Genomic DNA, 57,671 nt, shown 5'->3' with positions numbered 1-57,671 from the left:
GATGGCCGCCGACAACATGGCCTTGGCGATTGCCGAAATCGGCTCCCTGAGCGAACGGCGGATTTCGTTGATGATGGACAAGCACATGTCGCAGTTGCCGCCGTTCCTGGTAGCCAATGGTGGGGTGAACTCCGGCTTCATGATCGCCCAGGTCACCGCAGCGGCCCTGGCCAGTGAAAACAAGGCGCTGTCCCACCCCCATTCGGTGGACAGCCTGCCGACCTCGGCCAACCAGGAAGACCACGTCTCCATGGCCCCGGCCGCCGGCAAGCGCCTGTGGGAAATGGCCGAGAACACCCGTGGGATCCTGGCGGTGGAATGGCTTGCGGCATGCCAGGGGCTGGATCTACGCGGCGGTTTGAAGACCTCTTCCAAACTGGAGCGGGCCCGTGGTCTGTTGCGTGCAGAAGTGCCGTTTTATGAGAAGGACCGCTTCTTTGCGCCGGACATCAATGCCGCCAGTGAGTTGCTGGCGAGTCGGTGCCTGAACGAATTGGTCACGGCGCAGTTGTTGCCGAGCCTGTAAGGGCCTCATCGCGAGCAAGCTCGCTCCCACAAGGATTTCCGATGCACTCAAAACCCCTGTGGGAGCGAGCTTGCTCGCGATTCGATTTTGAACGCGACGAGGAAACCGGGATGAAAACCCTCTGGCAAAACTGCCACGCCGCCACCATGGCCCAAGGCGTCTACTCGATCATCGAAGACGCCGCCATCGTCACCCAGGACGAGCACATTCAATGGATCGGCCCGCGTGCCGAATTGCCGACGGGGCACTACCCGGCGGTCAACGACCTCAAGGGCGCCTGGGTCACGCCAGGGTTGATCGACTGCCACACCCACACGGTATTTGGCGGCAACCGCAGCGGTGAATTCGAACAGCGCCTGCAAGGCGTCAGCTACGCCGAAATCGCGGCGGCCGGCGGTGGCATCGCCAGTACCGTGCGCGCCACCCGCGCCGCCAGTGAAGACGAACTGTTCGCCAGCGCCGCCAAACGCCTGAAAAGCCTGATGCGCGACGGCGTGACCACGGTGGAAATCAAGTCCGGATACGGCCTGGACCTGTCCAGCGAACGTAAGATCCTTCGCGTCATTCGCCGTCTTGGCGTCGAGTTACCGGTCAGTGTGCGCAGTACGTGCCTGGCGGCCCACGCCTTGCCACCGGAGTATAAGGATCGCGCCGATGACTACATCGAACACATCTGCACCGAGATGCTGCCGGCCCTAGCGGCCGAGGGGCTGGTGGATGCGGTGGATGCCTTTTGCGAATACCTGGCGTTTTCCCCGGCGCAGGTCGAACGGGTGTTTATCACCGCGCAACAACTGGGGCTGCCGGTGAAGCTGCACGCCGAACAATTGTCGTCTCTGCACGGTTCCAGCCTGGCGGCGCGTTACCAGGCGCTGTCGGCCGATCACCTGGAATTCATGACCGAGGACGACGCCAAGGCCATGGCCGCTTCCGGCACCGTGGCGGTGTTGCTACCGGGGGCGTTTTATTTCCTGCGGGAAACCCAACTGCCGCCCATGGACGCCTTGCGCAAACACGGCGTGAAGATCGCCGTGGCCAGCGACCTCAACCCCGGCACCTCGCCGGCGCTGTCGCTGCGCTTGATGTTGAACATGGCCTGCACCTGTTTTCGCATGACCCCGGAAGAAGCCCTGGCAGGGGCGACGATTCATGCGGCCCAGGCCTTGGGCATGGCCGCCACCCACGGTTCGCTGGAAGTCGGCAAGGTCGCGGATTTTGTCGCCTGGCACATCGACCGTCCGGCCGACCTGGCGTACTGGCTCGGTGGCGATTTGGAAAAACGCGTCGTGCGTCACGGCGTTGAAATCGATTGAGGAGAATGGTTGTGGAGAAGGTCCTGAATTTCAAGCAAGGGCGCATGCCGCTGTTGGTCAGCATGCCCCACGCCGGCCTGCGCCTGACCCCGGCGGTGAAGGCCGGATTGATTCCCGAAGCCCAGAGCCTGCCGGACACCGACTGGCACATTCCCACGCTCTATGAATTCGCCAATGAGCTGGGCGCCAGCACCCTGGCCGCCGAGTATTCACGGTTCGTCGTCGACCTGAATCGCCCCTCCGATGACAAACCGATGTACGTCGGCGCCACCACCGGTTTGTACCCGGCGACGCTGTTCGATGGCGTGCCGTTGTTTCGCGAAGGGCTGGAACCGTCGGCCGAGGAACGGGCGACGTATCTGCAGCAGGTCTGGATGCCGTACCACCAGGCGCTGCGGCAGGAGCTGGCGCGGCTCAAGGCCGAATTCGGCTACGCCTTGCTGTTCGACGCCCACTCGATCCGTTCGGTGATCCCGCACCTGTTCGACGGCAAGCTGCCGGACTTCAACCTCGGTACATTCAACGGTGCCAGTTGCGACCCGACCCTGGCCAGCCAGCTCGAAGCCATCTGCGCCCGCCACGGCCAATTCACCCATGTGCTCAACGGGCGTTTCAAGGGCGGACACATCACGCGGCACTACGGCAACCCGGCCGAAGACATCCACGCGGTGCAACTGGAACTGTGCCAGAGCACCTACATGGAAGAATTCGAACCGTTCAACTACCGCCCGGATCTGGCGGCGCCGACCCAGGTAGTGCTCAATCAACTGCTGGAAGGTTTGTTGGCGTGGGGGCGGCAGGCTTACAAAAAATAAACACCGCGTGTACCTCTGTGGCGAGGGGATTGTGTTTGTCCTTGAGCCTCGTACGGGACTGTCGCCACCGTGCAAAACCGAGTCGCCACAGTTCATCTTGACCCCCTCGACGCTGCGTAATGTTCCGGTCACGGTGCGCCAAGACACCGCCCTACAATAATCCGCTGCCGCACGAGACCCTCGCGATGAAAAGACTGTTCAAACGCTGTCTGTCGTTCCTCTGCGGTACCGTTCTACTCAGCACCGGGGCGATGGCCGCCGAGCCTGCGTCCTGCCAGACCGTACGCATGGGCGTGGTCAACTGGACCGATGTGATCGCCACCAGCGGCATGGCCGATGTACTGCTCGCCGGCCTGGGCTACGACAGCAAGCAGACCAGCGCCGTGCAACAGATCATCTTCGCCGGCATCCGCGACAAGCGGCTCGACATCTTCCTGGGGTATTGGAAGCCGGCGATGGACAAGAACATCGCTCCGTTCCTGGCGGCCAACCAGGTGAAGGTACTGGACAAACCAAGCCTGGCCGACGCCCAGGCCACATTGGCCGTACCGGATTACGTGGCGGCGGCGGGGCTCAAGACCTTTGCCGACATCGCTCGGTTCAAGGATCAGCTTGGCGGCAAGATCTACGGCATCGAGCCGGGCAGCGGCGCCAACACCACCATCAAGACCATGATCGAGACCAACCACTTCGGCCTCAAGGACTTCAAGCTGATCGAATCCGGCGAAGCAGGCATGCTGGCGGCGGTACAGCGGGCGGTGAACCGCAAGGAGTTCGTGGTCTTCGTCGGCTGGACCCCGCACCCGATGAACATCAACATGAACATCACCTACCTGACCGGCAGCGAGGACGTTTATGGTCCGAACGAAGGCGCCGCGACCGTGTCCATCGTGACTGCGCCGGACTACGCCCAGCGTTGCCCGAATGTGAGCCGGCTGTTGGAAAACCTCACCTTCACCGCTGCCCAGGAGAGTCAGTTGATGGTGCCGATCATGGAGCGCAAGACACCCCAGGACGTCGCCCGCCAATGGCTGCGCGAGCATCCTGAGGATCTTCAGCGCTGGCTGGCGGGTGTCACGAGCTTCGATGGCAAGGATGGCGTGGCGGCGGTGCAGGCCAGTCTCAAGGACTGAGGCGATTTTCTGGGCACTGATAACCCCTGTGGCGAGGGAGCTTGCTCCCGCTTGAGTGCGCAGCGCTCACAAGATTCTTGGGGCGGCTGCGCCACCCAGCGGGAGCAAGCTCCCTCGCCACAAAAGCCTCCGAGCCACACCACGGCAAACCAAGATGACCTACCCACTCTCCCAGGCAATGTCAGCCTTCATCGACAAAACCCAGAGCTTCACCAGCCCGGACGATAGCCTCGTTGGTTCGCGCCAGGCCTATAGCCAGATGTGCCGGGCGTTCACTCCGCCCTGCCCGCCGACGCTGGCCATCGAGGATTTCGAACTGGCCGGCGTGGCGGTGCGGGCCTATTACCCGCAACGTGCGGCACCGCTCGCCGGCTGGCCATGCATGCTTTACCTGCACGGTGGCGGTTGGGTCGTGGGGGACCTGGATTCCCATGACTTCATCTGCATGGAACTGGCCGCTGAGTTGGGCGCGTTGGTGGTAGCGGTGGATTACCGGCTGACTCCGGAGCATCCGTTTCCGGCCGGTTTCGACGATTGCCTCGCGGTGTGGCGCCACTTGGCGGACGCCCCGTTTGCCATCGACCCCCGTCGCCGGCTGGTGGTCGGTGACAGTGCCGGCGGCAATCTCGCCGCCGCGTTATGCCTGGCCTTGCGCGATGCCGGGCAACCGTTGCCTCGGGCCCAGGTCTTGATTTATCCGGCGCTCGGTGGTCCCGCGGATCTGCCGTCGCGTCACGAGTGCTCCGATGCCCCGCTCCTGAGCAGTCGCGACCTGGAGCGCTATGAGGCGCTGTACCTGGGTGGCGCTCGTCCCTCGCCTTATGCCATGCCGTTACTCATCGACAACCTGGACGGCTTGCCGCCAGCGCTGGTTGTCGTCGCGCAATGGGATCCACTGCGGGACGACGGCGTCCTTTATTGCGAGCGGCTGAACGCCGCAGGGGGAGACGCCGTGCTGTATGTCGGCAACGGGCTGGTCCACGGTTGCCTGCGTGGCCGGGGCCAGGTGCCGGAGGTCGATCGGATGTATCGCGCGCTGCTGGCGTATCTGGCTGACATGCTTTGACTGCGCAGGGGACATGCTCATTAAGGGCATTCGGGTTTATGATGCCGGACGGCAGACTAAATAGAAGTCCCTACAGGGATGACTCGACCCCTTACGGAGCGCGCAATGCAGACTTTGTACCCGCAGATCAAACCCCATGCCCGGCACGATCTGGCTGTCGATGACACCCACACGCTCTATGTCGATGAAAGCGGTTCCCCTGAAGGCCTGCCAGTGGTGTTCATTCACGGCGGCCCGGGTGCCGGCTGCGATGCGCAGAGCCGTCGTTACTTCGATCCGAACCTGTACCGCATCGTCACCTTCGACCAGCGCGGTTGCGGTCGGTCCACCCCCCACGCCAGCCTGGAAAACAACACCACCTGGGATCTGGTCGAAGATCTGGAGCGTATCCGCAAGCACCTGGGTATCGACAAATGGGTGCTGTTCGGCGGCTCCTGGGGCTCGACCCTGGCCCTGGCGTACGCCCAGACCCATCCGGAGCGGGTGCATGGCCTGATCTTGCGTGGAATCTTTCTCTGCCGTCCGCAGGAAATCGAGTGGTTCTATCAGGCTGGCGCCAGTCGCCTGTTTCCCGACTACTGGCAGGACTACATCGCACCGATCCCGCTGGACGAGCGCGACGACCTGCTCAGCGCTTTCCACAAGCGCCTGACCGGCAACGACCAGATCGCCCAAATGCACGCGGCCAAGGCCTGGTCCACCTGGGAAGGTCGTACCGCCACCCTGCGTCCGAACCCGCTGGTGGTCGATCGCTTCTCCGAGCCGCAGCGGGCGCTGTCGATTGCCCGGATCGAATGCCACTACTTCACCAACAACGCTTTCCTCGAGCCCAACCAGTTGATTCGCGACATGGGCAAGATCGCCCATTTGCCAGGCGTCATCGTGCACGGCCGCTACGACGTCATCTGCCCATTGGACAATGCCTGGGAGCTGCATCAGAACTGGCCCAACAGCGAACTGCAGGTGATCCGCGACGCCGGCCACGCCGCCTCCGAGCCGGGGATTACCGACGCGTTGGTGCGCGCGGCCGCGCAAATGGCCCGGCGCCTGCTCGACTTGCCGCCCGAAGAAGCATGAAGGGGCTGTTGCAACGGGTGCGCGGCGCCCGGGTCGAGGTGGCGGGCGAGATCGTCGGGGCCGTGGACCAGGGCTTGCTGGTGCTGGTGGCCGTCGAGCCCGGGGATACCCGGGCCAGCGCCGACAAACTCCTGCACAAGCTGCTTAACTATCGAGTGTTCAGCGACGCCGAGGGCAAGATGAACCTGTCCTTGGTGGATGTCGATGGTGGGTTGCTGCTGGTGTCGCAGTTCACCTTGGCGGCGGACACCAAAAGCGGTCTGCGCCCAAGTTTTTCCACGGCTGCGCCTCCAGCCCTGGGCGAAGAATTGTTCAACTATTTGCTGAGTCAGGCGAAACAGGTGCATGGCACTGTGGCATCAGGTAGATTCGGCGCCGACATGCAGGTTCATCTGGTCAATGATGGCCCGGTAACCTTCCTGTTACAGTCCTGAAAGCGTTTGAAACATCTTTTCAGTTCTGTTTCGAGGTTAAACGGTGAGTTTTCTCGATAAATACTTCGTTACCCCTGATGCGTTGTCACGCGGGCTACTAGATAATCGCGCGCTACGGGGGATCAGCGTTCGCTGGTCCATTTGACTTAGGTAGAGAGTTGTCCTGGACCGTTTGGGGAATCATTTTGCCCCGTCGGAGTCGGAACAATGCTCGCCAACTTGGCAAGAGTGGTCCGCAGGAGCGGTTTTTCAGCACCGTTACCGTGCAGATACTTTATCTGGCCGTTGGTTTTTTGATCAGTTTTCGGCGAGGGTTGCTCGTGATTGTTAGTCCCTGTAATGCACCAAAAATGACTGCCAAACGGTTGAGAAGCGCCCTGGTAACGGGCTCGGCCCTGTTGTGCCTGTTCGGCGCGGGCCAACTGTGGGCATTCAGCCTGGATGATGTATCGGCGAAGGCACAAGAATTGGCCGGGCAGAAGTTCGAAGCCCCGCGCAGCAATTTGCCGAACGAATTCCGCGAAATGAAATTCGCCGATTATCAGAAAATTCGTTTCCGCACCGAAAAAGCTGAATGGGCCGACCAGAAGACCCCGTTCCGGCTGTCCTTCTATCACCAGGGCATGCATTTCGACACGCCGGTGAAGATCAACGAAATCACCGCGACCACCGTCGACGAGATCAAGTACGACCCGACACGTTTCGATTTCGGCGACGTGAAGTTCGATCCCAAGGCCACCGAACAGCTGGGCTACGCCGGTTTCCGCGTGTTGTACCCGATCAACAAGGCCGACAAGCAAGACGAAATCATGACCATGCTCGGCGCGAGTTATTTCCGCGTCATCGGCAAGGGCCAGGTCTACGGCTTGTCCGCTCGTGGCATGGCCATCGACACCGCGTTGCCATCCGGTGAGGAGTTCCCGCGCTTTCGCGAGTTCTGGATCCAGCGTCCGAAACCGACCGACAAGCACCTGGTGATCTTCGCCCTGCTGGATTCGCCACGGGCCACTGGCGCCTATCGCCTGACCGTGCGTCCGGGCACCGACACTGTTGTCGACGTGAAATCACGGGTGTTCCTGCGTGATCGTGTCAACAAGCTGGGCATCGCCCCGTTGACCAGCATGTTCCTGTTCGGCGCCAACCAGCCGTCCAAGGTGCTGAACTACCGTCGTGAACTCCACGATTCCAGCGGCCTGTCCATCCATGCCGGCAACGGCGAGTGGATCTGGCGTCCGCTGAACAACCCGAAACACCTGGCCGTGAGCAACTTTTCGGTGGAAAACCCGCGTGGTTTCGGCCTGCTGCAACGTGGTCGTGACTTCAGCCACTACGAAGACCTGGATGACCGTTACGAAAAACGTCCAAGCGCCTGGATCGAACCGAAAGGCGATTGGGGCAAAGGGACTGTCGATCTGGTGGAAATCCCGACCGCCGACGAAACCAACGACAACATCGTTGCGTTCTGGAGCCCGGAAAAACTGCCTGAGCCAGGCCAGCCACTGGACTTCGCCTACCGTCTGCACTGGACCCTCGACGAAGCCAACCTGCACTCGCCAGACAGCGCCTGGGTCAAGCAGACCCTGCGTTCGACCGGTGACGTGAAGCAGTCCAACCTGATCCGTCAACCGGACGGCAGCGTGGCCTACCTCGTGGACTTCGAAGGGCCGTCCCTGCAAGCGCTGCCTGAAGAGGCCGAGGTGCGTAGCCAGGTGAGCGTTGGCGACAACGCCGAGATCGTCGAGAACAGCGTGCGCTACAACCCTGAAACCAAGGGCTGGCGCCTGACGCTGCGCCTGAAGATCAAGGACCCGAGCAAAGCGACCGAGATGCGTGCCGCATTGGTCCGGCCGCTTGTCCCTGTCGAGCTGCCAGCCACCGCGCATTCCGTGACCACGCTGGCCAAGGCCGACAAGGTCGCCAAGCAGCAGAGCGAAAAAGAGCAAGCCAACGAGCAGGCCGGCGAGCAGAAAGAGGCCAAGGCCGTCAAGTCGTCCACCGCCGCCGCCGAGCCGACCCCAACCCCACAGGAACCGGAACAGACTGAACAAGTCCTGACCGAGACCTGGAGCTACCAGTTGCCTGCCGATGAGTAATACGTCCGTACAACCAGAATCTCTCAGTGAGTATCTGGCCCATTTGCCGATGACCGACGAGCAGCGCGCCGAGCTGGCGGGCTGCACGTCATTCAGCGAATTGCACAAGCGCCTGGCTTCTTCGACATTCGACGCTCCCAACGAGGCGGCGCAAGCCTCGGTGGGCCGACGCCTGACGCTGAGCACTGCCGAGGAACTCGAGGACGCCGAAATGCTGGCCCTCGATGCCAACGGCCGGGTGTGCTTGAAGGCGACACCGCCGATTCGCCGCACCAAGGTCGTGCCGGAACCGTGGCGCACCAATATCCTGGTGCGCGGTTGGCGGCGCCTGACCGGGCGTACCAATCCGCCGAAGCCACCCAAGGATGAGCGCGTGCTGCCTCATGCACGCTGGCGTACCGTGGGTTCGATCCGCCGCTACATCCTGCTGATCCTGATGCTCGGCCAGACCATCGTTGCCGGTTGGTACATGAAAGGCATCATGCCGTACCAGGGCTGGTCGCTGGTGGATCTGGACGAAGTCTTGCACCAACCGTTGCTGCAGACGGCCACGCAAGTGCTGCCATATGCATTGCAGACCAGCATCCTGATTCTGTTCGGGATCCTGTTCTGCTGGGTGTCGGCGGGTTTCTGGACGGCGTTGATGGGTTTTCTCGAATTGCTCACCGGCCATGACAAATACCGCATCTCCGGCGCCAGCGCTGGCAACGAGCCCATTCCCAAGGACGCCCGCACTGCGCTGGTGATGCCAATCTGCAACGAAGACGTGCCGCGGGTATTCGCCGGTTTGCGCGCGACCTTCGAGTCGGTGGCCGCCACTGGCGACCTGGATCGCTTCGACTTCTTCGTGCTCAGCGACAGTAACGAAACCGATATCTGCGTGGCCGAACAGCAGGCCTGGCTAGACGTCTGCCGTGAAACCGGGGGCTTCGGCAAGATCTTCTACCGCCGTCGTCGCCGTCGTGTGAAACGCAAGAGCGGCAACCTCGACGACTTCTGTCGTCGTTGGGGCAGCGACTACAAGTACATGGTCGTGCTCGACGCGGACTCAGTGATGAGCGGCGAATGCCTGACCAGCCTGGTGCGCCTGATGGAAGCCACGCCGGACGCCGGCATCATCCAGACCGCGCCGCGGGCATCGGGCATGGACACGCTGTATGCGCGCATGCAGCAGTTCGCCACCCGGGTGTATGGTCCGTTGTTCACTGCCGGTTTGCACTTCTGGCAGTTGGGCGAATCCCATTACTGGGGTCACAACGCAATCATCCGCATGAAGCCGTTCATCGATCACTGCGCCTTGGCGCCGTTGCCGGGTAAAGGCGCGTTCTCCGGCGCGATCCTGTCCCACGACTTCGTCGAAGCCGCGCTGATGCGTCGTGCCGGCTGGGGCGTGTGGATTGCCTATGACCTGCCGGGCAGCTACGAAGAGCTGCCGCCGAACCTGCTGGACGAACTCAAGCGTGACCGTCGCTGGTGCCACGGCAACCTGATGAACTTCCGGCTGTTCCTGGTCAAGGGCATGCACCCGGTGCACCGTGCGGTGTTCCTGACCGGCGTGATGTCCTACCTGTCGGCGCCGTTGTGGTTCTTCTTCCTGGTGCTGTCAACCGCGCTGCTGGCGGTGAACACATTGATGGAGCCGCAGTACTTCCTCGAGCCACGCCAGCTTTATCCATTGTGGCCGCAATGGCATCCGGAGAAGGCCATCGCCCTGTTCTCGACAACCATCGTGCTGCTGTTCCTGCCCAAGCTCTTGAGCATCGTGCTGATATGGGCGAAAGGGGCGAAGGCGTTCGGTGGCAAGTTCAAGGTGACGTTGTCCATGCTGCTGGAGATGCTGTTCTCCATGCTGCTGGCGCCGGTGCGGATGATCTTCCACACCCGCTTCGTGCTCGCCGCTTTCCTGGGCTGGGCCGCGACCTGGAATTCGCCCAAACGGGACGATGACTCCACGCCATGGAGCGAAGCAGTCAAGCGCCACGGCCCACAGACCTTGCTGGGCTTCTTCTGGGCCTTGCTGGTGATCTGGCTGAACCCGAGCTTCCTCTGGTGGCTGGTGCCGATCGTGGGTTCGCTGATGCTGTCGATTCCGGTGTCGGTGATCTCCAGCCGCGTAGGCCTGGGCTTGAAATCCCGTGATGAAAGCCTGTTCCTGATCCCTGAGGAATACGCACCGCCGCAGGAGCTGCTGTCGACTGACCAGTACACCCATGAGAACCGTTGGCATGCCCTGAACGACGGTTTCATCCGGGCGGTGGTCGATCCACAACAGAACGCCTTGGCGTATGCGCTGGCGACCTCACGTCACGGCAAGGCCGAGCCGATCGAATGGCTGCGAGTCGAACGCGTTCGTCACGCCCTGAAGGTCGGCCCTGCCGGTCTCAGCAATGCCGAGCGGCTGGCCCTGCTGAGCGACCCGGTGGCCTTGTCTCGCCTGCACGAGCAGGTCTGGAGCGAGGCGCATCCCGAGTGGCTGGCGGCATGGCGAGAGTCGGTCAAGGCCGACCCTCATGCACCGTTGCTACCGCTACAGCCAGTGAGCGTGCAGCCTCAAGTGGCCTGATACGCAAAAAGCCCCGCTTCTGAAAGGAAGCGGGGCTTTTTGTTGGATGTGATTCCTGTTTTGCGGGCCCTCACAAGGATTTTGATGCACGTCATGAAGTGCGTATATCTTCGGCAGCGCTTACCTGTCCGGCGGCGGGGGAGTTAGGTAACTCCGTAGAAGGAATAGGTACATTAGGCGCGGCGGATGTAGTTTGTGGGGTGATCGTAGACACTTGAGAACGAGAAGCGCGGTAAGCAATTAGAACTGCGCCAGCGGCTTCTGATCCTTTTATCGCTATTTTATGCAGAGTTGAAGCAATAGCACTGGAAATGCTAACAGTAGAAACCAACATATAACCAGCGAACCCAAGATCATATTGCTGGGCAGTAAGGCCGGGGACGTGGGCCTCAACGCGGTTCAACCCGAGATACGCTAACGAAGACAAGACAGCGCCAACGCGACTGATTCTTTTTACAGCTCGCCCAAACTTGCGATTTCCTACCCCGGGAATCCATGTGACCGCTCGCTTGGGAATGTAAGGAACCGCGAACTCATTGAAGGCTTCCAAGAGCGCATTAGCAAACCATCCATGTACACTCCATTTCCCTGTGGGATCCCTACGATTGACCGGGTCGCCCGCGCAGTAAGCGTAGCTATTCAAGCCGCCTTTCCCAAAGGGGCTCAAGCTGTCGGGACTGTTGAAGCGCATGAGCCGCGGATTGAAAGCACGGTGTCCGTTCCCCAGCAGGTAGTGACCGGTGGTTGAATCAGCCCGTTCGCCGTTGAAGCCCAGAATACTGGTCAACCCTCCCGCCTTTGGACGATGACCGTACGGCGTATAAGCTGATCTCGTGCCGAAGGCTGTCAGCACTGAGCCATGTTGGTCGGTCATCAACAATGAAGTGACCTGGCTGTTTCCATTGTGGCTTTCCGCCAGTAGCACTTCCATGCTTTGAAAAATCTGAAGCTGAAGGGGTCCTTGGATTTCCGTAGTCAGCCGGTTTCGTTGATAAAAACGACTGCCTTGGGACTGATCGCCGGGCACGTAGCCGACCAAGCGATCGAGAGCATCGTATCGATATTCAATAAGAAGCCGGTCAGGAGTGGTATCCATGATCATTTTCCAGAAGCCAGACGACTCATTCCAGTCTCTGTCTATATGAACGGGTTTGTCTACTATCAGAACTGTTAGGTTTCTGGATGTGACGTGTAACTTACAAATTTCACGCGTCTTCCTCGAAGATAATGGGTTGGAAATCTGTAATGGCAGACTCCAGAAAGTTAAAGATATGCAAAGTGTTACCTTGATATATTTAGAGACGCTAACGAGAGGCGTTTTTTAAACGTGTTATTACTGATTGTACAAGTGCCAAAAAAAGCGCAATTGACGATAGTGTTTTAACTTCCATGATTCTCAGTCGTGCGAGAAAGTAATGTTACAAAATACATGTCTTGAAGTATTGCTCCGCTAAGAGTAGTGAAAGTGGGACATATTTGGATAACTAGTTATTGGTAGATGAACTTTACATGTGGGCGTCTGGTTATTAAGGTTCGGCACGTCATGGAAGGCAACTCAGGAAACTAAGGTTAGGTTAATATTTTAAATTACCCGGTGGAAGTCTGATGAATTATTTGCCTGATTACAAAAGCCAGAGCCTCACTGAACATGAGGTTTTTGGGCTGTCGGTAAAGTATAACCTTGCAGACGGTCATAGTTATATTTCCGCGAAAAAGCATTTTAGAGGCGTGTTATTCAACTTGCCGGATTTATGGGATGCTGCGGTCGCGACCTCTATCCCACAAATGGAAATGGCCTTTAAAGATATTTTTGCAGATTATTTTGCGCTGGCGGGTTTAAAACGACACACATACTTTTCGGTCTGTCCCACTGCGTCAAACAGTATAGATATAGTGGGTGCATGGGCGCGTTCAAAAAAGTTTAAAGTCGGTTTGATCGAGCCGACATTTGATAACCTCGCTCAGCTACTTCGACGTAGGGAAGTCGAACTTGAAGCTCTTCCGGAAAAAATGTTCTACCACATAGAGCTACTAGAGAAAGTCATTCGAGACAAAGATCTGAATGCTCTGTTCATCGTCAATCCGAATAATCCCACAGGTTTCGTTTTCGACGCGGTCATGATGGAAAATATCACTGATTTGTGTTGCAGACTAAATATAGTATTAATACTCGATACTTCCTTTCGGTTTTGCCATAAAGCTCCGCTCGACGAGTATGCGCTTCTGCTTGAAAAGAATGCATCGTTTATCGTTCTAGAGGATACCGGTAAACAGTGGCCGACATTGGATGCCAAAGCCAGTCTGCTCTCATACAGCGATGATTTGGCTCAGGATATCAGAACCATATACGAGGAGATCTATCTTTGCTGTTCAAGTTTTACACTGAGAGTGATCATCGAATTTATCGAAGCGACATTGAGGAAAGGCGGCCTCGCTTACATGCATTCGATTATTACCAAAAACTCGGAAATGGTCCGCTCGCAACTCGTAGGAACAAGGGTTTATATTGATGCAGAGCATCCGCAGTCGGTCATGACAGTCATGTGGCTTAACATAAAGCAAACGGGTCTCTCGGATCTTGAGTTAACTGACTACCTAGCAACTTATGACGTGGCCGTACTGCCAGGAAGGTATTTCTATTGGAGCAGCCATGAGGTTTCAGGAAGCGACCGTATAAGAATTGCTTTATTGAAGCCCGATGATCAGTTCGATCATTCTATTTCACGCTTGAGGCAAGCTTTACTCGAACTGGAGCCGGCCAATAGAATCAACACTGCAGAGAAGGTTTCAGAATGAAAAAGGTCCTGATTACAGGGGATTTTGACATCGATAGAGCGGTATTTCCAAACAACATCGAACCCATCCATATTAGACGTCCTGTTGACGAGCAACAGCTTTTAGAGTTGTTGCCAGACGTGCACGCTTATATTTTGGGCGGACCGGAATATTTATCGGTTCGATTGATTGATAAGGCCACTCAACTGAGGCACGTGGTCGTCATGGGGACGGGAATAGCAGGTTTTGTGGATGTTGACTACGCTACAAAAAAAACTATACACCTGTCCAATACTCCTTATATGAATGTCCAGGCAGTGACAGAGTTTACATTGGCCATGCTCACCATTTGCCTGGCAAAGGTTCCTGAAAGTATTGAGGGCGTGAAAGAGGGGGGGGGCTGGATTCAAACACCGAGGCCTTCTCTATCGGACTTAAGCATCGGGTTTGTAGGGATGGGTGCTATTGGCACCGAGATGGCGCATCAGCTACATCTACGTGGTTGTTCGAGAATGACCTACTGGTCTCGAACTAGAAAGCCCGAACTTGAAAAAAATCTGAGCATGACGTATGCGTTTCCGAAGGATATTGTGGGTACCATGGACGTTGTATGCATTCATCTTGCAGCATGTCCTGAAACGCGATATTTGATTAATGAGGATGTATTAAAAGGTGCGAGACCAGCCATTAAGATCTTTAATATGTCCAGTCCCTGGATCATTTGTCCAGTGGCACTTAAAGATTTTCTCTGTACTCACCAGGAAGCATTTTGCTATATCGATGGTTACTACAATGAATGGGTAAAAAATAGAGGTCAATTTAAAGATCCGTATGGCCTGCTTTCTCTGCCTAGTAAAAATCTACTGGTAACGTCTCACTTGGCCGCGCAAGAGCAAGGAACAATCAGTGCTATCTTTGCCAAGGCGGTGAAGCAAGTTATCGATTTTCCCTGAAGGTAGATACTGAAGAGCATGGGCACAGCTACCCGGCTTCGTAAGCGAGTGTTCTGATAAGAATGGCTCTAGCTGTGACTTGAACTATATAAAGATAAATCTTGGGGGGCGTCGTTGACGCCCCCGATTTGTTATCCAGACTTCCTTAAACCAGCCCATGAGGTAACGCTTTCATGGGCTTGATTTAAACCTCCGCTGCCTAATCGCTATCTGTCATCCACCGATGCTGTCGAATCGCCTAAATAGATTGTAAACCTGCTTGATGGTAACAAAAAACGTGAGGGTTACCACCATAATAAAGGCTGATACGAACAGCGTGAGTCCATTAAACAAAGCATCTAGTGCAACAGATGCAAATACGATCATTGGTAAGGCTGCGATCAAAAAATATAGCAAGATCTTGGAATAGAATGTCGCGGGCAACAGCGCAAACGTAAAAATGGACGAATGAATATAGTCGACAGGTAGGTCGCGCTGGGTAACAAATGAAAATGAGTTTAGCGCCATAATAAAGGTAACGCTTGCGACCACTCCCATGAGCATAACAAGCAAATACAAGCCAGCGTTTAATGGATTCGCTAAGAACGGTGAAAAATCTATTTTATTCGAAAGCCCGCAAATAGCCGTCATGAGCAATGCGCTCCATAGATAGTGAACTTGGCACCAACGGAATAAAATCAGTATCAGCAGGTTAACTGGTCGCACCAGCAACATGTCAATCCGGCCCTGTGTGAGTTGTCGAAAAAAACCGGCAATAGCGGAGCTAAAGAAGCTGGTTAGCAAACCTCCCAACGTGTATGACATGAAGAAAATGAGTAACCAGTTGGTGTTTATTTCTTCAGTGACAACGAAAGTGCTAATGACATCAAAAAAAACAAACTGTAAAGTATAAAGTGTCACTAACGCAAGCGTACTGCCGAAAAGATTGGTTTTGTATTTGCCCGCTTCTTTTGCCGCGTTTCTGATCAATATGAGTGCGTGCATTTAACCTCCTACTCCCGAGTACCGGTTGCTAGCTAATTTAAAGCCGATCTTGCAGGCTGCCAACATAGTCAGAAACCAGACAGCATAAAGACTTAAGAGCTCTATAAGTAGTTCGCTGCTTGGGCGCAGCAAGAATTCTGCTGGACCGCTGATGAGTAATCTAAATGGATTATATCGCATCAAAGGCTGAAGAAATTCCGGCCAATAAGACAACGGAAGCAACGTTCCACCAATTACGTTCGCCAAAATAGCTTGGAAGCTGAGTGTCATGTCGGGACGAGTTAGCCAAAACGTAGACAGAGACATTAAGAATCCGAGTAGAAAACAGAACAACAGATTGATCAGGCTCAATATTATGAAACCTATGACTCCAGGGCCTATAGAACCTGAAATCATGACGAAAGCTGCGATAATCAATATCGGAACATAATAAAGAATGCTTTCACCCAGAAAAATAAACAGGTTGTACTTAAAATAGCTTATAGGCTTAATGAAGATACCTTCCAGTTGTCCCTCATGAACATTTGTGGAGACTCTAAAAATCAGGTCGTAGGTGTTGTTCAAACGATTGAGCGCTAGTACCGAAACATAATAAAGATATGTTTCCTTTAACGTATATTGCGGAAGCGTTTCTGCGGTGCCTCCGTGGTAAACAAAACTCCATATGGCGAACTGTATAAAAAATGGTACGCCCGTGGCGATAAGTAGGTCGGTGATTAACATGGATCTGTCTCGATACGCCGAGAGCAACCCTGTTTGAATGAGCTTGTAACAGGCGGTAATATTCATGATTACTCGTCAGACCAGGTTTTGAAAAGATTGACCACGCTATTTTCAAAATCCAATGAAGAGACTTCCAAGTCGTAGATTCCCTCCTTGAATAAACTGAAGATGGCGCTGATTGATAACCGAGGTACGATGTAGGAGGTCTGGTTTGATCCATCATTAAGAATGCTGACCTCTGAAAAATTTTCAAGAGCTTTTTTGAATGCCAGAAGCCCTTTCTCGCTATGAGTGATGTCTTGAGTGCTTACGGTTAGTTTTACATTAGTCCTAAAAGTCCGGCTTAATTCGTGCATGGAGCCGTCAAAGCGAATGCGCCCTTTGTCTATGATAATGGCGTCGTCACAACAGGCTTCTATATCGCCGAGGTCATGGCTCGTTAGAAATACCGAAAGGTTGTTTGTTTTTCTTTCGTGGTTCAGGTATCTGCGTATTTCATATTTGGACGTTACGTCCAGACCGACCGTTGGCTCATCCAGAAAAATCAGTTTTGGAGAATGCAAGAGATTAAGGGTTAGCTCGCATTTTACGCGTTCGCCCAAGCTTAAGTTGCGAACGGGTTTGTGAAGGACCTTGACCAGATTCAAAGCATCAGATAGTTCTGAAAGCCGACGAAGGTAGTCAGCGTCTGCAATACCATAAATTTCTTTATAGGTATCAAAACTTGTTTTGACTGGTAGATCCCACCAGAGTGATGTTTTATGGCCGAAGACCACTCCTATTTGCTTGAGAAATTTTTTTTCACGAAGACTTGGGTCGCAGCCGAGAACCCTTACTTGTCCGGACGAAGGTTTTTGTATTCCACACAGTATCTTGATCAAGCTGGATTTGCCCGCTCCGTTTGGTCCAATGAATCCAACGGCGGCGCCATTTTTAATCGTGAGCTCTATCGAATCCAGTGCCTGAAATATGTCGTATTGTGGTTTTATTAGTTGCTTGCTCCATGCCATTAGACCTTTAGTTTCTCTGGCTAGAGAATAATTTTTGCAGACTGAATTCAAACTGATTAAATCGTTCATAGATAATAGGTCTGTGCAAGTATTTGGAGTGTTTAGCAGGTATGAGGTGTGAGCTACGAATCTCTGTGTTCGTGCTCTAGTAACACTCCTTGAGTACGCCGTTGGTTATGTCAAAATAGCGATTTCCAATGTTTTTAATAAACCTTGCATCGTGGGAAACGATTATCGCAGCGGCGTTCAGTCGCTGGATTTCGCTTTCCAGTGCCTCCTGGGACTTTATATCCAGGTGGTTTGTAGGTTCGTCCAGAATTAAAAAGTTTGGGTTGTGCAAGCTCAATGCCAGGAGAGCGAGTCGACTGCGCTCGCCGTAGCTGAGTTGCCCCATTTTTTTTTGGGTACTCAAATAGGAGAATCCCGCGGAGGCGAGTTTATTGATTGCTTGCTGCTGATCAATTTCAAAATTGCTTGAGAAGAACTCCAGTGCGCTGAATGCTTTTGGTAATGCAGAGAAATTTTGATCAAGAATGCCTATTTTTATGGAGGGATTGCGCCTTATCTCCGTGGCCGTGCCGTCAATAATGGCCTTTAGCAAGGTGCTTTTGCCGGAACCGTTTTTGCCCAAAATAACGATTCGATCGCCTCTATTGATGACGAGTTCTTTTATGGAAAAAAGGAAATGTCCTAGGGGTGAATGTAACTTGAAGTTTTCTATATGGAGGATTTTTTTTACATTTAATTCATCAGTGGCCAATGTGATGTCTTGTTTGCGCAAAGATCTCGCGATGGGCATGCTGGCTTCAAGGCTCTTGACCCTGCGCTCTATTTTTTTTGCCTTTTGAGAAGCGTTGTCGCTATGATTATTTACACCCAGTTGACGTTGGAAGTTTGCACTTTTTTTTAATCTTTGAATTTCATTGGATTTGACTGATCTGTATTCAGACAAAGCCTGCTCCTGTTCTGAAAGCAGTTTTCTTGCATGAGTGAAACTGGTTTTGAAGTGAGAAAAACGCTGGTCATGAAGAAAAAGCGTACTCTTCGTAGCTAAATCCAGGAAGTCACGGTTGTGGCTGACTACAGCAAATGTATCTGCAATATGTTTTTCCCTAAGCAAACGAATAAGGTTCTCTATGTGGGAACGGTCCAGGTGGTTTGTTGGTTCATCCAGTAGCAATACATCTGGTTGCAAGATGGCCGCCTCGGCAATCATTACGATTTTTTTCCAACCGCCACTTAGTTGGCCGAATGGAAGTGCTCGGTAACCTTCTGGAAAGTTAAAAAGCTCAAGGGTATAGCTAACTTTCCATTGCTCTTTCGTTGCGTCAGATAAAATATTTTCCAATATTTCAATCGCAGTCGACTCGTCCCATTGAGCAGGGTATCCCTGTTCTACGTAGAGGCAGCGTAACCCTCGAGCATGTATTATGTCGCCTTCATATTCTTCTTGTTGTTTTGCGATACTGCGAAGCAGTGAGCTTTTTCCAGCTCCGTTATCACCAACGATTCCCAGTTGGTCGCCTCTGTTAATGGTCAGGTTCAGGTCCGAGAAAAATGTTTTTCCGTGAAGGGATAAGGATGCGTTTATCACCTTGATCAATGACATGTTTAATTGAGTTCCCATTCCCGAACAATACTTCTGCGTTTGTAGGATTTCTGCATGGGCCACTCATGTACCTCTCGGTGCAGCAGCGTAATTGAATAGCCAAATAAAAAGGAAATTCGATCTCTCAGCTCCTGTAATATTTCCGGCATGCTTTTATGCGGGGCGCCTGAATATTGGGTAATTAACTCCACGGTCTCTGAGTTTTTTTGTATCAGACGGAAATGCTTCAAGGTCTTGTCAGGTGTAATCAATATGTCATCTATAGCGGCCAACAGAGAAGCGCTTGGAACGACCTCCAGTCCCCGAGTGCGAAAGGTATCATCACGCCTGCCATTTATTTCTTCCAAGGAGGTGCATGCACTGCCGCATTCGCAAAGGCTATTAGAGGTATTTCTTTTGGCTACATCGCCATGATCGAATCGGATCAATGGCATAAGCTCATTATTGAGATCTGTACAGACGACATTACCGAAGCCCCGGCTGTCGGCATTCACAATTTCCAAATACACACCGTCCTCAATGACGTGATAATTGCCGTGAGTGCATTGGGTCGCGATCATTCCTATTTCTTCGGAGCTGTACTCGTCATACACTGGGAGACCTAGCGCTTTAGAGTAATAGTCACGCTCTTGCTGGGTACTGGACTCGGAGTTAGTCAAGATAGCCTCCACCCCACTGCTTCTCACATGTTCTTTGTGTTGAAGTATCAAAGGAAGGTAGCTTGGCAGTGTTACAAGTACCCTGGGACGCAGATAGGACAGGTGTTCGCCTAACGGTGTGTCAGGTAGCAGGTCTGGTAGTTGGAACGTTCTATATTTGCCATGAAGGGAAGAGAACGCCAAGCCTTCGTGGTGGAGCAGATATATCCAATCGCTCTCTTGTAACGGAGTTTTCAAGCACGAATTGTAGAAACGGAGCACTTGTAAGTGGTCGAGGATGATGTCGTTATCGTCGCTATATACGGTGAACGGATTTCCACTGGACCCTGATGTGCGGGAGGTGTTGGCATGCTCGAGGTGTTCGGCGTCGTTGACTATCTTGCTTGGTTCAAAGCTATTGAGGAGGGCCTTGTTTACGATGGGAAGTCGTTCGAAGTCTGAGAAGCTGGAGATACTTCCAGGTTCGTAGCCGCAGGCGGTATAAAGTTCACGATAGAAGGGGACGTTTGCGAAGGCATTATCAACCAGTTTTTTTATTTTCAGTAACTGGAATTTTCTTATGTCCTCCACTGATTGACGCAAAAAAGTGTTCATTTGTTCTGCGTTCTTGGACCAGAGCCCCAAGGCTCTACCTTGAAGTATTTGATTGTCGGTACCTCGCATGCGCACTTGGCATGCCATTTTTTTTATCGTTGGTGAAGTGCCGTGTTCTCGCTTCCAATCATAAGTTTCTTCTGTCGCGACGAAGTTGTCCATTTTCCTAGTCTGCCTGTGCTGAGTCGTAGTTTGGATTTTGGGGCTGTATGAATAAGGCTGCTGATGTCGAAGTTATTTTAGAACCGGGCGCGGAGGTGCATCGGCAATCAGTGAACATGCCAATGAATAAAGGTGATATAGCTTTACACTCATTCAAACCAATCCGGTGGGTTGGTCGGAGCCAATAATAATTTCGGCCATGTTCTCACTCCGTTTTGGGCGGAGGCGAATCTAAGGAAAACTATAAATATTCGCAAATCGAAAAGTATAAAATTTATTTTCGACGTGGTTTGTAACTTTTTTGATTTGTTACATGAGTGTCAAGTTTTGTCTGGCTTCCAGACAGATTTGTCGGTCTTAATTAGACACAAAGCGAAGGATTTTCTTTTGTTGGATAGTCGTCTACATTTTCTACCTGGGAAAAAACTGAGTCTTCAAGGAGTGAATTCGGTAAAAAGGGGTTTTCCTGGGTGTGGCCAATAATGATTTTTAACTGAGTTAATTAATTCAAGGATGAAGGGGTTTTATGGTTGACTTCAATGCGCTTTTGCCAGAGATGATAGTCTCTGATATTAAATATAGTCTAAAGTTTTACTGCAAAGTGATCGGTTTTAATATTGAGTACGAAAGGCCGGAAGACGGCTTTGCTTTCATTTCATATCATGGAAGTCAATTGATGTTGGAGCAGGGCCGTCCCGATGTATCACCCTGGCGAGTTGAGCCGCTCGAAAAACCCTATGGACGCGGGATTAACCTTTCAATCGAATGCCCTGATGTCAACGCTTTGGCGAGAACGCTCGTGCTATCCGGGCACGCGTTGCGAAAGCCCATAGAGGAATTTTTGTATAGGGAAAATAAACAACTTCAAGGAGAGAGCAATTTCCTTGTGCAGGATCCAGACGGCTATTTGCTTCGCTTTGCTCAGGATTTAGGCTGCAGACCTTTGCCACGAGACGAACTTTGAGTTCTGGGTTGCACACCGTTTGCGAATAGGGCTGAGACATCCGAATGGGCCATGAATGGTTCTATTCGGCAGCCCGGAGCGATGCTGCAGTGAGGGCACTGCTCCGTCTAGGCGGGGACGAGAGGTAAACGCGTTTTGGTGAATTTCGTCGGGCCGGTATTCGAGTTTTTCGAAGTGGCCGTTACCGCAGCGGCGGATATAGACCCACCAAAGTATGCAACACTCGCGAAAGGTTCCGCTAAACCTTGAGGCGCCCCATCAACGTCTGCAAATGCGCCCCAAGCCGAGCCAGTTCGGCGCCGGAGGCGGCGGTCTCTTCACTGGCGGCGGAGGTCTGTTCGGACACATCGCGGACGTTCAGCAGACTGCGATTGATTCCCCAATCACAGGGCTCTGCTGCTCAGCCGCGGCGGCGGTCCGCCGGTTTATTGCCTGGATCGCCGCGACCTGGCCGATTTCGTTTCACGAGTCCAGGATCAGGCCGCTTGTACGCTCTCTTGGAGCTTGCCCAGGCGTTCGCTGACGGCTACCGGTCCTTGTACCCCCTAGACCCTGAATCGTCCCACCAACGTCTGCAAGTGCACGCCCAGCCGGGCCAGTTCGGCGCTGGAGGCGGCGGTTTCTTCGCTGGACGATGCAGTTTGTTCTGACACGTCGCGTACGTTCAGCACACTGCGGTTGATTTCTTCGGCCACGGCGCTCTGCTGTTCGGCCGCGGCCGCGATCTGCTGGTTCATCGATTGGATTGCCGAAACCGTGCGAGTAATGTTTTCCAACGAGCCTCCCGCGCGGCGGGTCAGTTCGACGCTGCTGTCGGTCAGACTGCGGCTGTTGTCCATGATGGTCGCGACCTGTTCGGTGCCGCTTTGCAGGCCAACAATCAGTTCTGCAATTTCTTCGGTGGACTTCTGGGTGCGCTGGGCCAGGCTGCGGACTTCGTCGGCCACCACCGCGAAACCACGCCCGGCTTCACCGGCGCGGGCCGCTTCGATGGCCGCGTTGAGGGCCAGCAGGTTGGTTTGCTGGGCCACGGACTTGATCACATCCAGGACGCTGCCGATCTTGTCGCTTTCACGTTTCAAATCGCCCATGGCTGCGGTGGAGTTGCCCACTTCCTTGGCCAGCCGTTCGATCTGAGCGATGGCTTCGCCGACGACCTTGTCGCCCTCACGAGCCTGTTGGTCGGCTGCGACGGCGGCTTCGGAGGCTTCCTCGGCGTTGCGCGCGACTTCCTGCACCGTGGCGGTCATTTCGTGCATGGCGGTGGCGACCTGATCGGTTTCCACTTTCTGGCTGTTGACCCCGGCGCTGGTCTGCTCGGTCACGGCCGAGAGTTGTTCGGCGGCGCTGGAGATCTGGGTCACACCTTCGCTGATGCCACCGATCAATTGTCGCAGGCCCACGGTCATGCTTTGCATGGCGCGTTGCAGTTGGCCCAGTTCGTCGCGACGGTCGGAGGTGAGGTTGTGGGTCAGGTCGCCGGCGGCGACGCGTTCGGCAACCTTCAAGGTCTGGCCGAGCGGGCCCACGATCTGCCGGGTGATGAATAGCGCAGCGATCACGCCAAACAGCAGCGCCAGGGCGGCCGCTAGGATCAGGATCATCTTTGCTTGGGCGGCGTCGCGGTCACGCACGGCTGTTTGGGACACGGTCAATTTCTGGCTGGCATCCATCAGGATCTGACCCTGCTCGCTCATGCGTTGGAGGGCAGCGGCGTTGTCGATTTGCGAGTCGCGAAACTGGGCGACAGCCGCGCGATAGAGGTTGAACGAGTCGCTGGCCTGCTGCAGGTTGGCGGCGTGTTCCTGGGGCAATTGGTCTGGCAGGCGCGCAAGCAGTTTGAGCACGACATCGATGGCATCGAGGGCGGGTTGCTGGGCGTCGCTCTTGCCGCTGTAGGTGTAGCCGCGAACCTGGTAGCGAGCTTGCTGGATGGCCTTGCTCAGGGTGACCACGCTGTTGAACGGGGTGACGTCGCCGGCTTGCAGCGTCGACTGTTCAACTTCGGCGACGCGGGCCACGGCGTTGTCGGCGCTGGCGCCGAGTTTGCTGCGTGCGTCTTCGCGGCTGACGGTGGCGCGGGTCATCTGGGCGAAGGCGCCCTTGTATTCGGCGACGGCGGCCAGTTGCGCATCGATCAGCGCCACGTCGGCCGGTTGTTCGATCAATAGGCGAGCAGTCTTCAGGCCCTCTTCGAGCTTGCCCAGCAGGTCGTTGACCGGTTGCGGTCCTTTCTCGCCCCGCGTGGTGTTGTAGTCGATGCTGGCCAGGTTCAAGTCTTTGCTCAAGTCGTTGAGACTGGCAATGAACCCCAGCTTGTCGCCCCGGCTGATGACATTGCCCAGGCCGGACCAACCGGTGAATGCAATCATCAAGGTGAGGAACAGCACCAGGCCGAAGCCTGCGCCGAGTTTGCGATTAACGCCTACGTTTCCCAGACCCTGGGCAAGCCACCGGAACATGCTGATACTCCCTTGTAGCGCTGATTGGTTTTATCTGGCCTGTATCGGCGGTTCGGGCGGGATCTGTAGAAAAATAGACGTAAAGCGTTTCCGTGGCGAGGGAGCTTGCTCCCGCTCGGCTGCGAAGCCGTGGCGAAGTCTGACGGCGCTGGTGGCTGCTTCGCGCCCAAGCGGGAGCAAGCTCCCTCGCCACGGGGGTTATATTTTTAGACCTTGAAGCGTCCCACCAGCGTCTGTAGATGAACCCCCAGTCGCGCCAGCTCGGCACTGGAGGCGGCAGTTTCTTCACTGGAAGCGGCTGTTTGCTCGGACACATCGCGAACATTCAGTACGCTGCGGTTGATCTCTTCAGCCACGGCGCTCTGTTGCTCGGCCGCGGCGGCGATCTGTTGGTTCATCGACTGGATCGCCGAGACGGTACGGGTGATGTTTTCCAGGGAGCCACCAGCACGGCGGGTCAGCTCGACGCTGCTGTCGGTCAGGCTGCGGCTATTGTCCAGGCTAGTCGCGACCTGTTCGGTACCGGTCTGCAGGCCAAGGACCAGTTGCTCGATCTCTTCAGTGGACTTCTGGGTGCGCTGGGCCAGGCTGCGCACCTCGTCGGCCACCACCGCAAACCCACGCCCGGCTTCACCGGCCCGGGCCGCCTCGATGGCCGCGTTGAGGGCCAGCAGGTTGGTTTGCTGGGCTACGGACTTGATCACGTCCAGGACGCTGCCGATCTTGTCGCTCTCGCGTTTGAGGTGGCCCATGGCTTCGGTGGAGTTGCCCACCGCGCTGGAAAGACGCTCGATCTGGGCGATGGCTTCGCCGACCACCTTCTCGCCTTCGCGAGCCTGTTGGTCCGCGGCGGCCGTTGCTTCGCTCGCTTGCTCGGCATTGCGCGCCACTTCCTGCACCGTGGCGGTCATTTCGTGCATGGCGGTAGCGACCTGATCGGTTTCCACTTTCTGGCTGTTGACCCCGGCGCTGGTCTGCTCGGTGACGGCGGAGAGTTGTTCGGCGGCGCTGGCGATTTGCGTGACGCTGTCGCTGATGCCGCCGATCAATTGCCGCAGGCCCACGGTCATGCTCTGCATGGTCCGTTGCAGCTGGCCCAGTTCGTCGCGTCGCTCGGAGCTGAGGTTGTGGGTCAGGTCGCCTGCCGCCACGCGTTCGGCGACCTTGAGGGTCTGCTCCAGCGGGGTGACGATCTGCCGGGTGATCGCCAGGGCCGCGATCACGCCGAATAGGAAGGCCAGCGCGGCGGCCGATGCCAGCAAAATCTTGGCTTCGCTGGCTTCATGGTCGCGCACGATGGTCTGGGATTGGGTGAGATTTCCGCTGGCCTCGCGTAGCACCACCCCTAAGTCGGACATGCGCTTGATCGCGGCAGCGCTTGCGGTCTGGGCATCATGGAACTGGCCGACTACTGCACGATAAGTCTTGAACGATTCGTTGGCCTGCCGCAGGTTGGCGGCGTGTTCGTCTGGTAGTTGGGCCGGCAAGCTGGCGAGGGTTTTCAACGCGCTATCGATGGCATCCAGGGCAGGCTGTTCGGCGTCGGCCTGGCCGCTGTAGGTGTAGCCGCGAACCTGATAGCGGGCTTGCTGGATGGCCTTGCTCAGGCTGACCACACTGTCGAATTGAGCAACGTCGGCGCTTTGCCGCATGGCGTTTTCAACGCTGGCGACACGGGCTACGGCGTTATCGGCATTGGTGCCTAGTTTGCTGCGTGCATCCTCGCGACTGGCCATGGCGCGGGTCAAATCGGCGAACGCAACCTTGTAGTCGGCGATAGCCCCCAGTTGTTTGTCGAGGAGCACCATGTCGGCTGGCTGCTCGATCGACTGACGGGCGGTTTGTAGCCCAGGCTCCAATTTTCCGAGCAGATCGTTGATTTCCCCTGGGCCCTTTTCACCGCGGGTCGAAAAATAGTCCATGCGCGCGGTACGCAGGTCCTTGGTCTGGTCGTTCAAGCTGGCAATGAGCCCGAGCATGTCTCCGTGGGCAATCACGCGGCCCAGGCCGATCCATCCGGTGAAAGCGATCATCAAGGTCAAGAACAGCACCAGGCCGAAACCGAAGCCAAGTTTGCGATTAACGCCTACGTTACCTAACCATTGGAACATGCTGATACTCCCTTGAAGGGCGGAACTGCTTTGTGTAAAGCACTATCGGCCCATAAAGGAATAACAGGAGAAATGAGTTAGATGCGTTTGGAATACCGTGGTAAACCAAAGGGCTCAGAACAGGCGTGCGAGCAGGGCCGTAACGGCAGTCTCGACCCGCAGGATCCGTTCGCCCAGCTGTACCGGTTGCAGGCCGGCCTTGCCCAGCAGGTCGATCTCGTAGGGAATCCAACCGCCTTCGGGGCCGATGGCCAAGGTCACTGGTTCCGTTAGCGCTCGCGGGCAGGGCGGATGGTTGCCAGGGTGGCCGACCAGGCCGAGGGTGCCGTTCGTGATGGCCGGCAGACGGTCCTCGACGAAGGGTTTGAAGCGTTTTTCGATGATGATTTCCGGCAGCACGCTGTCCCGGGCTTGCTCCAGGCCCAGGATCAATTGCTCGCGAATCGCCTCGGGCTCCAAGAATGGCGTCTGCCAGAAGCTTTTCTCCACACGATAACTGTTGACCAGCACTACCCGCGGCACGCCCATGGTGGCGACCGTCTGGAACACTCGGCGGAGCATTTTCGGGCGGGGCAGGGCCAGTACCAGCGTGAGCGGCAGTTTGGCCGGTGGCGGCTGGTCGAGGGTCACCTGCAGTTCGGCCTCGCGAGCCTCCAGGCGCAGTACCTGGGCCGAGCCCATCAACCCGCCGATGCGCCCGACCCGCAGGCTGTCACCGACGGCACTGCGATGGACTTCCTGCATGTGGGTCAACCGCCGATCGCTCAGGATGACGCGGTCAGGCCCGATGAAATCGGCGTCTTCGAGCAGCAGCAGGTTCACGCCTGGGTCGCTGGCGGCTGGTCGTTGTGGTCGTCGACCGGCTGGTCCTCGGGTACTTCTTCCCGGCGCTTGCGCACCAAGCCGCCGAACAGGATGCCAATCTCGAACAGCAGCCACATCGGCACCGCCAGCAGGGTCTGGGAGAAAATGTCCGGCGGAGTCAGGATCATGCCGACCACGAAGCAACCGATGATCACGTAGGGGCGGATCCTCTTCAGGTAGGCCACGTCGACCACGCCGATCCACACCAGCAGCACCACGGCCACGGGGATTTCGAACGCCACGCCGAAGGCGAAGAACAGCGTCATGACGAAATCCAGGTAGCTGCTGATATCGGTCATCATCTCCACGCCCGCCGGGGTAGCGGCGGCGAAGAACTTGAAGATCAGCGGGAACACCAGGTAATAGGCGAAGGCCATGCCGGTGTAGAACAGCAGGATGCTGGACACCAACAGCGGCACGGCGATGCGCTTTTCATGCTTGTACAGGCCCGGTGCGATGAAGCCCCAGATCTGGTGCAGGATCACCGGGATCGCCAGGAACAGCGAGACCATCATGGTCAGTTTCAATGGGGTCAGGAACGGCGACGACACGTCGGTGGCGATCATTGTCGCGCCTACCGGCAGGTACTGGCGCAGTGGCGTGGAGACGAAGGTGTAGATCTGCTGGGTGAAGGAAAACAGCCCGGCGAAGATGATGAACACCGCCGCGACGCAACGCAGCAGGCGGGTGCGCAACTCGGTGAGGTGCGATACCAGCGGCATCGGCTGGTCGTTTTCAGGAATATCGCTCATGGGGCTCGCGGCGGCAAAGTAGGATCGTTAGGCGCAGTGACAGCTGGCGGCGCTGTATCCGCGACCGTCGGTGACACTGGCGCTGGTTCAGCCACCGACGCGCCACCTTCTGGCGCTTGGGAAAGCACCGTCGGTTCGGCCACAGGCTGAACTGGCGTCGGTTCCTGCTGGGTGGGCGTGAAGATTTTTCGCGCCTCCTGCTCCAGGGACAGAATGTGTTCGTTGTGCAGTTGCCGACGGATGTCGTCGGCACCGATTTCACGTTCAACTTCCTGTTTGATCGCATTGAAGCTGCGCTTCAGGCGCCCGATCCAGAGACCGGCGGTGCGCGCAGCACCCGGCAGGCGCTCGGGGCCCAGTACCAGCAGGGCGACGAGGCCGACGAGCAGCAGTTCAGTGAAGCTGATCCCAAACATTAGTCAGTGCTCACGAGTCTTTGCGGATGGGCTCTTCGACTTTTTGGGCCTGCACGTCGATGGTATTCGGCGCATTCACAGGCTGGGTGGCCTGTGGGTGTACCGGTTGGGTCGGTTGTGCGGGCTGAGCCTGGTTTGTCGTCGGATCGGCCGGTTTCTCGTCATCGTTCATGGCCTTGCGAAAACCCTTGATCGACTCGCCGACATCGGTGCCGAGGTTCTTCAGTTTCTTGGTACCGAACACCAGCACCACGACGACCAGGATGACGACCCAGTGTTTCCAGTCAAAGATACCCATGTGGCTACTCCTCTCAAAATATGGATCAGGCGGACGGGCGCGAGGCTTTCTCGACGTGCCCGGACAGACCGAAGCGACGGTCCAGTTCATCCAGTACGGCCTGCGGATGCTGCCCCAGTTGGGCCAGCATGACCAGGCTGTGGAACCACAGGTCGGCGGTCTCGTAGATCACGTCGCTGCAGTCGCCGCTGATGGCGGCGTCCTTGGCAGCGATGATGGTCTCGACGGATTCTTCGCCGACTTTTTCCAGAATCTTGTTCAAGCCCTTGTGGTACAGGCTGGCGACATAGGAGCTGTCGGCCGCGGCGCCCTTGCGCTCTTCCAGCACCTGGGCCAGGCGGGTCAGGGTGTCACTCATGGGTATGTCCTGAATAAATGGCATGCGGGTCCTTGAGCACCGGGTCGACGGTTTTCCAGTCGCCGTTCTCGAAGACGCGATAGAAGCAGCTTTGACGGCCGGTGTGGCAGGCAATCTCGCCGACCTGCTCGACCATCAGGATGATGACGTCGCCGTCGCAGTCCAGGCGCATCTCATGCAGGTGCTGCACATGCCCGGACTCTTCACCCTTGCGCCACAGCTTGCCACGGGAACGTGACCAATAGATGGCGCGGTTCTCGGCGGCGGTCAGGGCCAGTGCTTCACGGTTCATCCAGGCCATCATCAATACGCGCCCGGTCTTGTGGTCCTGGGCGATGGCCGGCACCAGGCCGTCAGCGTCCCACTTGATCTCGTCCTGCCAGTTTTTCATCGTTGACTCCGACCAAGGGCCGCGCACCTGACGTCGGCGGGCCCAGCGTTGAAACAGTGTGCCAGCGCGAACCGGTGCTGGCTATCGGCGAACGACCAGATACAGACCGACCGCCATCATGATACCGGCCGGCCAGTGACCCATTTCGCTCAACGGCCCGCCGGTCGCCAGCACCGCGCCGCCGCCCAGGTGAGCCGCGCCAAGCAGGCGCAACAGCCAGTCGTCCTTGCGTCGGTGCCAGGGTGGCGCCGGGTCGTGGGCATGGGGTTGGGACATGCGTTCGAGCAGGTCGCGGGTCATGTTGGCCAAGTGCGGGATCTGCTCGAACTGGCTCTGCACGTTGCCCAGCAGGGTCCGCGGGCTGACGCGTTCGCGCATCCAGCGCTCGAGGAACGGCTGGGCGGTGTTCCACAGGTCCAGGTCCGGGTATAGCTGGCGACCGAGGCCTTCGATGTTCAACAGGGTTTTCTGCAACAGCACCAACTGGGGTTGAACCTCCATGTTGAAGCGTCGCGCGGTCTGGAACAGGCGCATCAATACCTGGCCGAAGGAAATATCTTTTAACGGTTTTTCGAAGATCGGTTCGCACACAGTACGGATCGCCGCTTCGAATTCGTTGAGCTTGGTCTCGGCCGGCACCCAGCCCGAATCGATGTGCAGTTGGGCGACACGGCGGTAATCACGCTTGAAAAAGGCGAACAGGTTGCGGGCCAGGTAGTCCTGGTCCTCGGGGGTCAGGCTGCCGACGATGCCGCAGTCGATGGCGATGTATTGCGGGCTCCACGGCTGCACGGTGCTGACGAAGATGTTGCCCGGGTGCATGTCGGCGTGGAAGAAACTGTCGCGGAACACCTGGGTGAAGAAGATTTCCACGCCGCGCTCGGCCAGCAGTTTCATGTCGGTGCGCTGGTCGGCCAGGGTCGCCAGGTCGGTCACCTGGATGCCGTAGATGCGCTCCATCACCAGTACTTTCGGGCGGCACCAGTCCCAATAGACCTGCGGCACATAGAGCAGCGGCGAGCCTTCGAAATTGCGGCGCAACTGGCTGGCGTTGGCGGCCTCGCGCAGCAGGTCGAGTTCGTCGTAGATGGTTTTTTCGTAGTCCTGGACCACGTCCACCGGGTGCAGCAGGCGGGCATCGGCCGACAACCGTTCGGCGGCGCGGGCGAGGATGAACAGCCACGCCAGGTCCTGGGCGATGATGGGCTTGAGGCCCGGCCGGATGACCTTGACCACCACCTCTTCGCCGCTCTTGAGCTGGGCGGCATGCACCTGGGCCACGGAGGCCGAGGCCAGGGGCTCGACGTCGAAACGACTGAAAACTTCGCTGATCTTCTTGCCCAGTTGTTCCTCGATCAGCGCCACCGACAGCTTGGAATCGAACGGCGGCACGCGGTCTTGCAACAGCATCAGTTCATCGGCGATGTCTTCGGGCAGCAGGTCGCGACGGGTCGAGAGGATCTGCCCGAACTTGATGAAGATCGGTCCCAGGTCCTGCAAGGCCAGGCGCAGGCGCGCGCCACGCGTCAGGTCCAGGGTTCGTCGGGGGAACCAGCGCCACGGCAGCACGAAGCGCAGCGCCAGGAGAAACCAGGGCAGCGGCAGGGCGAACAGCAGGTCATCGAGGCGGTAGCGAATCACGACGCGCTGGATGCGCAACAAACGGCGGACGGCAAGCAGCTTCATGCGTTATCGCTTGGTTTCAAGGGATCGGGAAAGGCGCTCGAAACGCGCCTCGAGACGTTCCAGGTCAAGCTTGACCTGGTCCAGTTCATCAAAACGGGCCTGGGCCTCGCGTTGGCCTACGAGGGTACGCGATTCTTCGGCCAGGTATTCACTCAGATTCTGTCCCAGGCTGGCGAAGCCCTGGCGATACCAGCGACGGCGGCTGTGCAAATGGCCACTGAGCAACTGGGTCGCCACCGGGCCGATCCAGCGGGACACTTCGTATTCCCAGTCCAGTTCCAGGTCCTGGAGAATCGCCGCCAGCTCCAACAGCACACCACTGTCGCCGTCGAGCTCGACTTCAGGGCTGTGCAGCACCGCGGTCTTGTCCTTGCCCAGGGCCAGGTTCAACAGGCTCGAGGCTGGGGCGCGCAGCGTGCAATCCGCTTCGGCTTCCCAGTGGGCGGCAAGCATCAGGCCTTCGTCGCTGGGCAGGATGAACAACTGCAACGCCGGGCTGCGGCAGTCGACGGCGATGACCTTGCCGCTCAGGTGCGCCAGGCGGGAGAGCGCGGTGCTGTCCAGGCGCAGCACCCGGTTGATGCCGAGTTCGACGCTGGTGAGCAGGCCGGTGAGCAGCATCAGGGTTTGATACCGCGGTGCAGGGCGACGATGCCGGCGGTCATGTTGTGGTAGGTCACGCGGTCGAAACCAGCCTCGACCATCATCGACTTCAGGGTTTCCTGGTTCGGGTGCATGCGGATCGATTCGGCCAGGTAGCGATAGCTTTCCGAGTCATTGGTGATCAGCTTGCCCATCAGCGGCATGAAGGCGAACGAGTAGGCGTCATAGGCCTTGGACATCAGCGCGTTGGTCGGCTTGGAGAACTCCAGCACCAGCAGGCGGCCGCCGGGCTTGAGCACGCGCAGCATCGAGCGCAGGGCGTCTTCCTTGTGGGTGACGTTGCGCAGGCCGAAGGCGATGGTCACGCAGTCGAAATGGTTGTCGGGGAACGGCAGCTTTTCGGCGTCGGCCTGGACGAACTCGACATTGCCGGCCACCCCTAGGTCCAGCAGGCGGTCGCGGCCGACCTTGAGCATGGATTCGTTGATGTCGGCCAGCACCACCTGGCCGGTCGGCCCGACGATGTGGGAAAACTTCTTCGTCAGGTCACCCGTGCCGCCCGCGATGTCCAGCACACGATTGCCGCTGCGCACGCCCGACAGCTCGATTGCGAAACGTTTCCACAGCCGGTGCATGCCGCCCGAAAGCAGGTCGTTCATCAAGTCGTACTTGGCGGCTACGGAGTGGAAAACCTCAGCGACTTTTTCCGCTTTCTGGCTTTCCGGCACGTTCTTGAAGCCGAAGTGAGTGGTGGGTTCGGCATCGCTGCCTTTGCGCTGATCAGTCATATCGCGGTCACCAAAAAAGAATGCGGGACATTCTAATCCCGGTGGAGGGCTTTGTCTTGGCAAGGCTGAAGGTAAGATGGGCTACCGCCTGGACGTTTTGACGCAGCCAGTGTCCGAAACGTTCAGGTATGTCCCGATAAAACAGGAGTTATCCGATGGCCCGTATAACGGTTGAGCGTGCCCATGACCTGGGCAAGGAAGCGGCGCGAGAGAAAGCCGACAAGCTGGCGCAGAAACTGTCCGACAGCTATGGCCTGGAGCCGCAGTGGGTGGGCGATACCCTGAAACTCAAGCGTTCCGGGGTCAAGGGCGAAGTGCATGTGGGCGAGGATTCGATCCGCGTCGACGTGGAACTGGGCATGTTGATGTCGGCCATGAGCGGCACGATCAAGACGGAAATCGAAAAGGCGTTGGATAAGGCGTTGGCTTGATCGACCGAAAGGGTGGGGTGGAACACATCCAAGTTCACCACCTACTCCTGTGGGAGCGGGCTTGCTCGCGAAAGCGGTGGATCAGTCGACATCAATAGTGAATGGTCCGCCGCATTCGCGAGCAAGCCCGCTCCCACATGAAGTCATCGCCTTCAGTGTTTGTGTCAGTTGTTAGGGTGCCGTTTCTAATTATTGTCACTACTTTGTGCCTGAGCCCGTCCATGTGCGGGCAGTTCCTCAAACCTTTTTTCGAGTGAGGTGCACCATGGCCAAAGTTATTCTGAAGAAAAAAACCGACGTTGAATCTTCCACGCTCAGCGACGTGAAAACGTACGCGCGCAAGATCTGGCTGGCTGGCCTGGGCGCCTACACGAAGGTCGGCCAGGAAGGCAGCGGGTACTTCCAGGAGTTGGTTAAGGCTGGCGAAGTTATTGAAACCAAAGGCAAAAAGAAAATTGCCAGGAAACTTGAAGCGGCCAACAGCGAATTGATTGAAGCCAAGAGTGACGTCAATACTTTCAAGGCCCGGGTTGAAGTACAACTCGATAAAGTCGAGAAGGTATTCGATGCTCGTGTTGCAAGTGCCTTGAATCGTATCGGCATTCCGTCTAAACATGACGTTGAGACACTCTCTGCTAAGCTCGATGAGCTGACAGCATTGCTCGAACGTGTCGCGCGTAAACATTAAGGAGAACGGGATGGCTGGTAAAAAAATCACAGAAAAAGAGGGCAGCTCGTGGGCCGGGAAGATTGAAAAATATTCCCGCAAAATCTGGCTTGCTGGTTTAGGCGTGTACTCGAAGATCGACACTGACGGCAGCAAGCTCTTCGAGTCCCTGGTTAAGGACGGCGAAAAGGCCGAAAAACTCACCAAGACGGCAGTCGGCAAACAAGTCGATGCCGCCAAGGACTCTGCCGAGTCCGCCAAGTCGCGCATCGGTGGCGTGAAAGATCGGGCACTGGGCAAATGGGACGAACTGGAAGGGGCTTTCGACAAGCGCCTGAACAGCGCGATCTCGCGCCTGGGCGTGCCGAGCCGTAATGAAGTCAAGGCGCTGCACAACAAGGTCGATACCCTGACCAAGCAGATCGAAAAACTCACCGGCGCCAAAGTCGCACCCGTGGCGACCAAGACGGCGGCGGCCAAACCGGCCGCTAAAACGGCAGCAAAACCACTGGTCAAAGCTGCGGCAAAACCCGCCGCCAAACCAGCGGCGAAAGCAGCGGCCAAGCCTGTGGCTAAAACCGCTGCGGCCAAACCTGCTGCCAAGGCGGCGGCCAAACCGGTAGCGGCGAAAGCGGCAGCCAAGCCCGCCGCCAAACCGGCTGCCAAGCCAGCGGCCAAGACTGCTGCAGCTAAACCCGCTGCGGCCAAGCCAGCGGCTAAGCCTGCAGCCAAGCCGGCGGCAAAAGCGGCGGCCAAACCCGCAGCGGCGAAAAAGCCTGCCGTGAAAAAAACGGCCGCGCCAAAAGCCACCGCACCCAAGGCGCCAACCGCGGCCGCCAAACCGGCAACCCCGGCGAGCACGACGAACTCCGCCGCCGCTCCGACTCCGGTCGCCACTCCAGCACCAGCGGCGGCTCCAACGACGCCTTCCACCCAGTCCTGATTCTGCGGGACATGCAAAAACGCCCGGCCTGTGAAGGTCGGGCGTTTTTGTTTGTACGCAGGTCAATCTCAAACCTTGAAGTCACCCAGAAAACAATGTGGGAGCGAGCTTGCTCGCGATAGCGGCGGGTCAGCAGTATTGATCTTGAGTGATACACCGCAATCGCGAGCAAGCTCGTCCCACAATGGATCTTCCGTAGCTGGTCGTCAGTCGTGCGCTTCCAGGTATCGCAACGCCAGCCGCTCCGTCGCCACCTTGGTCGCGGGCGGCAGGTGCGGTGCCACCAACATCATGATCTGGTAGACCACCAGACGAACCTCGCCCTCGCGGTCCAGGATCCGCTGGTAGTCCAGGGAGAATAGCAACGTCATGGTGATCTGCTCCACCAGTTGCCCCAGGGCCTGGGTATCGCTGACGAGTAAATCCTGGGCCTTGAGCTGCGCCAGCAGCGAGGCGAGGGTTCGCTTCAGGGCATTGAGCAATTGACGGATGCCCTTGGCCAGCTTCGGCAGGCGCCCGGCCAGGTTCGACAGGTCCTGGAACAAAAACCGGTACTGGGCCAGGCGCTCGACGATCAAGTGCAGGAACAGCCAGTAGTCTTCCGGTGCCAACTGCGCATCCGCCGGTGGGTCCAGCAGCGGTGCCAGTTCGCTCTGGAAACGCTCGAACAAGCCGAGGATCAGCGGTTCCTTGCCATGGAAGTGGTAGTAGAGGTTGCCTGGGCTGATGCCCATTTCGTTGGCAACTTCCATCGTGGATACGTTCGGTTCGCCCTTTTCGTTGAATAATTGCAGGGCACATTCAAGGATGCGGTCGCGGGTTTTCATCCGGTCTTCTTAATGATCAAGTCGTGCCACGGCCAATCGCCTGACCGTGGGGTAGGGCCTTCAGCGCACGCGAACATAGGTGCCGGGGGCGGCGTCCAGAGGCGGGTAGTTCGCGTTGCCCAGGGTCATCTGGGTTTCGTGCTGGGCGCCGGAGCGTTCCTGGATCCAGCCCAGCCATTGCGTCCACCAACTTCCTTCGACGTGGGTGGCGTCGTAGTACCAGGCCCGTGGGTCGCTGCTCATTTTTGCGCTTTCGATGTAGTTGGCCTTGGGGTTGCCCGGCGGGTTGAGAATGCTCTGGACATGGCCGCTGTTGGAAAGCACGAAGCGTTTGTCGCCACCGAGCAACAGCGTCGAGCGATAGACAGCGTCCCAGGGCGTGATGTGGTCGTTGATGCCGGCCACGCTGAAGCTGTCCACCGTCACTTTCTGCAGGTCGATGGGCGTGCCGCACACTTCCAGGCCACCGGGGTGGGTCAGTGGGTTGTGCTTGAAGAAGTCCAACAGATCGCCGTGGTAAGCCGCCGGCAGCCGGGTGCAGTCGTTGTTCCAGTAGAGGATGTCGAAAGCTGGCGGCTCTTTGCCCAGCAGGTAATTGTTGATGAAGTAGGTCCAGATCAGGTCGTTGGGGCGCATCCAGGCGAACACGCGGGCCATGTCGCGACCATCGAGAACGCCCTTCTGGTAGGAGCGGCGCTTGGCGGCCTCGAGGGTCTGCTCGTCGATGAACAGCGTGGCCGGGCTATCGATCTGGCTGTCCAGCAGGCTCACCAGGTAGGTGGCGCTGGCTACTCGGCGCAACTGGCGCTTGGCTTGCAGGTGGCCTTGCAGGGCGGCGATGGTCATGCCACCGGCACAGGCGCCCATCAGGTTGACCTCACGAGCGCCCGTGATCGCCCGGCAGACGTTCATGGCCTCTTCCGTGGCCTCGACATAGCTGGACAGGCCCCATTCGCGGTGGCGTACGTCAGGGTTGCGCCAACTGATGATGAACACCTGCAAACCGTTTTTCAGGGCGTACTGGACGAAGCTGTTGGAGGGGCTGAGGTCGAAAATGTAGAACTTGTTGATCTGTGGCGGCACGATCAGCAACGGCTTGGCGTATTGCTTTTCGCTCATGGGCCGGTACTGGATCAGTTCGAGCAATTCGTTGCGAAACACCACCGCGCCGGGTGTGGTCGCCAGGGTCTTGCCGACCTCAAAGGCATGGGGTGTGGTTTGGCGCGGCAAGCCGTCGTTGTGCAGCAGGTCGTCCACCAGGTGGCTGATGCCTCGAACCAGGCTGGCGCCGCCGGAGTTGAACAGCTCCTTGATCGCCAGTGGGTTGAGCAAGGTATTGGACGGCGATACGGCGTCGTTGAGCAGGGCGAAGGCGAAGTGGGCGCGGGCGCGGTCGTCCTGGCCCATGTCGCTTTCGTCAATCCAGCTCTTGACCTGGTTTTGCCAGCTCAGGTAGGCCTGCAGGCTGCGGCGATAGAACGGATTGAGCTGCCAGGTGGGGTCGGCGAAGCGCGGGTCGTTGGGGTTGGTGGGGTGCAGGGTTTCGCCCAGCAACACACGGCCCAATTGACCGCCCAGTTTCAACGCATGGCGGGCACTGTGCACCGGGTTGCGCAAACCGTGTGCGGCCACACTGCGCAAGGTGGACAGCAGGTCCCTGCCACGCAGGCCGGTGACCGCACTTTGTGCATTGATGAAGCTGGCAGGGGCGGGCATGGAACCCTTCGCCGGTTTGTCGCGCATGAGTCAACTCCTTCGTCATCAGGCTAAAAACAAACACACCGAACCAGACAACATAGTCGCTGTTTCGGGTCGCTGCGCGATCCGGCGTCCTGCCAGGCGCTAATGGGCGGTTTCAGCCGCCGCCCAGCGGCGAGGGATGCGGATGCATCACGGCACGCTGACGTTCTTCTTCCAGGAACTTCATGATGATTGGCGCTACCGCCTCGGCCCGGGTGATCAGGAACAGATGGCCGTCATCGATGATGTGCAATTGGGCGTTGGGAATGCGCCAGGCCAGCATGCGCATGTTGATCAGGGGAATCAGCGGGTCGTCATCGCCGGCCAACACCAGCGTGGGCTGATGGATCTTGTGCAGCCAATGGATGCTGGTCCAGCCGAGGCCGGCGAACAGTTGCCAGTAATAACCCAGCTTGCCCGCTGAACGAACCTTGGCCGCGTGGCTGGCCGCCAGGCTCGGGTCCCGGCGGAACGAACCGCCATAGATCAGCGGTGCGATACGCATCACATGGGAAGGCTGAACGTAGCGCCGGGGGCTGGCCATCATCCACAGCACCTTCGGTTTGCCCGGCACCATCACCGCCCCGGCAGCCGTGGCCGCCAGCACCAGCTTCTTGCAGCGCTCCGGGTAGTCGTAGGCAAACTGCTGGGCCAGGGCGCCCCCCCAGGACACGCCGATCACGTTGACCTGCCCATAATCGAGGTAATCGAGCATCCGCGCGGTGAGTTTGGCCAGGCCCGGAAAGCGATACGGCCGGTTGGGTGTCGATGAACCGCCGACGCCGGGCACGTCAAAGGCGATGACTTCCAGGTCCGGGTCCAGGGCCTGGATGAACGGGAACACCAGCTCGAGGTTGGCGCCGATGCCGTTGAAAATCAGCAAGGGCGTCAAGTGAGGCTTGCCGGGACGTACCGCGGTGCGCAAGGTCTGGCCATCCAGATCGACGGTACGGAAGATGTACGGTTGCGGCATGCTTCAAGCCCTATCAGGTGAATCGCTGTCGTTCATATAACCCGTCCCTGTGGGAGCGAGCTTGCTCGCGATGAGGGCATCACAGCCAGCATCGCTGTTGCCTGATACACCGTCATCGCGAGCAAGTTCGCTCCCACAGGGGGTTATCAGCGTGTCGGCTGGCGGGATGTATTCGTGAGCAAGCCCACCCCGCAGCAGACGAGCTGCATCCCTTACCGCTCATGCACATAGGTGCCGGGCGCCGCTTCACCGGCCGGGTAGGCCTTGTTGCCCAGCACGGTGGGGGCTTTTTTCAGTTTGCCCGAGCGCTCGGCCTGCCAGGCTTGCCAGTGCAGCCACCAGGAGTCGGTGTGCTTGGTTGAATTTTCCTGCCAGTCTTCGGCCTTGGCCGGCATGTCATCACTGGTCATGTAGCGCGACTTGGGGTTGCCTGGCGGGTTGAGGATGCTCTGGATATGGCCGCTGCTCGACAGCACGAACTCCACCTTGCCGCCAAACAACTGCGCCGACTTGTAGCAGGACTTCCACGGCGTGATGTGGTCGTTGGTGCCGGCCAGGGAGAAGATGTCGGCGGTGACCTGCTTGAGATCGATGGGCGTGCCGCACACTTCCAGTGCGTTGGGGCGGATCAGTGGATTGTTCTTGAACATTTCGATGAGGTCACCGTGGAACGCCGCCGGCAGCCGCGTGGTGTCGTTGTTCCAGAACAGGATGTCGAACACGGGCGGTTCATTGCCCAACAGGTAATTGTTGACCCAGTAGTTCCAGATCAGGTCGTTGGGGCGCATCCAGGCGAAGACCTTGGCCATGTCGCGGCCTTCAAGTACGCCGGCCTGGTAGGAGTGGCGCTTGGCCGCTTCCAGGGTCTGTTCGTCGACGAACAGCGCCACGTCGGTGTCCAGAGTGGTGTCGAGCACGCTCACCAGCAAGGTCAGGGCGTTGACCTTTTTCTCGCCGAGGGCGGCGTAATGGCCCAGCAGCGCGGTGCAGGTGATGCCGCCCGAGCAGGCGCCGAGCATGTTCACGTCCTTGCTGCCGGTGATGGCCGTGACCACGTCCACCGCTTCCTTGAGCGCCTCGATATAGGTCGACAGGCCCCACTCGCGCTGCTCCTTGGTGGGGTTGCGCCAGCTGACGATGAAGGTCTGCACGTTGCTGCGCAGGCAGAAGCGCGCCAGGCTCTTGTCCGGGCTCAGGTCGAACACGTAGAACTTGTTGATCTGTGGCGGCACCACCAGCAGCGGTCGCTCGTGGACCTGCTCGGTGATGGGCCGGTACTGGATCAGCTCCAGCACGTCGTTGCGAAACACCACGGCGCCTTCAGTCACGCCCAGGCTCTTGCCGACCTCGAACGCGCCCATGTTCACCTGGCTCGGCATCCCGCCGTTGTGCACCAGGTCCTTGGCCAGGTGGGACAGGCCGTCCAACAGGCTCTTGCCGCCGGTTTCGAAGAAGCGCTTGACCGCCGCCGGGTTGGCCGCCGAATTGGTCGGGGCCATGGCTTCGGTCATCAGGTTGATCACGAAATGCCCGCGGCTGATGTCCGCGGGCGAGAGGCTGCTGTCGTCGATCCAGGCGTGCAGCTCCTTGCGCCACGCCAGGTAGGTTTGCAGGTAGCGTTTGTAGAGCGGGTTCTGGCTCCACGCCGGGTCGGCGAAGCGACGGTCGTCGCCGGCCGGTTGCAACTCGGATTTGCCGAACAGGACATTTTTGAGTTCGACGCCGAAATGGGCGACATGCTTGACGCTGTGCAGCGGTTGCTTGATGGCCTGGGTCAGCACCATGCGGGCAGAAGCCAGCAGGTCTTTCCTGCGCAAGCCGACGACGGGATTCAACCCCAGGGTATTTTCCGAGGCCTGGTACTTCAGGTCATCGTTGTTCTTGTTGCTCATCTACGACGCTCCATTGTCCTTCAGACGAGTACCCGGTTGGTGCCATGAAGCCACACAGCCGATACCAGGTACGCTGCTCGGGTGACCATTAATTCCGCATCGAGGGCCAATGAGGAAACGTGTGCCAGGAACTCGCCGGTTCCTTTGCAGGGAACTTGCCAGCTCCATTGGTTACCCGAGTTTAATTTTTTTCGCAAGCAGGCCAGTCATTGACGTTGCTGCGCGGGCATTCAAGCAGATGAGTCTAGAAAAATCGCCCTAAAGCGTCAGCCCTTGAGCTAGAGCATCAGCTTGACGACGGACGCGTTCGGATCGCGGGTTTTCCCGGCGGCCTTGAGTTCGCCAAGATAATCGTTCCACAAGTCTTGCTGGCGCACCGCCAACTGGTAGAGATAGTCCCAGGTGAACAATCCGCTGTCGTGGCCATCGTCGAAGGTCAGTTTCAGTGCGTACTGGCCGGCCGGTTCGACCTTGGTCAGTGCAACGTTGAGCTTGCCGTATTGCAGGATGGGTTTGCCATGGCCCTGGACCTCGGCGGAAGGCGAGTGCACCCGCAGGAACTCGGCGGGCAGGTGGTACTCCTCGTCCGGCGCGTATTTGAGCGTCAGGGTCTTGGAGGCTTTGTGCAGGTTGATGGCGGTGGGGAGCTTGGTCATGGCCTGTGATCCGTCTCGGAAGGATGCCTTTATCTGCAAAAACGACACGGTCAATGTGGGAGCGAGCTTGCTCGCGATAGCGGTTTGACAGTCAACACGTCGGTTGAATGGTACGCCGCCATCGCGAGCAAGCTCGCTCCCACAGGTCCGGAGAAACCTGTCGGTGGGTTACAGGATATACCGCGACAGGTCTTCGTTCTGCGCCAATTCACCCAGGTGGCTGTTGACGTACTCGGCGTCGATGAGGATCGGCGCTTCGTTGTGGGCGCTGGCCAGGTCGCCGGCACTGAACGACACTTCCTCGAGCAAGCGTTCGAGCAGCGTGTGCAGGCGACGGGCACCGATGTTCTCGGTCTTCTCGTTGACCTGCCAGGCGATCTGGGCCAGGCGCTTGATGCCTTCTGGCGTGAACTCGATGCTCAGGCCTTCGGTCTTGAGCAGCGCGCAGTACTGTTCGGTCAGGGACGCATGGGGCTCGCTCAGGATGCGTTCGAAGTCTTCCGGCGTCAGCGCCTTGAGCTCGACACGGATCGGCAGCCGACCCTGCAGTTCCGGCACCAGGTCGCTCGGTTTGCTCAGGTGGAATGCCCCGGAAGCGATGAACAGGATGTGGTCGGTCTTGACCATGCCCAGCTTTGTGTTGACCGTGCAGCCTTCGATCAGCGGCAGCAGGTCGCGTTGTACACCTTCGCGGGACACATCGGCGCCGCCGACATTGCCGCGCTTGGCGACCTTGTCGATTTCGTCGATGAACACGATGCCATGCTGCTCGACCGCTTCCAGGGCCTTGGCCTTCAGTTCTTCTTCGTTGACCAGGCGGCCGGCTTCTTCGTCGCGCACCAGCTTCAGCGCTTCCTTGACCTTGAGTTTGCGGCTTTTCTTCTTGCCCTTGCCCATGTTGGCGAACAGGCTCTGCAACTGGTTGGTCATTTCTTCCATGCCCGGCGGCGCGGAAATGTCGACGCCAGCCATCTCGGCCACTTCGATCTCGATTTCCTTGTCGTCCAACTGGCCTTCGCGCAGGCGCTTGCGGAACAGCTGACGGGTGTTGGTGTCCTGGGTCGCGGCGGCGTCGGCGTTGAAGCCCATGCGCGCCGGTGGCAGCAGGGCGTCGAGGATGCGCTCTTCGGCGGCGTCTTCGGCGCGGTGGCGGACCTTGGTGATTTCCTGTTCGCGCAGCAGCTTGATCGCGGCATCGGCCAGGTCACGGATGATCGACTCGACGTCGCGGCCGACATAGCCGACTTCGGTGAACTTGGTGGCTTCGACCTTGATGAACGGCGCGTTGGCGAGCTTGGCCAGGCGCCGGGCGATTTCGGTCTTGCCGACACCGGTCGGGCCGATCATCAGGATGTTCTTGGGAGTCACTTCGACGCGCAGCTCTTCGGGCAACTGCATCCGGCGCCAGCGGTTACGCAGGGCGATGGCGACGGCGCGCTTGGCATCGTCCTGGCCGATGATATGACGGTTGAGTTCGTGGACGATTTCGCGGGGAGTCATGGACATAATAATTGGCGGTCCTCAAGCAAGAATGAGCCGGTGCACGGGTGGCAGGCTTATTCGGCGAGGTCCTGCTCCTCAATGGTCTGGGTGTGATTGGTGAAGACACAGATGTCGCCGGCGATGCCCAAGGCAGTCTCGACGATCTCACGGGCCGACAGGTCGGTTTTTTTCAGCAGGGCGCTGGCCGCGGCCTGGGCGTAGGCACCGCCGGAACCCATGGCGATCAAGCCATCTTCGGGCTCAACGACGTCGCCATTGCCGGTGATGATCAGCGAAGCGTCCTTGTTGGCGACTGCGAGCATGGCTTCGAGGCGGCTCAGGGAGCGGTCGGTCCGCCATTCCTTGGCCAGTTCCACGGCGGCGCGGACCAGGTGGCCCTGATGTTTTTCAAGCTGGCCTTCGAATCGTTCGAACAGAGTGAAAGCGTCGGCGGTGGCCCCGGCGAAACCGGCGATGACCTGGCCGTGATACAGGCGGCGGACTTTCTTCGCGTTGCCTTTCATCACGGTGTTGCCCAGTGAAACCTGGCCGTCGCCGCCCATGACGACTTTGCCATGACGGCGGACTGAAACGATGGTGGTCAAGGGAGAGTCTCCACGCAGCGGGGCGAAAATGCCCGGATGGAACTCATATGGGGGTGGCGTGGGGTTTTTCAACTATGGGGTGGGGGAGGGGACGAGCGGCATCTGGCCGTTTGTGTCAAAGAAATGCTCTGTGGCGAGGGAGCTTGCTCCCGCTGGACCGCGTAGCGGTCCCAGGCTTTTGGGGGCTGCTGCGCAGCCCGGCGGGAGCAAGCTCCCTCGCCACAAAAGCCATAGCCACAGTCTTTCTCGGTGGAAATCAGCGGCTCTGGCGTTGTTGTAACAACAGGTTGCTGAAACCACTGCCCGCCAATTGTTTCTGGGCCTTGGTCAGTTCCTCGCGGTTGCTGAACGGGCCGACCAGTACCCGGTACCAGGTTTCGTCCTTCACCGTCCCGGATTCGACGGACACGGACTGGCCCAGCAGAATGATCTGCGCGCGGACCTTGTCGGCGTCGGCTTCCTTGCGGAACGAGCCGGCCTGCAGGAAGAACTTCGTCACCGGCGCGGCTTTCTGCACCGGAGGGGCCGGTGGCGGCGTGATGCCGGCCAGGGCCGCCTGGGCGCGTGCGGTGTCGATCTTCGCCGCTTCGGCCGGGGTTACCGGCGTGGTGGGCACTTGCGGCGTCGGCAGGGTTTTCTCCGGTACGGCATCGGGCGGCACGATGACTTCCGATTCCGGCAGCAACGTGTAGAAGTCGTACTTCGGCTTCACCGGTTGAGTCGGGCTCGGCGGGGTCTTGTTGGCCTCGGCGATGCGCGTGGCTTTCTGCTGCTCTTGCCGGACGCGCTTGACGTCATCGCCCTGGCCCGGCTCCAGCTTCATCAAGAACACAATGAACGCGCCGACGGTCAGGCCGATGGCCATCCACAACCAACCTGGAATCGGTTTTTTGGCTGGAGGCTGGTAACGACTGGCGCCGCGCTTGGGTGCAGGTTTTTTCTTGGCGGCCAACTTACATGCGCTCCAGGGTTTCCAGGCCCAGCAGTTCCAGGCCTTGCTTGAGCGTGCGCCCGGTCAGCGCGGCGAGGCGCAGGCGGCTCTGCATTTGCTCCGGGGTTTGCGCATTGAGGATCGGGCAGTTCTCGTAGAAGCTGGAGAACAGGCCGGCCACATCGTACAGGTAGGCGCACAGGGTGTGCGGCGTGCCCTTGTCGGCGACGTTGTTCAGGACCTCGCCGAATTGCGCCAGCTTCGCCGCCAGCTCCTGTTCCTGAGGGGCCTGGAGCACAATCTGGCCGTCCACTTCGTTAAAGCCCTTGCCGAGCTTGCGGAACACCCCTGCCACGCGGGTATAGGCGTACAGCAGGTACGGTGCGGTGTTGCCTTCGAAGTTGAGCATCAGGTCGAAGTTGAAGCTGTAGTCGCTGGTGCGGTGCTTGGACAGGTCGGCGTATTTCACCGCATCGATGCCCACCACCTTGGCGATCTTGCGCAGTTCGTCCTCGGCCAGGTCCGGGTTCTTGCCCTTGACCAGGGTGTAGGCGCGGTCCTGGGCTTCGGTCAGCAGGTCGATCAGCTTCACCGTGCCGCCATCGCGGGTCTTGAACGGGCGGCCGTCGGCGCCGTTCATGGTGCCAAAGCCCATGTGTTCCATTTCCATCGGGCGGGTCACGAAGCCGGCCAGGCGCGCCACTTCGAATACTTGCTGGAAATGCAGGGCTTGGCGCTGGTCGACGAAATACAGCACTCGATCGGCCTTGAGCACGCTGTTGCGGTAGCGCACGGCCGCCAGGTCGGTGGTGGCGTAGAGGTAGCCGCCGTCGGCCTTGACGATGATCACCGGCAGCGGCTCGCCGTCGGCGGTCTTGAACTGGTCGAGGAACACGCACTGGGCGCCGTTGCTTTCCACCAGCATGCCCTTGGCCCTGAGATCGTTGACCACGTTGACCAGGTCGTCGTTGTAGGCGCTTTCGCCCATCACGTCGGCCATGGTCAATTTGACGTTCAGCAGCTCGTAGATTTTCTGGCAGTGGGACAGGGAGATGTCCTTGAACTTGCTCCACAGTGCCAGGCATTCGGCATCGCCGGCCTGCAGCTTGACCACCAGGCCACGGGCACGGTCGGCGAACTCGGGCGACTCGTCGAAGCGCTGCTTGGCGGCGCGGTAGAAGTTCTCCAGGTCCGAGAGCTCATCGCTGGTGATCGGGTTTTCCTGCAGGTAGGCCATCAGCATGCCGAACTGGGTGCCCCAGTCGCCGACGTGGTTCTGGCGGATCACGGTATCGCCAAGAAACTCCAGGACCCGGGCCACGCCGTCGCCGATGATGGTCGAGCGCAGGTGGCCGACGTGCATTTCCTTGGCGAGGTTGGGGGCCGAGAGGTCGACCACGGTGCGCTGCAACGGGCCGGCCTTGCGCACGCCAATGCGTTCGTCGGCCAAGGCCGCATCCAGGCGCGAAGCCAGGGCCTGGGTGTTCTGGAAGAAATTGATGAATCCGGGGCCGGCGATATCAGCCTTGCTGACGTTTTCGTCGGCCGGCAGCGCGGCGATGATTTTTTCCGCCAGGTCGCGAGGCTTCATGCCGGCCGGCTTGGCGAGCATCATCGCGATGTTGCTAGCGAAGTCGCCGTGGGTCTTGTCGCGGGTGTTCTCGACCTGAATCGCCGGCGACAGGCCTTCTGGCAGCACACCTTCAGCGACGAGTTGGGCGATGGCTTGCTGGATGAGCTGGCGAATGGTGTCTTTCATGGTCTTCTCTTTCAACCGCAGGCGCGGCGGCGCTTCGATGCGCTGGTGGAAAAACTGGGCATTATCCGTGGCCCGGACGAGCTTGCCAACTGTAGCGGGTCGGTTGGGGATGTGTGGTGACTATTCTTGCTGGCCTGGATGCACTCGGTCCACCTGTGGGAGCGGGCTTGCTCGCGAAAGCGGCGGCACAGCCAACATCACCACAACTGACCCACCGCCTTCGCGAGCAAGCCCGCTCCCACAGGGGGCAAAGCTTGCGATCTGCTCAATCAATACAAATCCACCGGATCCACATCCAACGACCAGCGCACCGCCCGTCCGCTGGGCATCTGTTCCAGCGCCAGCAGCCAGGCACTCAGCAATCGATGCAGCGGCGCCCGGGCGTTGGCCTGCAATAAAAGCTGCGCGCGATAGCGCCCGGCCCGCCGCTCCATCGGCGCTGGCACCGGCCCCAGGAGTTCGATGCCGGTGAGGTTCTGCTCTGCCAGCAAACGCTCCGCCTCGCTACAGGCCTCATCGAGGAAGCCTTCGGCCTGCCCCGGCTTGTGGGCTTCGGCCCGCAACAGCGCCAGGTGGGAGAACGGTGGCAGGCCGGCGCTGCGGCGTTCGCTCAAGGCCTGTTCGGCGAAGGCGAAATAACCCTGCTCGGTCAGTTGGATCAACAGCGGGTGATCGGCCAGGTGCGTCTGGATAATCACTTTGCCCGGCTCCTCGGCCCGCCCGGCCCGGCCTGCGACCTGGACGATCAACTGCGCCATGCGCTCGCTGGCGCGGAAGTCGCCGGAAAACAGCCCGCCATCGGCATCGAGGATCGACACCAGCGTGACCCGCGGGAAGTGATGCCCCTTGGCGAGCATCTGGGTGCCCACCAATATGCACGGCTGGCCCTTCTGGATCGTCGCGAACAGCTGGTTCATCGCGTCCTTGCGCGAGGTGCTGTCGCGATCCACCCGCAAGACCGGGTAGTCCGGAAACAGGATACCCAGCCGTTCCTCGGCGCGCTCGGTGCCGGCGCCGACCGGGCGCAAGTCCACTTTGCCGCACTGCGGGCAATGCCTTGGCACGCGTTCGACATGGCCGCAATGGTGGCAACGCAGCTCGCCATGGCGTTGATGCACGGTCATCCGCGCGTCGCAGCGTTCGCAGCCAGACATCCAGCCGCAGTCGTGGCACAGCAGGGTCGGGGCAAAGCCGCGGCGATTGAGGAACACCAGGACCTGTTGCCCGGCGGCCAGGGTCTGGCCGATGGCTTGCTGCATCGGCCCGGAAATACCGCTGTCCAGTGGCCGACTTTTCACGTCCAGGCGCAGGAACCGCGGTTGCTTGGCGCCGCCGGCCCGTTCGTTGAGGCGCAGCAGGCCGTAGCGGCCGGTGTAGGCGTTGTGCAAGCTTTCCAGTGAGGGCGTGGCCGAGCCGAGGACGATCGGGATGTTTTCCTGGCGGGCGCGCACCAGCGCCAGGTCGCGGGCGTGATAGCGCAGGCCTTCCTGCTGTTTATAAGAGCCGTCGTGTTCTTCGTCGATGATGATCAGGCCGGGGTTTTTCATCGGCGTGAACAGGGCCGAGCGGGTGCCGATGATGATATCGGCCTCGCCGTCCCGGGCGGCGAGCCAGGCTTCCAGGCGTTCGCGGTCGTTGACTGCCGAGTGCACCAGGGCGATCCGCGCATTGAAGCGTTGCTCGAAACGCGCCAGGGTCTGGGGCCCGAGGTTGATTTCCGGAATCAGCACCAGGGCCTGCTTGCCGGCCTCCAGGGTCTGGCGGATCAGTTGCAGGTAGACCTCGGTCTTGCCGCTGCCGGTGACGCCCGCCAGCAGAAAGGCGTGATAACTGTCGAAACCTGCGCGAATCGCTTCGCAAGCGGCGCGCTGTTCGGCGTTGAGCGGCAGTTCCGGCTGGGCCAGCCAATGTTCGTGGCGGGCGCCGGGGGCGTGCCGGCGGATCTCCACCTGGACCAGGTCCTTGGCCAGCAACAGGTCGAGGCTGTCCTTGCTGAGCATCAGTTTGCTCAGCAGTTGATGGGCCACGCCATGGGGGTGCTGGGCGAGGGTCGCCAAGGCCTCGCGCTGGCGTGGCGCGCGGGCGATGCGCGGATCGTCCAGCGAGGCCCCCGGGGACACCGACCAGAACCGCTCCTGGCGCGCCTCGGCCAGCTCGCCCTGGCGCAGCAGCACCGGCAGCGCCCAGCTCAGGGTGTCGCCGAGGCTGTGCTGGTAATACTGGGACGTCCACAGACATAACTTGAACAGCGCGGCGGGCAGCGGCGGCGTGGCATCGAGCAGGGCCAGGGCTGGTTTGAGCTTGTCGACCGGGACCTCGCTGTGATCGGTGACCTCTACCAGGATGCCGATCATTTCCCGTCGGCCGAACGGCACCCGCAGGCGCATGCCCGGCTGCAACTGGGCGCGCAGGACCCCGGCGGGGGCGCGGTAGTCGAACAGGCGGCGCAGGGGCGAGGGCAGGGCGAGGCGCAGGATGGCGTTGGGCACGCGGGGAATCTCGGTAAGCGGACTAGTTCGCAAGGCTGAGCGCGATTCAATGTGGAAGCGAGCTTGCTCGCGAAAGCGGCGGGGCAGCCAACATCACCGTAACTGACCCATCGCAATCGCGAGCAAGCTCGCTCCCACAGGGATTGTGCTTGAGGGCGCGAGCCTAGCAGACGGTTGGTACAAGTCATAGCTTGCGCGAATGACGATGTCTGGTAGAATCCGCGGCCTAATTACGTGCGGTATTCAACAATAGTGTTGGGTGGCGGCACGCTAGCCTGAGGAAAACAGCATGAAAACCGATATCCATCCGGAATACCCAGAAATTGCCGTGACCTGCAGCTGCGGCAACAAGTTCGAAACGCGTTCGACCTACGGCAAAGCCCTGGCGATCGACGTTTGCAACGAATGCCACCCGTTCTACACCGGTAAGCAAAAGACTCTGGATACCGGCGGCCGCGTTCAGAAGTTCGCCGATCGTTTCGGTGCTTTCGGCAAAGTTACTCCAAAAGCCTGAGGCTGATCATTTTGGATGGTCGTCTCGACTGCTCCAGATTGATGAAGAAGGCGTCCCTTGCGGGCGCCTTTTTTGTGTCTGCGATTTGGCTCGGCGGTGCCCAGGGGGCCTGTCCTTCGCCGGGCAGCCTGCCGCAGGTGGCGGTGCAGCGTGTGGTGGACGGCGATACCTTGTACCTGGAGGATGGTCGCCGCATTCGCATGATCGGTCTCAACAGCCCTGAGCTGGGCAAGCGCGACCGCGCCGACGAACCCTTCGCCGTGGCGGCGCGTGAGCGACTTGAAGCCCTGGTGGCCGCCAATGATGGCCGGGTGGGCGTATTGCCTGGCAAGGACGACCGCGATGATTACGGGCGCACGCTGGCCCATGTCTACAACGCCCAAGGCGAGAACCTCGAAGAGCGCCTGATTGCCGAAGGGTTGGGTTTTCTGGTGGCCGTCGCGCCGAATGTCGACCTGGTCAGTTGCCAGCAAATGGCCGAGCGGCATGCGCGGCAGGCCGGATCCGGCCTCTGGAGAAAATCGCCGGTCGTGCGAGCGGAGCAGATCAATGCCCCCGGTTTCGTATTGATGAGCGGGCGTGTGGAAAGCGTGCAGCGCAATCGCGGTGGCATCTGGATTGAATTGCAGGGGCCGGTTGTCCTGCACATTGCGCCGGGTTTGCAGAGGCGCTTCGACGCCTCGGCCCTGGAACGGCTCAAGGGGCGGAAAATCGAGGCCCGGGGCTGGGTCGTCGACCGTGCCCGGCGTGGCGGGAACAAGGCTGGCCAGGCGCGATGGATGCTGCCGCTGACCGATCCGGCGATGTTGGAAGCGGTCCTGTAAGAAAATAATTGTAGACATTATTGCCTTGGATTGTATGCATGTAGCCCTTGTGTTTCGCGGCTCTTGGTCCAAAGTCGTAGAGTAGGGCGCTTGACAGCAGTGACTGGTCAGTCTTGTGGGGACTTTGCGAGGCGCGTATCCTCGGCGGTCCGTCTGTCCAACACAGTAAAAAGCGGAATGCCCACATGTCTGATCTGAAAACTGCCGCTCTCGAATATCACGCGCATCCTCGTCCAGGAAAGCTGAGTGTCGAGCTCACCAAGGCCACCGCTACTGCTCGCGACTTGTCGCTGGCCTACAGCCCCGGCGTAGCCGAACCAGTCCGCGAAATCGCTCGCGACCCTGAACTGGCCTACAAATACACCGGTAAAGGCAACCTGGTTGCAGTCATTTCCGATGGCACCGCGATTCTCGGCCTGGGTAACCTTGGCCCATTGGCTTCCAAGCCGGTCATGGAAGGCAAGGGCGTACTGTTCAAGCGCTTCGCCGGTATCGATGTATTCGATATCGAAGTCGATTCCGAGAGCCCGCAGGCCTTCATCGACACCGTCAAGCGCATCTCCATCACCTTCGGTGGCATCAATCTGGAAGACATCAAGGCACCTGAGTGCTTCGAGATCGAGCGCGCCCTGATCGAACAGTGCGACATTCCGGTATTCCATGATGACCAGCATGGCACCGCCATCGTCACCGCGGCCGGCATGATCAACGCCCTGGAAATCGCCGGCAAGACCCTGCCGGAAGCCAAGATCGTCTGCCTGGGTGCCGGCGCTGCGGCCATCTCCTGCATGAAGTTGCTGGTGAGCATGGGCGCCAAGATCGAAAACATCTTCATGGTCGACCGTACCGGCGTGATCCACTCCGGCCGTGACGACCTGAACCAGTACAAGGCCGTCTTCGCCCACGCGACCGACAAGCGCTCCCTGGCGGACGCGCTGGACGGTGCCGACGTGTTCGTCGGCCTGTCGGGTCCGAACCTGCTGAGCCCGGAAAACCTGCTGCGCATGGCGCCGAACCCGATCGTGTTCGCCTGCTCGAACCCGGACCCGGAAATCTCCCCGGAACTGGCTCACGCGACTCGCAGCGACGTGATCATGGCCACCGGTCGTTCGGACTATCCGAACCAGGTCAACAACGTACTGGGCTTCCCGTTCATCTTCCGCGGTGCCCTGGACGTTCGCGCCAAGCGCATCAACGAAGAGATGAAAGTCGCGGCCGCCAACGCCCTGCGCGAACTGGCCAAGCTGCCGGTGCCTCAGGAAGTGTGCGACGCCTACGGCGGCATCAAGCTGGAATTCGGTCGTGAGTACATCATCCCGAAACCAATGGACGCCCGCCTGATTACCCTGATCTCCGACGCCGTGGCCAAGGCCGCCATCGAGACGGGCGTGGCCACCCTGCCGTACCCGAAGAACTACCCGCTCAAAAGCGTGGATGACGTGTTCAACGGCTAAGCCGTCGTAGCGCTTCAACAAAAAGCCCCGGCTCCTGAGAGTCGGGGCTTTTTGTTGGCCGCCGCTTTCCCATGACCGCCACAAAACCCCTGTGGGAGCGAGCTTGCTCGCGATGACGGTCTGGCATTCAACATCGATGCAAGCTGATCCGACGCTATCGCGAGCAAGCTCGCTCCCACAGGTAGTTGTGTCATTGAGAACCAAAGCCCCGCATGCGGGGCTTTGGGATGACGGCGGTCAGAACAGATCGATAGGCGCCGCTTCGTCTGCCGGCAATGGGCTGCCTGGCACGACGCCATTGCCCAGTTCGTTGACCGACGGTGGCGTGTCTTCGCTCTTGAACAGTTCGAAGTATGCACCCGGGGTGCCCGGCGTGGCCGCGCGGCCGCTGACCGGGTCGACCCGCAGGCTGAGGATGCCTTCCGGTTCCGGCTGGGTGTGCGGCGGCTTGTCCTTGAGGGCGGCGCCCATGTAGGTCATCCAGATCGGCAGCGCCACGGTGCCGCCGAACTCACGGCGACCCAGGCTTTCGGGCTGGTCGAAACCGGTCCAGACCGTGGTCACGTAATCGGCGTTGTAGCCGGAGAACCAGGCGTCCTTGGATTCGTTGGTGGTACCGGTCTTGCCCGCCAGGTCGGTGCGGCCCAGGGCCAGGGCGCGACGGCCGGTGCCAAGCTTGATCACGTCCTGCAGCATGCTATTGAGGATGAAGGTGGTACGGCCATCGACAATGCGTTCCGCGACGGCGGGTGCTTGCGGCAGGCCTGGGGCCGTGGTGGCTTCGCCTGGCGTCGCATTGACCGTGAATGTGTCGGTGGGCGGTGCGGCGACGCCATCGCTGGCCTGCTCGCCCGTGGGGACCCGTGGCGGGTTGGCAACGAACAATGTCTCGCCGTTGCGGCTTTCGATCTTGTCGATGATGTACGGAGTGATCTTGTAGCCGCCGTTGGCGAATGTGCTCCAGCCCGTGGCGATTTCCATCGGCGTCAGGGTCGCGGTACCGAGGGCCAGGGACAGGTTGCGCGGCAGGTCCTGCTTGTTGAAGCCGAACTTGCTGATGTAGTCGATGGTGCGATCCACGCCCAGCGCCTGCAACAAGCGGATCGATACCAGGTTGCGGGATTTGTACAGCGCCTCGCGCAGGCGAATCGGCCCGAGGAACGTATTGGTGTCGTTCTTCGGCCGCCAGACCTTGTCCAGGTACTCATCGACGAACACGATCGGCGCATCGTTCACCAGGCTGGCGGCGGTGTAGCCGTTATCCAGGGCGGCGCTGTAGACGAACGGCTTGAAGCTCGAGCCTGGCTGGCGCTTGGCCTGCAGTGCACGGTTGTAATTGCTTTGCTCGAAGGCGAAGCCACCCACCAGCGAGCGGATTGCGCCGTTCTGTGGGTCGAGGGACACCAGGGCGCCCTGGGCCGCCGGGATCTGGCTGAACTTGAGCGTGTTGTCCGCCTGGCGCTGGACGCGGATCAGGTCACCGACCTGGGCAACGTCCGACGGCTGCCGTGGGTTGGCGCCCATGCTGTTGGTATTGAGGAACGGACGGGCCCACTTCATGGTGTCCCAGGCCACGTGCTCTTCCTGCTCGCCGTTGCGGGTCAACACCTTGATGCCGTCCTTGTCCACCGAGGTGACGATCGCCGGCTCCAGGCTGCTGATGGTGCGTTGCTTGGTCAATTCCAGGGCCCAGGCTTCCTTGGTCTTGCCCGGCAGGCGCGATTCAGGGCCACGGTAGCCGTGGCGCTGGTCGTAGGTCATCAGGCCCTCGTGCAGCGCGGTGTTGGCCATTTCCTGCAGGTTGCTCGGCACCGTGGTGGTCACGCGGAAACCTTCGGTGTAGGCGTCGCTGCCATAGCGCCCGACCATCTCGGCACGGGCCATCTCGGCGATATACGGGGCGTTCACTTCCGGGGTCGGCACGTGATAGCTGGCGTTCAGCGGCTCATTGATCGCGGCGGTGTAGTCGGCCTCGCTGATCTTGCCGAGCTTGTACATGCGCCCCAGGATCCAGTCGCGACGCTCCTTGCTGCGCGCCGGGTTGGCGAGGGGGTTGAAGCGCGAGGGTGCCTTGGGCAGGCCGGCGATCATCGCCATCTGCGCCAGGCTCACGTCGCGGATCGACTTGCCGTAATACACCTGTGCCGCCGCCTCGATGCCGTAGGCGCGGTTGCCCAGGTAAATCTTGTTCACGTACAGCTCGAGGATTTCATCCTTGGTCAGCTGCCGCTCGATCTGCAGGGCCAGGAGGATCTCGGTGGTCTTGCGCGAGAAGCTGCGCTCGCTGGTCAGGAAGAAGTTCTTGGCCACTTGCATGGTGATGGTGCTGCCGCCGGACTGGATGTGTCCGCTCTTGACCAACTGGCTGGCGGCGCGCATCAGGCTGCCGGGATCGACGCCATAGTGGTTGGCGAAGTTGTCGTCTTCAGCACTTAGTAACGCATTGATGAAATTGGGGGGAATGTCGGCGAAACGGATCGGTGTGCGGCGCATTTCGCCAAATTCGGCGATCAGCTTGTTATCGCTGCTGTACACCCGCAAAGGAATCTGCAACTGAATACTTCTCAGCGCCTCCACGGACGGCAATCCCGGACTAAGGTAAAGAAAGGCACCGCTCAGGCCCAAGAGCAGTCCGCAGAAAACGGCGACGATGGACCATCCGAAAAATTTCAGCAGACGAATCAAGGCTTTTGGATATCCAGGCAAAGAATGAAAAAGGCGCCAGGTGCAGGGAAGGACCCGTGCTTGCAACAAAGCGAAAAAAAACGCTGGGCATTATAAGCATTTTTTTTCGTCGGGAATGCCATCCGGACGTCCGTCGGACGGCCGTGATTGAACGCAATGCATATTAGAGAGTCCGTAACTCACGGATAGTCATAGGGAATTGGTAGTGCTACGACTCTTCAATAAAAAAGCCCATGCGCTTCTGGGGATCGACATCAGTTCGACGTCGGTGAAGCTGCTCGAGTTGAGTCGCCAGGGCGAACGATACCGCGTCGAGTCCTACGCGGTCGAACCGTTGCCGGCCAACGCCGTGATCGAGAAGAACATCGCCGAGCTCGAAGGGGTGGGCCAGGCGTTGTCACGGCTGTTGGCCAAGGCCAAGACGCCCTTGCGCAGCGTGGCGGTGGCCGTGGCGGGGTCGGCGGTGATCACCAAGATCATCGAGATGGACGCAGGGCTGTCCGACGATGACATGGAGAACCAGCTCAAGATCGAAGCCGATCAGTACATTCCCTATCCGCTGGATGAGGTGGCCATTGATTTCGAGGTAGTGGGCGTTTCGCCGCGCAGCGCCGAGCGTGTCGAAGTGCTGCTGGCGGCCTGTCGCAAGGAAAACGTCGAGGTTCGCGAGGCCGCGTTGGCGCTCGCCGGGCTGACAGCCCGGGTGGTCGATGTGGAGGCTTATGCGCTGGAGCGAGCGTTTGGCCTGCTCGCCATGCAATTGACCGCGTCCCAGGAGCGGCTGACGGTGGCGGTCATCGACATTGGCGCCACCATGACCACCCTCAGCGTGTTGCACAACGGGCGCATCATCTATACCCGCGAACAGTTGTTCGGCGGCCGCCAGTTGACCGAGGAGATCCAGCGCCGTTACGGCCTGACACCTGAGCAGGCCGGCCTGGCAAAGAAGCAGGGTGGGTTGCCGGACGATTATCTCGGCGAAGTACTGCAACCTTTTCGCGAGGCCCTGGTGCAGCAGGTCTCGCGGTCTCTGCAATTCTTCTTCGCCTCGGGCCAGTACAGCGCAGTGGACCACATTCTGCTGGCCGGGGGCACGGCTTCGGTCGCTGGCCTGGATCGGCTGATCGAGCAGCGCCTGGGCACGCCGACCCAGGTGGCCAACCCGTTTACCAACATGGCCCTGAGCAGCAAGGTCAATGCCGGTGCCCTGGCCAGTGATGCACCGGCACTGATGATTGCCTGTGGGCTGGCCCTCAGGAGTTTCGACTGATGGCGCGGATCAACCTGCTTCCCTGGCGCGAAGAGCTGCGCGAAGAGCGGCGCAAGCGCTTTCTGCTGGCCTTGGTAGCGGCGCTGGTCGGGGCGGTCGGCGTGGTCCTGGTCGCCGTCCGCTACATCGACAGCGCCATCGACTACCAGGTCGCTCGCAATAGCCACCTCTCCGAGCAGATCGCCGTGCTGGACGAACGCATCGAGCAGATCAGCGAATTGAAAGCCCGTCGCCAGCAATTGCTGGAGCGCATGCGCATCATCCAGGACTTGCAAGGGAATCGACCGGTCAGCGGGCGCATCTTCGACCAGTTGGTGAGGACTTTGCCGGACGGGGTGTATTTCACCGAAGTGAAGATGGAGGACCGGACGCTTTTCATCAAGGGGGCCGCGGAGTCGAACAACCGGGTCTCGGACCTGATGCGCAACCTGGACTCGTCGGACCTGTTCGATGCGCCCAGTCTGACGGAGGTCAAGGCCACAACCGCCGGTCAGCTCGACCAGGCCAACGTTTTCCAGCTGACGGTTCGCCAGACCCGCCCGGCCGAAGTGGAGGACGTTCAATGAAACCTGGGGAGTGGTTCGACGCGCTGCGCAAGATCGACATCAGTGACCTGGACACCAACAACATCGGTTCCTGGCCGGCGCCCATCAAATGGCTGTCCGGCATCCTGCTGGTGGCCCTGGTGTTGGGGCTGGGCTATAACTTTGCCTTGAGCGACCTGGAAAACCAGTTGCAGCAGGTGCGCGAGGAAGAGAATACCCTCAAGGCACAATTCGCGGGCAAGGCCCACATGGCCGCGAACCTGGAACGCTACACCGAGCAGATGAAGCAGATGGAAACGTCTTTCGGTGTACTGTTGCGGCAATTACCCAGTGACACCGAGGTGCCGGGCCTGCTGGAAGACATTACTCGCACCGGCCTGGGCAGTGGCCTGGAGTTCGAGGAAATCAAGCTGCTGCCGGAAGTCACCCAACCGTTCTATATCGAGCTGCCGATCCAGATTACCGTGACCGGCGACTACCACGACCTGGCGACATTCGTCAGTGGAGTGGCCGGACTGCCCCGGATCGTCACGCTGCACGATTTCGAAATCGCCCCGATGGAGCCCGAGGCAGGCACGAAGCTGCGCATGAGCATCCAGGCCAAAACCTATCGCTACAACGAGCAGGAGGCGCAGCCATGAGGCCGCTGGTGTGGCGCCTCTGCCTGCTGGCAGGCCTGGTCGCGCTGGCGGGGTGCAACAACGACAACGGTTTCAGCGACCTGGACGCTTACATGAACGAAGTGCGCCTGCGTCCGCCCGGCAAGATCGAGCCGACGCCGACGTTCAGACCCTATGAGACCTTTACCTACAGCGCCGCGAACCTGCGCAGCCCGTTTTCCCGGCAGGTCCGCGTGGACCAGGCCGACCGGCAGCGCGGCTCGCACAACGTCCGGCCCGACCCCAACCGGGTCAAGCAGTACCTGGAAGGCTTCAACATCGAGCAGTTTGAAATGGTCGGTACGATCTCCAACGCCGGTGGCTCCTTCGCGCTCCTGCGGGGCGCGGGCGGGGTGCATCGGCTCAAAGTCGGTGACTATCTGGGACGCAACGACGGGCGAATCTTCGCCATCAGCGCCACCCAGGTCGATGTGATCGAAATCGTTCCCGATGGCGAGGGTGCCTGGCTGGAACGACCTCGGACCATTCCTTTGAAAGAGCACTCAATAGTGGAACCCCAACAATGAACAGGTTTTTGTCAGCCTTCGGTATTTCGCTATGGATAGCGCTGTTGTCGCCGATGGTTCATGCGGCCAGTCTAAAGACGCTGGATGTCGCGGCGTTGCCGGGCGACCGCGTCGAGTTGAAGCTCTCCTTCGACGGGCCGCCGCCGACCCCCCGGGGCTATACCACCGAACAACCGGCCCGGATTGCCCTGGACCTGCCAGGCGTGACCAATCAACTGGCCAGCAAGCGCCGCGACCTGGGCGGGGGCAATGCGCGTAGCGCCACCGTGGTCGAGGCAGGCGATCGCACCCGGTTGATCATCGGCTTGACCCAGCTGGCGCCGTACGAGACGCGGGTCGAAGGCAACAGCCTGTTCGTGGTGGTTGGCAAGGGCGCCGCTGCGAAGAACACGGCTGCTAAGAGTGATGTTCCAAGGAGCGCCGCCCAGGCGCCGCGCCCGGCGCTGGCCAGCGCTGCGCCCGCGAGGGCCAGTGCGCCGGTGGGCAAGGCGATTCGTGGGGTGGATTTCCAGCGGGGGACTCAGGGCGAAGGCAATGTGGTGATCGATTTGTCCGATCCGTCCATCGCCCCGGACATCCAGGAGCGCGAAGGCAAGATCATCCTCAATTTCGCCAGGACCCAATTGCCCGAGCCACTGCGGGTGCGCCTGGACGTCAAGGACTTCGCCACCCCGGTGCAATTCGTCAATGCCAGCGCCGGCAGCGACCGGGCGACCATCAGCATCGAGCCCAGCGGGACCTTCGACTACTCGACCTACCAGACCGACAACAAGCTCACCGTCAGCGTCCGGCCCATGACCGTCGACGACCTGCAAAAACGCAATGCCGACCGCGCGGCCTACAGCGGCGAGAAGCTCTCGCTCAATTTCCAGGACATCGAAGTACGTTCGGTCCTGCAACTGATTGCCGATTTCACCAACCTGAATCTGGTGGCCAGCGACACGGTGCAGGGCGGCATCACCCTGCGGTTGCAGAATGTGCCTTGGGACCAGGCGCTGGACCTGGTGCTCAAGACCAAGGGCCTGGACAAGCGCAAGGTCGGTAACGTACTGCTGGTGGCCCCGGCCGATGAAATCGCCGCGCGCGAACGCCAGGAACTGGAGTCTCAGAAGCAGATCGCCGACCTGGCGCCGTTGCGGCGTGAGCTGCTGCAGGTCAACTATGCGAAGGCGGCGGACATCGCCAAGCTGTTCCAGTCGGTGACCAGTGCCGAGGCGAAAGCCGACGAGCGCGGCACGATCACGGTAGATGAGCGAACCAACAACATCATTGCCTACCAGACCCAGGACCGGCTCGACGAACTGCGCCGGATTGTGGCGCAGCTGGATATTCCGGTGCGCCAGGTGATGATCGAGGCGCGGATTGTCGAGGCCAACGTCGACTACGACAAAAGCCTGGGCGTGCGCTGGGGAGGGTCGATCCAGAACAAGGGCAACTGGAACTCCTCGGGGGTGACCACTGGCACCTCCACCACCATCGGCACGCCGGGCAGTACCGGTACCAACCAGCCGTTCGTCGACCTGGGTGCCTCGGGCAATACTTCGGGGATCGGCATTGCGTTCATCACCGACAACGTCTTGCTGGACCTCGAGCTGACGGCCATGGAGAAGACCGGC

General features: G+C 59.1%; 50 protein-coding genes and 1 pseudogene (2 of these 51 running past the window's edge). 23 read left to right on the top strand and 28 right to left on the bottom strand.

Going from position 1 to position 57,671, the window contains the following annotated elements; all coding sequences use genetic code 11:
- The 9 genes from hutH to mdoH form a co-directional block, all read left to right on the top strand.
- Positions 1-526: the end of a histidine ammonia-lyase gene (gene hutH, locus BT125_RS12750; protein WP_072407416.1), read on the top strand. It extends 1,007 nt beyond the left edge of the window; the window shows 526 of its 1,533 coding nt (coding positions 1,008-1,533); its start codon lies off the left edge, out of view; its stop codon occupies positions 524-526.
- Between the two features lie 110 nt (positions 527-636).
- Positions 637-1,839: an imidazolonepropionase gene (gene hutI / locus BT125_RS12745; RefSeq protein ID WP_072407414.1), complete on the top strand. Its 1,203-nt coding sequence runs from the start codon at positions 637-639 to the stop codon at positions 1,837-1,839.
- A gap of 11 nt (positions 1,840-1,850) precedes the next feature.
- A complete protein-coding gene (hutG, locus tag BT125_RS12740) occupies positions 1,851-2,654 on the top strand; it encodes an N-formylglutamate deformylase (RefSeq protein WP_072407469.1) in 804 nt (267 codons plus the stop codon).
- Between the two features lie 185 nt (positions 2,655-2,839).
- Entirely contained in the window at positions 2,840-3,787 is a 948-nt protein-coding gene (locus BT125_RS12735; protein WP_072407412.1) for a choline ABC transporter substrate-binding protein, read from the top strand.
- Between the two features lie 154 nt (positions 3,788-3,941).
- Complete coding sequence (locus BT125_RS12730) at positions 3,942-4,853, top strand: alpha/beta hydrolase (RefSeq protein ID WP_256573761.1); 912 nt, start codon at positions 3,942-3,944, stop codon at positions 4,851-4,853.
- Positions 4,854-4,958: 105 nt separating this feature from the next.
- Complete coding sequence (pip, locus tag BT125_RS12725) at positions 4,959-5,930, top strand: prolyl aminopeptidase (protein ID WP_072407409.1); 972 nt, start codon at positions 4,959-4,961, stop codon at positions 5,928-5,930.
- Positions 5,927-6,364 carry a D-aminoacyl-tRNA deacylase gene (gene dtd / locus BT125_RS12720; RefSeq protein ID WP_072407407.1) on the top strand — a complete coding sequence of 146 codons (438 nt, stop codon included), beginning with the start codon at positions 5,927-5,929 and terminating at the stop codon, positions 6,362-6,364. The genes pip and dtd overlap by 4 nt, the downstream gene beginning before the upstream one ends.
- Positions 6,365-6,684: 320 nt before the next feature.
- A complete protein-coding gene (locus BT125_RS12715) occupies positions 6,685-8,457 on the top strand; it encodes a glucan biosynthesis protein G (RefSeq protein ID WP_072407467.1) in 1,773 nt (590 codons plus the stop codon).
- Positions 8,450-11,020 (top strand): glucans biosynthesis glucosyltransferase MdoH, encoded by a 2,571-nt coding sequence (gene mdoH / locus BT125_RS12710; RefSeq protein ID WP_072407405.1) that lies wholly within the window; start codon positions 8,450-8,452, stop codon positions 11,018-11,020. Before BT125_RS12715 ends, mdoH begins: the two co-directional genes overlap by 8 nt.
- Positions 11,021-11,111: 91 nt before the next feature.
- Here mdoH and BT125_RS12705 read toward each other — a convergent pair whose 3' ends face one another.
- Positions 11,112-12,116, bottom strand: coding sequence for an RHS repeat-associated core domain-containing protein (locus BT125_RS12705; RefSeq protein ID WP_072407403.1), 1,005 nt, complete (start codon positions 12,114-12,116; stop codon positions 11,112-11,114).
- Positions 12,117-12,625: 509 nt separating this feature from the next.
- Between BT125_RS12705 and BT125_RS12700 the strand changes: the two genes are divergently transcribed.
- Both BT125_RS12700 and BT125_RS12695 read left to right on the top strand, forming a co-directional pair.
- The gene (locus BT125_RS12700) at positions 12,626-13,816 is read left to right on the top strand and encodes an aminotransferase class I/II-fold pyridoxal phosphate-dependent enzyme (protein WP_072407401.1); all 1,191 of its coding nucleotides are present in this window, start codon (positions 12,626-12,628) and stop codon (positions 13,814-13,816) included.
- Positions 13,813-14,748: an NAD(P)-dependent oxidoreductase gene (locus tag BT125_RS12695; RefSeq protein WP_072407399.1), complete on the top strand. Its 936-nt coding sequence runs from the start codon at positions 13,813-13,815 to the stop codon at positions 14,746-14,748. The genes BT125_RS12700 and BT125_RS12695 overlap by 4 nt, the downstream gene beginning before the upstream one ends.
- 213 nt (positions 14,749-14,961) lie before the next feature.
- On the opposite strand, the gene BT125_RS12690 is transcribed toward BT125_RS12695, so the two are convergent.
- The 5 genes from BT125_RS12690 to BT125_RS12670 form a co-directional block, all read right to left on the bottom strand.
- Positions 14,962-15,732 (bottom strand): ABC-2 family transporter protein, encoded by a 771-nt coding sequence (locus BT125_RS12690; RefSeq protein ID WP_072407396.1) that lies wholly within the window; start codon positions 15,730-15,732, stop codon positions 14,962-14,964.
- Positions 15,733-16,521 carry a hypothetical protein gene (locus tag BT125_RS12685; RefSeq protein ID WP_072407394.1) on the bottom strand — a complete coding sequence of 263 codons (789 nt, stop codon included), beginning with the start codon at positions 16,519-16,521 and terminating at the stop codon, positions 15,733-15,735.
- 2 nt (positions 16,522-16,523) lie between these two features.
- A complete protein-coding gene (locus tag BT125_RS12680) occupies positions 16,524-17,534 on the bottom strand; it encodes an ABC transporter ATP-binding protein (RefSeq protein ID WP_083564494.1) in 1,011 nt (336 codons plus the stop codon).
- Between the two features lie 76 nt (positions 17,535-17,610).
- A complete protein-coding gene (locus tag BT125_RS12675) occupies positions 17,611-19,074 on the bottom strand; it encodes an ATP-binding cassette domain-containing protein (protein WP_072407390.1) in 1,464 nt (487 codons plus the stop codon).
- Between the two features lie 2 nt (positions 19,075-19,076).
- Positions 19,077-20,489: a phenylacetate--CoA ligase family protein gene (locus BT125_RS12670; RefSeq protein ID WP_139271727.1), complete on the bottom strand. Its 1,413-nt coding sequence runs from the start codon at positions 20,487-20,489 to the stop codon at positions 19,077-19,079.
- Between the two features lie 526 nt (positions 20,490-21,015).
- Here BT125_RS12670 and BT125_RS12665 point away from each other — a divergent pair.
- Positions 21,016-21,453 (top strand): VOC family protein, encoded by a 438-nt coding sequence (locus BT125_RS12665; protein WP_072407386.1) that lies wholly within the window; start codon positions 21,016-21,018, stop codon positions 21,451-21,453.
- Positions 21,454-21,998: 545 nt separating this feature from the next.
- On the opposite strand, the gene BT125_RS12660 is transcribed toward BT125_RS12665, so the two are convergent.
- From BT125_RS12660 to ubiE, 11 genes and pseudogenes are all read right to left on the bottom strand, one after another.
- Entirely contained in the window at positions 21,999-23,915 is a 1,917-nt protein-coding gene (locus BT125_RS12660) for a methyl-accepting chemotaxis protein (RefSeq protein ID WP_072407384.1), read from the bottom strand.
- 206 nt (positions 23,916-24,121) lie between these two features.
- A complete protein-coding gene (locus BT125_RS12655) occupies positions 24,122-26,026 on the bottom strand; it encodes a methyl-accepting chemotaxis protein (RefSeq protein WP_072407382.1) in 1,905 nt (634 codons plus the stop codon).
- A gap of 114 nt (positions 26,027-26,140) precedes the next feature.
- Entirely contained in the window at positions 26,141-26,848 is a 708-nt protein-coding gene (locus tag BT125_RS12650; RefSeq protein WP_072407380.1) for a 16S rRNA (uracil(1498)-N(3))-methyltransferase, read from the bottom strand.
- A complete protein-coding gene (gene tatC, locus BT125_RS12645) occupies positions 26,845-27,642 on the bottom strand; it encodes a twin-arginine translocase subunit TatC (protein WP_072407378.1) in 798 nt (265 codons plus the stop codon). The genes BT125_RS12650 and tatC overlap by 4 nt, the downstream gene beginning before the upstream one ends.
- Positions 27,639-28,058 carry a Sec-independent protein translocase protein TatB gene (gene tatB, locus BT125_RS12640; RefSeq protein WP_072407376.1) on the bottom strand — a complete coding sequence of 140 codons (420 nt, stop codon included), beginning with the start codon at positions 28,056-28,058 and terminating at the stop codon, positions 27,639-27,641. Before tatB ends, tatC begins: the two co-directional genes overlap by 4 nt.
- A 10-nt stretch (positions 28,059-28,068) precedes the next feature.
- The gene (locus tag BT125_RS12635) at positions 28,069-28,356 is read right to left on the bottom strand and encodes a twin-arginine translocase TatA/TatE family subunit (RefSeq protein WP_060739575.1); all 288 of its coding nucleotides are present in this window, start codon (positions 28,354-28,356) and stop codon (positions 28,069-28,071) included.
- A 25-nt stretch (positions 28,357-28,381) separates the two neighbouring features.
- Complete coding sequence (locus BT125_RS12630; protein WP_003186671.1) at positions 28,382-28,714, bottom strand: phosphoribosyl-ATP diphosphatase; 333 nt, start codon at positions 28,712-28,714, stop codon at positions 28,382-28,384.
- Entirely contained in the window at positions 28,707-29,105 is a 399-nt protein-coding gene (gene hisI / locus BT125_RS12625) for a phosphoribosyl-AMP cyclohydrolase (protein ID WP_003196931.1), read from the bottom strand. The genes BT125_RS12630 and hisI overlap by 8 nt, the downstream gene beginning before the upstream one ends.
- An 81-nt stretch (positions 29,106-29,186) precedes the next feature.
- Positions 29,187-30,791: a ubiquinone biosynthesis regulatory protein kinase UbiB gene (gene ubiB / locus BT125_RS12620; RefSeq protein WP_072407374.1), complete on the bottom strand. Its 1,605-nt coding sequence runs from the start codon at positions 30,789-30,791 to the stop codon at positions 29,187-29,189.
- Positions 30,788-31,412: pseudogene (locus BT125_RS12615) on the bottom strand (SCP2 domain-containing protein). Before BT125_RS12615 ends, ubiB begins: the two are co-directional and overlap by 4 nt.
- Entirely contained in the window at positions 31,412-32,182 is a 771-nt protein-coding gene (gene ubiE, locus BT125_RS12610) for a bifunctional demethylmenaquinone methyltransferase/2-methoxy-6-polyprenyl-1,4-benzoquinol methylase UbiE (RefSeq protein WP_003196937.1), read from the bottom strand. Before ubiE ends, BT125_RS12615 begins: the two are co-directional and overlap by 1 nt.
- A gap of 155 nt (positions 32,183-32,337) precedes the next feature.
- On the opposite strand from ubiE, the gene BT125_RS12605 reads away from it, so the two are divergent.
- The 3 genes from BT125_RS12605 (at position 32,338) to BT125_RS12595 (ending at position 34,223) form a co-directional block, all read left to right on the top strand.
- Complete coding sequence (locus BT125_RS12605; RefSeq protein ID WP_072407372.1) at positions 32,338-32,613, top strand: polyhydroxyalkanoic acid system family protein; 276 nt, start codon at positions 32,338-32,340, stop codon at positions 32,611-32,613.
- A 265-nt stretch (positions 32,614-32,878) separates the two neighbouring features.
- Positions 32,879-33,301 carry a phasin family protein gene (locus tag BT125_RS12600; RefSeq protein WP_072407370.1) on the top strand — a complete coding sequence of 141 codons (423 nt, stop codon included), beginning with the start codon at positions 32,879-32,881 and terminating at the stop codon, positions 33,299-33,301.
- Positions 33,302-33,311: 10 nt separating this feature from the next.
- Positions 33,312-34,223: a phasin family protein gene (locus BT125_RS12595; protein WP_072407368.1), complete on the top strand. Its 912-nt coding sequence runs from the start codon at positions 33,312-33,314 to the stop codon at positions 34,221-34,223.
- A 206-nt stretch (positions 34,224-34,429) separates the two neighbouring features.
- Here the strand turns inward: BT125_RS12595 and BT125_RS12590 are convergent, their stop codons facing one another.
- From BT125_RS12590 to BT125_RS12540, 10 genes are all read right to left on the bottom strand, one after another.
- Positions 34,430-35,050 carry a TetR/AcrR family transcriptional regulator gene (locus BT125_RS12590; protein WP_072407365.1) on the bottom strand — a complete coding sequence of 207 codons (621 nt, stop codon included), beginning with the start codon at positions 35,048-35,050 and terminating at the stop codon, positions 34,430-34,432.
- Between the two features lie 60 nt (positions 35,051-35,110).
- Positions 35,111-36,793 (bottom strand): class II poly(R)-hydroxyalkanoic acid synthase, encoded by a 1,683-nt coding sequence (gene phaC, locus BT125_RS12585; RefSeq protein ID WP_072407363.1) that lies wholly within the window; start codon positions 36,791-36,793, stop codon positions 35,111-35,113.
- 112 nt (positions 36,794-36,905) lie between these two features.
- Positions 36,906-37,763, bottom strand: coding sequence for a poly(3-hydroxyalkanoate) depolymerase (gene phaZ / locus BT125_RS12580; RefSeq protein ID WP_003186648.1), 858 nt, complete (start codon positions 37,761-37,763; stop codon positions 36,906-36,908).
- 212 nt (positions 37,764-37,975) lie between these two features.
- Complete coding sequence (gene phaC / locus BT125_RS12575; RefSeq protein ID WP_072407362.1) at positions 37,976-39,655, bottom strand: class II poly(R)-hydroxyalkanoic acid synthase; 1,680 nt, start codon at positions 39,653-39,655, stop codon at positions 37,976-37,978.
- 278 nt (positions 39,656-39,933) lie between these two features.
- The gene (locus BT125_RS12570) at positions 39,934-40,311 is read right to left on the bottom strand and encodes a gamma-butyrobetaine hydroxylase family protein (RefSeq protein WP_060739567.1); all 378 of its coding nucleotides are present in this window, start codon (positions 40,309-40,311) and stop codon (positions 39,934-39,936) included.
- Positions 40,312-40,479: 168 nt separating this feature from the next.
- On the bottom strand, positions 40,480-41,817 hold the full coding sequence (gene hslU / locus BT125_RS12565; protein WP_072407360.1) for an ATP-dependent protease ATPase subunit HslU: 1,338 nt from the start codon (positions 41,815-41,817) through the stop codon (positions 40,480-40,482).
- Positions 41,818-41,867: 50 nt separating this feature from the next.
- Entirely contained in the window at positions 41,868-42,398 is a 531-nt protein-coding gene (gene hslV / locus BT125_RS12560) for an ATP-dependent protease subunit HslV (RefSeq protein ID WP_003186641.1), read from the bottom strand.
- Positions 42,399-42,654: 256 nt separating this feature from the next.
- Positions 42,655-43,350 (bottom strand): SPOR domain-containing protein, encoded by a 696-nt coding sequence (locus BT125_RS12550; protein ID WP_003196959.1) that lies wholly within the window; start codon positions 43,348-43,350, stop codon positions 42,655-42,657.
- 1 nt (position 43,351) lies between these two features.
- The gene (argS, locus tag BT125_RS12545; protein ID WP_072407358.1) at positions 43,352-45,088 is read right to left on the bottom strand and encodes an arginine--tRNA ligase; all 1,737 of its coding nucleotides are present in this window, start codon (positions 45,086-45,088) and stop codon (positions 43,352-43,354) included.
- Positions 45,089-45,357: 269 nt separating this feature from the next.
- Positions 45,358-47,577, bottom strand: a complete 2,220-nt coding sequence (locus BT125_RS12540) for a primosomal protein N' (RefSeq protein ID WP_072407356.1) — start codon at positions 47,575-47,577, stop codon at positions 45,358-45,360.
- A 289-nt stretch (positions 47,578-47,866) separates the two neighbouring features.
- On the opposite strand from BT125_RS12540, the gene rpmE reads away from it, so the two are divergent.
- The 3 genes from rpmE (at position 47,867) to BT125_RS12525 (ending at position 50,369) form a co-directional block, all read left to right on the top strand.
- Positions 47,867-48,091 carry a 50S ribosomal protein L31 gene (gene rpmE, locus BT125_RS12535; RefSeq protein ID WP_053117645.1) on the top strand — a complete coding sequence of 75 codons (225 nt, stop codon included), beginning with the start codon at positions 47,867-47,869 and terminating at the stop codon, positions 48,089-48,091.
- Positions 48,092-48,132: 41 nt separating this feature from the next.
- Positions 48,133-48,915 (top strand): thermonuclease family protein, encoded by a 783-nt coding sequence (locus BT125_RS12530; RefSeq protein ID WP_072407354.1) that lies wholly within the window; start codon positions 48,133-48,135, stop codon positions 48,913-48,915.
- A gap of 185 nt (positions 48,916-49,100) precedes the next feature.
- Positions 49,101-50,369 (top strand): malic enzyme-like NAD(P)-binding protein, encoded by a 1,269-nt coding sequence (locus tag BT125_RS12525; protein WP_072407352.1) that lies wholly within the window; start codon positions 49,101-49,103, stop codon positions 50,367-50,369.
- A 237-nt stretch (positions 50,370-50,606) separates the two neighbouring features.
- Here BT125_RS12525 and BT125_RS12520 read toward each other — a convergent pair whose 3' ends face one another.
- The gene (locus BT125_RS12520; RefSeq protein ID WP_170866830.1) at positions 50,607-53,051 is read right to left on the bottom strand and encodes a penicillin-binding protein 1A; all 2,445 of its coding nucleotides are present in this window, start codon (positions 53,049-53,051) and stop codon (positions 50,607-50,609) included.
- A gap of 208 nt (positions 53,052-53,259) precedes the next feature.
- On the opposite strand from BT125_RS12520, the gene BT125_RS12515 reads away from it, so the two are divergent.
- The 5 genes in view from BT125_RS12515 to pilQ are tightly spaced (each overlapping or abutting the next) and all read left to right on the top strand, a layout consistent with a single transcriptional unit that may run on beyond the window.
- On the top strand, positions 53,260-54,324 hold the full coding sequence (locus BT125_RS12515) for a pilus assembly protein PilM (RefSeq protein WP_072407348.1): 1,065 nt from the start codon (positions 53,260-53,262) through the stop codon (positions 54,322-54,324).
- Positions 54,324-54,890 carry a PilN domain-containing protein gene (locus BT125_RS12510; RefSeq protein WP_072407346.1) on the top strand — a complete coding sequence of 189 codons (567 nt, stop codon included), beginning with the start codon at positions 54,324-54,326 and terminating at the stop codon, positions 54,888-54,890. The genes BT125_RS12515 and BT125_RS12510 overlap by 1 nt, the downstream gene beginning before the upstream one ends.
- Positions 54,887-55,510, top strand: a complete 624-nt coding sequence (gene pilO, locus BT125_RS12505; RefSeq protein WP_072407344.1) for a type 4a pilus biogenesis protein PilO — start codon at positions 54,887-54,889, stop codon at positions 55,508-55,510. The genes BT125_RS12510 and pilO overlap by 4 nt, the downstream gene beginning before the upstream one ends.
- Complete coding sequence (locus BT125_RS12500; protein WP_072407342.1) at positions 55,507-56,055, top strand: pilus assembly protein PilP; 549 nt, start codon at positions 55,507-55,509, stop codon at positions 56,053-56,055. The genes pilO and BT125_RS12500 overlap by 4 nt, the downstream gene beginning before the upstream one ends.
- A protein-coding gene (pilQ, locus tag BT125_RS12495) for a type IV pilus secretin PilQ (protein ID WP_072407340.1) crosses the window boundary here: on the top strand, positions 56,052-57,671 show its 5' portion. The gene runs 483 nt beyond the window's last position; 1,620 of the gene's 2,103 nt are visible here — the first part of the coding sequence; it begins with the start codon at positions 56,052-56,054; the stop codon falls past the right edge of the window. Before BT125_RS12500 ends, pilQ begins: the two co-directional genes overlap by 4 nt.

The organism is Pseudomonas sp. NFACC04-2 (assembly GCF_900119265.1).
In the GTDB taxonomy this organism is placed as follows: Bacteria; Pseudomonadota; Gammaproteobacteria; order Pseudomonadales; family Pseudomonadaceae; genus Aquipseudomonas; species Aquipseudomonas fluorescens_AA.
Note: the sequence above shows the minus strand (reverse complement) of the source record. Positions and strands in the feature narration are given on the sequence as shown.

Coding starts and splice junctions, on each gene's coding strand:
- phaZ (WP_003186648.1), bottom strand. CDS start 37,763: ATGCCGCAACCGTACATCTTCCGTACCGTCGATCTGGATGGCCAGACC.
- BT125_RS12510 (WP_072407346.1), top strand. CDS start 54,324: ATGGCGCGGATCAACCTGCTTCCCTGGCGCGAAGAGCTGCGCGAAGAG.
- BT125_RS12675 (WP_072407390.1), bottom strand. CDS start 19,074: ATGTCATTGATCAAGGTGATAAACGCATCCTTATCCCTTCACGGAAAA.
- argS (WP_072407358.1), bottom strand. CDS start 45,088: ATGAAAGACACCATTCGCCAGCTCATCCAGCAAGCCATCGCCCAACTC.
- BT125_RS12680 (WP_083564494.1), bottom strand. CDS start 17,534: ATGAACGATTTAATCAGTTTGAATTCAGTCTGCAAAAATTATTCTCTA.
- BT125_RS12705 (WP_072407403.1), bottom strand. CDS start 12,116: ATGGATACCACTCCTGACCGGCTTCTTATTGAATATCGATACGATGCT.
- ubiE (WP_003196937.1), bottom strand. CDS start 32,182: ATGACTGATCAGCGCAAAGGCAGCGATGCCGAACCCACCACTCACTTC.
- BT125_RS12695 (WP_072407399.1), top strand. CDS start 13,813: ATGAAAAAGGTCCTGATTACAGGGGATTTTGACATCGATAGAGCGGTA.
- mdoH (WP_072407405.1), top strand. CDS start 8,450: ATGAGTAATACGTCCGTACAACCAGAATCTCTCAGTGAGTATCTGGCC.
- BT125_RS12605 (WP_072407372.1), top strand. CDS start 32,338: ATGGCCCGTATAACGGTTGAGCGTGCCCATGACCTGGGCAAGGAAGCG.
- BT125_RS12570 (WP_060739567.1), bottom strand. CDS start 40,311: ATGACCAAGCTCCCCACCGCCATCAACCTGCACAAAGCCTCCAAGACC.
- BT125_RS12525 (WP_072407352.1), top strand. CDS start 49,101: ATGTCTGATCTGAAAACTGCCGCTCTCGAATATCACGCGCATCCTCGT.
- hutI (WP_072407414.1), top strand. CDS start 637: ATGAAAACCCTCTGGCAAAACTGCCACGCCGCCACCATGGCCCAAGGC.
- BT125_RS12530 (WP_072407354.1), top strand. CDS start 48,133: ATGAAGAAGGCGTCCCTTGCGGGCGCCTTTTTTGTGTCTGCGATTTGG.
- rpmE (WP_053117645.1), top strand. CDS start 47,867: ATGAAAACCGATATCCATCCGGAATACCCAGAAATTGCCGTGACCTGC.
- tatB (WP_072407376.1), bottom strand. CDS start 28,058: ATGTTTGGGATCAGCTTCACTGAACTGCTGCTCGTCGGCCTCGTCGCC.
- BT125_RS12685 (WP_072407394.1), bottom strand. CDS start 16,521: ATGAATATTACCGCCTGTTACAAGCTCATTCAAACAGGGTTGCTCTCG.
- BT125_RS12600 (WP_072407370.1), top strand. CDS start 32,879: ATGGCCAAAGTTATTCTGAAGAAAAAAACCGACGTTGAATCTTCCACG.
- pip (WP_072407409.1), top strand. CDS start 4,959: ATGCAGACTTTGTACCCGCAGATCAAACCCCATGCCCGGCACGATCTG.
- BT125_RS12660 (WP_072407384.1), bottom strand. CDS start 23,915: ATGTTCCGGTGGCTTGCCCAGGGTCTGGGAAACGTAGGCGTTAATCGC.
- BT125_RS12665 (WP_072407386.1), top strand. CDS start 21,016: ATGGTTGACTTCAATGCGCTTTTGCCAGAGATGATAGTCTCTGATATT.
- tatC (WP_072407378.1), bottom strand. CDS start 27,642: ATGAGCGATATTCCTGAAAACGACCAGCCGATGCCGCTGGTATCGCAC.
- BT125_RS12595 (WP_072407368.1), top strand. CDS start 33,312: ATGGCTGGTAAAAAAATCACAGAAAAAGAGGGCAGCTCGTGGGCCGGG.
- BT125_RS12655 (WP_072407382.1), bottom strand. CDS start 26,026: ATGTTCCAATGGTTAGGTAACGTAGGCGTTAATCGCAAACTTGGCTTC.
- BT125_RS12630 (WP_003186671.1), bottom strand. CDS start 28,714: ATGAGTGACACCCTGACCCGCCTGGCCCAGGTGCTGGAAGAGCGCAAG.
- BT125_RS12730 (WP_256573761.1), top strand. CDS start 3,942: ATGACCTACCCACTCTCCCAGGCAATGTCAGCCTTCATCGACAAAACC.
- BT125_RS12590 (WP_072407365.1), bottom strand. CDS start 35,050: ATGAAAACCCGCGACCGCATCCTTGAATGTGCCCTGCAATTATTCAAC.
- BT125_RS12700 (WP_072407401.1), top strand. CDS start 12,626: ATGAATTATTTGCCTGATTACAAAAGCCAGAGCCTCACTGAACATGAG.
- BT125_RS12690 (WP_072407396.1), bottom strand. CDS start 15,732: ATGCACGCACTCATATTGATCAGAAACGCGGCAAAAGAAGCGGGCAAA.
- BT125_RS12635 (WP_060739575.1), bottom strand. CDS start 28,356: ATGGGTATCTTTGACTGGAAACACTGGGTCGTCATCCTGGTCGTCGTG.
- phaC (WP_072407362.1), bottom strand. CDS start 39,655: ATGAGCAACAAGAACAACGATGACCTGAAGTACCAGGCCTCGGAAAAT.
- pilO (WP_072407344.1), top strand. CDS start 54,887: ATGAAACCTGGGGAGTGGTTCGACGCGCTGCGCAAGATCGACATCAGT.
- hisI (WP_003196931.1), bottom strand. CDS start 29,105: ATGAAAAACTGGCAGGACGAGATCAAGTGGGACGCTGACGGCCTGGTG.
- phaC (WP_072407363.1), bottom strand. CDS start 36,793: ATGCGCGACAAACCGGCGAAGGGTTCCATGCCCGCCCCTGCCAGCTTC.
- BT125_RS12670 (WP_139271727.1), bottom strand. CDS start 20,489: ATGGACAACTTCGTCGCGACAGAAGAAACTTATGATTGGAAGCGAGAA.
- BT125_RS12735 (WP_072407412.1), top strand. CDS start 2,840: ATGAAAAGACTGTTCAAACGCTGTCTGTCGTTCCTCTGCGGTACCGTT.
- hslU (WP_072407360.1), bottom strand. CDS start 41,817: ATGTCCATGACTCCCCGCGAAATCGTCCACGAACTCAACCGTCATATC.
- ubiB (WP_072407374.1), bottom strand. CDS start 30,791: ATGAAGCTGCTTGCCGTCCGCCGTTTGTTGCGCATCCAGCGCGTCGTG.
- dtd (WP_072407407.1), top strand. CDS start 5,927: ATGAAGGGGCTGTTGCAACGGGTGCGCGGCGCCCGGGTCGAGGTGGCG.
- BT125_RS12500 (WP_072407342.1), top strand. CDS start 55,507: ATGAGGCCGCTGGTGTGGCGCCTCTGCCTGCTGGCAGGCCTGGTCGCG.